Genomic DNA, 57671 nt, shown 5'->3' on the forward strand with positions numbered 1-57671 from the left:
TTTCATTTCTCTTTACCCACCCAAATAATGATTAGTTTTTCTAATTCAAACCATAGATTTTTATCTTGCTCAACTTCACACTTTTAGATTGATAAAAGCGCCTAGCCTCACTAATATCTCGCACCGAAAGAGCGATACTTTTAACGCTGGCCATTAGTTTCATTATTCATATTAATTATATTTCGTAGTTGCACCATTGTGCAGGAGATAGACCATGTCCGCATCGTTTCCGTTAGTGAAACTCACATTTTTAATTGCGATTTTGACCGCTGTCGGCCAAATGACACAAACGATGTACGTCCCGTCCATTGGACATATGGCGGGAGAGTTTTTAGTTTCTCCTGCATCACTGCAGGCGGTCATGGCATGTTATTTAATCCCTTATGGACTATCACAATTTGTCTATGGTCCATTGTCAGACCGTCTAGGACGCAAACCGATTATTATCGCTGGGTTGCTGATTTATATTGCAGGATCGCTACTCGCATTATTTGCTCACCAATACGATTGGTTTTTGGTCGGTAGTTTTATTCAAGGGCTTGGCATTGGGTGTGGTGGCGCAATGTCTCGAACCCTTACTCGAGACTGTTTTTCAGGAGCAGAATTGCATAAGGCCAATAGCCTAATCAGCATGTGCGTTATTTTTTCGCCACTCATTGCTCCTGTTCTTGGTGGGTACTTAACAGAAAGTTTTGGCTGGCGCTCTAGTTACTTATTTTTATCCCTATTCGCGATTGCGGTGGTGATCACTATGATGACGAGTATGGTAGAAACATTGCCTAAAGCGGCTCGCAGACACGAATCGGTTGCAAACAGTTATCGCTATGTGCTGAGTGACAAACGTTTCCAAGGGTATTTAATTTGTCTCGTGGCGACTTTCTCTGGCGTCGCGGTGTTTGAAGCCGCTGCAGGTGTATTACTTGGTGGCGTTTTGCAACTGCCTGCCACCACCGTCAGCTTATTGTTTGTCTTACCGATCCCTGGTTATTTAGTTGGTGCGGCGTTATCGAGTGTTATTGCGTTGAACTTCAACGAAAAAAGCGCCTTGTATGTGGGCTTGGTAGCGATAGCATTAGGTTCATTGGTGGTGTTTGTTCCTGGAGTGTTGGGGCAAACCAGCGCATTGACCTTAATTGGTGGTGCCACTGTCTATTTTCTCGGTGCAGGAATTCTCTTTCCCGCAGCGACCACTGGAGCGTTAACACCACTGCCTTACCATGCAGGAACAGGAGGTGCTGTGTTAGGCGGTATGCAAAACCTTGGGGCTGGTTTAGCCACCCTTTTAGCGTCGGCTATTCCAGCTCATGACCAGATGCCACTTGGTGCATTGATGCTGTTGATGTCTGTGTTTGCTGTGGTTGGTTTGATTCGTGTTTACAGTAAACATGATCCATCAAATGAAATGCCATTGGCTGTTTAATAAACTGTAATGAAGAAAAAGCAGACGGGCCACCGCCTCTCTGCTTTTTTTATTTTAGACGTAATACTGAATTCGACAATTCAATACAGTCCCATCAAAGTCAGTCAATCTTCATCCATCCTTCCGGCACGCTTAACCCCCAGCGTGACATTTCGCCCTGATGATAAATAGCACGCCCTTGCTGGCCGATTTGGATAGGAATGCGGCTTGCGTCTTCATTATTATTTAAAATACGTAACACCGTTTTGCCCGCCATTTCGCCTTGATCACGACCCGCTAACACAACACCCCCAGCCGCTTTGCCCGCACCGATCGAAAAATCCCAAAAACCAAATAAAGGAACCTCTGTATGTTGGTTTGTCCACGTTAATACAGTATCCGCTGGCACATTATTTTCGCTCTCATCGACCAAGGTTTGGTAAAGCCCCACGACTATGGCGCCAAATCCTTGCTCTTTAGCTGTGCTTATTCTTGTCTGCCATTCTTTCTCTGTCGCCACTGAAGCTATCTCTGTCGCAATGCCTAAATTCTTTTCAATCATACTCGCTTGGGTTTGCATAAATTCCAACGCAATACTCGCCGTACTACCCGAATCAAATAACACCAATACTTTACGCTTATCTTTATCGAGCATCCGGCCAATTTCTCCCATGGTTTTCACATAGAGGGGGCGCTCTAAAACACCGGTCACTTTGGCTTGCCCTTGGTATTGAGCCATGAATTTTCGTGGGTTTGAATTAATACCCAGAAACACGATTGAGATTGGCTCGTTGTAGAGTTTCGGCAACATATGAACCAACGCATTGTCGTCTCCTAAAACCACTACCTGTGGTTTCAGTTGCTGATATCGGCTAAAGGCTTGTTCGGCGATTTGTGAATAACGGCTTGCTGGTACACGTTTGGTGTCCATCTCAAAGGTATGCAGTTCATGCGCAGGCGTTAACGACTGCTTAAGGGCGGATACATAGCTAGCGTCCCATTCATAACCTTGCTCGTAGCTCTCTATTAAGAGTATTTTTCCCGCCATAACGGGCACACTTATAAAACACAATATCCATATCCAACGCATGAACTGCCTCCAATGTTTCGGCTATTTTTTTATAGTGTAGTCAATAAGATGTTATTCACACTTCCCATGTGACATCTATACTCAAATTATCACTCAAAAAAATGAGAAGCAGGATGAACAAAAGCCGAACATTTAATGAAAGCATGGATAACCCACTATCGAGTCGTATTGGTCGCAGGATCATTTTTTTCCTTATCATTTTGAGTGGTGCTGTCACCCTGATGACAACGTTAGCACAAACCTATTTCGACTATGATAGAGAGTTCGATGATGTGGCTCAGCGTCATCACGAAATAGAATTCGTTCATGCCGAACTGCTTGCCGCTTCTTTATGGAATTATGATCTCGTGACGCTTCAACAGCGCTTAGATGGCTTAGTGAACTTGCCTAAAATTGATTATTTGGAAATCACGTCTGGCGGTTATCAATTCAGTGCCGGAGAAAAAGTGACAGAGCAATTAGTCGCACACCGTTATCCCATGCTTTATATCAACCCAAAAACGGAAGCCAAAGAGCAGATTGGCGAGATCTACGTTGAGTCTAATGCCCAAGAAATCTACAACTACTTAATCAAGCAGTTTCTACTGATATTGGTCGTGAACGCGGTTAAGACTGCCTTTATTTGTTACGCTATTTTGATGATTTTCCATGAGAGTGTAAACCGACGTGTCTTCGCTATTGCTCAATACTTACGCAAATACAACCCTCGCCATCCACCAAAACCACTAAAACTTCCTCATAAGAAATGGATTATGGGGCATAACGATGAACTCACTTGGCTGGCCGATGAGACCAATAAAATTACCGGAAATGTAACTACGTTGTACAGCAATATAAAACTTGAACAAGAACGATTAGCCGATTTTACGGACGTCTCATCCGACTGGTTATGGGAGACTGATAGTACTGACAGGTTGATTTACACTTCCGAGCCCATGCGTCAAGCTTTAGATATCAGTGAAAATAGCAAGCCACTACTTTCAGAGATTGACTCACTGCGAGATATGAAAAAATTACTCCAATCCATTACTAAACACTGCTCGTTTTCAATGTGTGAAGAGACAATTATCATCAATGATTGTAAGCACTATTTGATGTTTCAAGCAATAGCACGATATGAGAAGGATATGTTTATCGGGTTACGGGGCACAGCAATTAATATTACCGAGCTAAAACTGGCGCAGCTTGAACTACAAAAACTCAACCAAAACTTAGAGCGTCAAGTCGCCAAACGAACTTGCGATCTGGAAAACAGTATTGAGCAACTAAAAGCCACGCAAACACAGTTGATTGAATCTGAGAAATTAGCGGCTTTAGGTGGTTTAGTTGCTGGGGTGGCACATGAAGTCAACACGCCATTAGGTATCGCGGTGACCGCAAGTTCGGTAATCATTGAGGTAACACAAGAGCTAAATAACGCCTTCGCCAACCAAACGCTCACAAGCCAACAATTTTCTGAATTAATGCAAAGAATGAATGAAACCAATGCCATGCTTGAGAGCAACTTAAATCGTGCTGCCAAACTGATCCGAGACTTTAAACAAACTGCTGTCGATCAAGTTTCTGAAAGCCGCAGTCAATTCTCAATCCACCAAGTATTAAGCGCGCTTATCGCCAGTCTTCATCCCGAGACTAGGAAAATCCCTGTTACCCCCGTACTTGAGGGCGATGAAGGACTAACCATGAACAGCTTGCCTGGAGTATTGACTCAAATAGTCTCTAATCTAGTGATGAATAGCGTCAACCACGCTTTTAGTGATGAGCAAAACCCCATCATAACCATTGCGTTCAAACAGGAAGGAGAGAATATCCTCTTAGAATATAAAGATAATGGCTGTGGCGTCGAACCAAAACTGCACCATAAAATCTTTGAACCCTTTTTTACCAGCAAAAGAGGCCGTGGCGGATCAGGGCTTGGCTTGAATCTTGTCTTTAATCTAGCGACTCAAAAATTACAAGGAAAACTAGATTTTAGTTCTAATGTTGGCCAAGGTGTTCATTACGTTTTTACTCTCCCTAAGGCCCTTGAACTTGTTAATGATGATGCTGCAATAAATGATGCAGTAATAATAGACAGAAAGTAAGAGGGTCAAGGTTGCCAATCATCGTAAGGACGGTGAATAGCATCATAGAGTATTTTCAACTCTCCACTTTCCTCTAGTTGAGAGAGTATTCGCGTTAAGTATTGATCAACCTCATCGCCTTTAGAGCCGTGAGCAATGACAAATACATCCTTGAAATCGGCAAAGTGTTGGCGTGAAACATTCTCTAAACCTAAACTTTTCAGCGCAATATCCGCTTCTTCTTGTGCCCAGACAAATCCATCAATACGTCCAGCGGCCACTTTAAGTAGTGAAGCATTGATGCTATTTGAGCGCGCAACTTCAAAAGGTATATAGCTAGGAACGGCCTCAACGTAGTATTTATCAGGCTGGCTCCAAAGCTGTTCTGACGTGATTCGATTGGCTTTATTTGTATAAAGAACATGTGCCACTAAACCGAACGACTTCGTACTAAAACGAAATGGTAACTTTCCTTCAGGATCATCAACATAAATCGCGGGTAAGGCAAAGTCAGCTTGCTTATTAACGACCCCATGTACAGCTCGATGCAAAGGGAAAACTTCAATATGGATCTCTGTATCAGGATCGACCTTATCCATGTACCTCACTAATTCGACAAATGGCCCCGAACCATCCGCATTAATCAGCCCAGGGAGTTCACCAAGGTGTGCGACCATTTGTTTAGGTTCATTAAGTTTGGGATTTGAAGGATCAATTTGTGCTTGTACAAAAGGAATCTGAACGATGGCTAAGCTAGACGTACACAAGCCAACAATCGTCTTTAATTGGTTGCTTTTCACTCTATCCTACTCCCTAAAAACGGATTTATTTTTCGGTTCCAAAAAAGATTCTAGTCTGGAAACTGTTCACGAATAGTGATGAAATCATCCCAATGCGCCAGCATCAGATCGACCAACATCGGATCAAAATGTTTTCCTTTTTGCGCGACAATTTCTTGTTTGATTGTCTCTTCCGGCCAAGCATCTTTATAACTGCGTTTAGAACCAAGAGCATCAAACACATCAGCTAATGCTGTGATTCTGCCACTGATAGGAATGCCTTCACCGGCTAATTGGTTTGGGTAACCGCTTCCATCCCATTTTTCATGGTGAGAACCGGCAATCTCTTTCGCTTTGATAATTAAACTGCGTTTTGAACGACTTAAGATATCAACACCGTATTCCACGTGTTTTTGCATGATCGCCCATTCTTGAGCGTCCAATTTCCCTGGTTTATGAAGAATACTGTCAGGGATCGCCACTTTACCTACATCGTGTAGGGGTGACGCATTTTTAATCATATAAATATCCTGCTCAGGTAAGGTCATTAATGTGGCTAATTTTTCACAGATCAGAGAAACCCGCTGTACGTGAGCCCCTGTTTCTTTGCTTCTGGCTTCGACGGCATTGGCTAAGTTATAAACAAGCTCCCTCGATGTTTCGCGTAAATCAAGCTGTAAATTTAAGTTTTCAAAAGTTAACCCTATGTTATACATATAGATTTCAAGCAAACGTTCGTCATTTTCAGATAAGCGCTCAAGCAAATTAATATAGAGTAAATTTTCTACACCACGACTGTCTGTCATATAAAGTACAGAGGCATCATCGTAGCTATGAGACATTTTGCTTTGCAGTGCAAGCTGGCAGCGCTTAGCCACTTCCGAAGGTAAGCGCGAGAAATCACAGTCAGAATAAAAATCGACAAATCCTCCAATAGCCGCCAACGTTAAAGCACACGAACCTTCGCCTTCAGATTTAGGCTGAACGATACAATAAAATGCCGATGCATGGAGTTTAAGTAAAGAAGTGAGCTGGCTCAGTACCGATTCAGCATAGGTTTGTAAGGTTGTGGTATTTTGTACCTTCGCTGAGGCTTCAATCACGCGTTTAAGCCCCTCTTTTTGCTCTTCTATCAAACAAAGATCCCGATAAGATCGCAACATCGAATAGAGCAGGGTTCTGAGTTTTTGTGTGGTAAGTTCTGTTTTCTCTTTATAGTCATCAATTTCATACTCTTGGATGACCGTATCTTCGGGGGCTTGCCCTGCTTGCCCGGTACGTAATACCAAACGAATGATTCTATTCTTACACTCTTCACGGATATGCCTAACTAAATCTAACCCCGCGTGTTCCGTCTCCATAACTACATCAACGAGCGCTAAAGCTATATCGGGCTGAGTATTCAGCACTTCTCTGGCTTCAAGACCAGACATAGCAGACAGTAGCTCTAGTGGCCGTCCTTGAAATGAAAACCCTCTTAGCGCTAAACGAGTGATCTGGTGCATCTGCTCATCATCATCGACTAGCAGTACTCGCCATGGCTTATTTTCAACACTAAGTTCATGACTCTCTTCACTCTTTGGTTGAGCCTCTTGTCGAAAATCCGCAAACAGATCCATCGCTTATCTCTCTATATTGACAATATTCCTACTCTTATAGGTTTAGCACATAACCGTTTTGTTGGTGGTTAGAATCTAATTAATGTGATGAATAAATTGATTTTTACAAGCCATATACTCAATGATATTGATATTTCAATAACCTTCATAAGCCGTGCTCGAGGTGCAATAATTTCATCGCGTTTAGTAGATAAAAAAGTTTATGAATGAAGAGTGCCATTTACCAATGCCGTGGAATTAATCATTTCGTTTTTTACGAAATTCTCGTGGTGTGCAATGGCTCCATACCTTAAAACGAGTACTAAAGTTTGCTGGGTTAGGATAGCCGACAATGTCACCGACATGTTGGATTGGCCAGTCGGTAGAAACAAGCAAACGAGCGGCTGGCATTTTGATTTACAACGTTATTGTCGGTCAGTTGGGCGTTTCTGAACTTGCGATTATCTCACTGCTTTCCCCAATTGAAAGTGTACTCATTTCCGCCTTTCTTGGATTTGCCGTGGCCGCCTCTATCTTGCTTGGACATGAAATTGGTGCACAGCGTTACGCCTTATATTTGAACTGAGCAATCTCACTATTTAGTGTCTCTGCTTGCCCAGAAAGGTCGGTAAGCACCCCATCAACATCATTCACCTGCCCAGAAACCGACAGTGAAGCATCGGCAATCGAAGTAATACTGCTGCTGATTTCATCCGTTACTGATTTTTGCTCTTCTGTCGCGGCAGCAATTTGCACATTCATGTCATTCAGTTCGGTTAACATCGACATGATTTGAGCAAGCATATCCGTATTCAAATGGCAGGTTTCAACCCCTTTCACCACGGTTTCATTGGCCTTTTCAATTCCCTGCGACACACTGTTTATTTCATGTTGTAGCGAATCGATTTTTTTACGGATCTCTTCAGTAGAAGTTTGCGTGCGCCCTGCTAATGATCGCACTTCATCGGCAACGACCGCAAAACCACGCCCCTGCTCGCCAGCACGTGCTGCTTCAATCGCCGCATTAAGGGCCAGTAAGTTGGTCTGCTCGGCGATACCTTGGATAACATCAAGCACTTCAGCAATAGAATTACTTTCACTATGGAGCCGCTCAATAGCTTCCACCGCCATCCTCATCTCATCGCTCAACAAACTGATTTCATTTCCCAACGCTTCCCCGACGTCGACACTTTGTGACCCTGTATCATTAGCTGATTTCACATAATCGGCAGCTCGGCTAGCAAACTGCGCTACCTCGCCAATTGAAGCACTCATTTGATTTACCGCCGCCGCGACCGATTCTGTTCTCATACTCTGCTCGGCAACAGCGCCTCGCGTGCTCTCCATATTGGAAGACATACGTTGAGTGCTGCCGTTGAGTGACTCCGTCGCCCGCGCAAACTGCTCAATGGTTTTCTGTAAGCTGCTAAATAGCTGGTTAAAGGCAACCGCAACTTCCGCCATTTCATCTTTACCCTTTTCACTTAAACGCGCGGTTAAATCATTCTCCTGATTAATCCGATGCAGCTCTAACGACGCACTGCGGATAGGTTTGGATATACCACTTCCTACGACGTAAGAAATAAAGAGTGAGAGCACCACAAGAACAGCAATGCTAATCAACACCGTCTGCAGTACTGAACGCTCTAAAGTCGAGACATCTTGTAACGCCTCAGATTGATCGATTTCAGTTAATATAGCCCATTTTTGTCCCAAAACATCCAGAGGTGCGTAGGCCGAAAGTACTTCAACATTGCGATAGTCTTTGATGGTTTCTAGGCCTTGTCCACCCGCCAATGCCTGTCGTACCGCGTCGGTCTTGATGCGTTGACGTCCAATGGCCGAACCCTTAGTTTTGATTTGATCAATGGTGGCTGGCTCAACACCAATATCAGTTAAGGTTTGAAAGTATTGCTCAGGATCTTCTAATAAAAACCGTGATTGACTGCGCAATAAACCATCTTGCCCCACAAGGTAAGTTTCTCCACTTTTACCGAGCCCCGCATCAGCCCAGCTACCGCCAAATGTCATGATGTTGTTGATCACATCGATCGGCATCTGAAAGATCAGCGTGCCTACCCGCTGCTGTTCTTTGAAAATTGGGGCCGAAATAAACGAAGCGGCTACCTCATAGGAAGGATAATAAGGTGCAAAGTCTTCGAGGTAGGATTGCCCCTCTTGCAAGTTTTTCGCCTTAGCAAATGCATGGCCTAGCCCCGAATTTTGATATACGCCAGTTGATAAATTGGTCGCAAAATCCAGTTCTTTAAACACGGTATAAACCACGTTGCCTGACAAATCGACAAGGAAAATATCGTAATAGCCAAACGCTTCTAAAAATCGCCTAAACGAGGCGTGATAACGCCGGTGAGCTTCATCATAGCTGCTGCCCAATGAATCAAAATCCAAGTGATGTTTGGATCCAAGCTCGTTAGGGTTTACGCCGATGTAGCGAGCCTGCAGTGCTTTTCCCTGCTCTGAAAGCTGTGCAAACGCACCAAGCTCATTTGGCTGACTGCCACTGTTTTCCTGACGGTAAGTACGACCAAACTGATCACGATAATACCGCTCTAGCGCATCCGTATCTTGGGGCGTTATACGGTGGGCAGGATAACGAGAGAACGAACGAGTAAAAGAATCCATTGCTTCTTGAGTCGATACCTCGGAAGACAAGGTCTCAATTTGCAGACGGATCTGTTTGAAATAGTTAGTTATTTCACTCTTTTTGATTTCGCGTACGGAGGTAAGTTGATTTGCGGCTCGGTCATAAAGTGCTTGGCTTGAGAGCTCTGATGCTCGCCACCCAACAAAACCACCGCTGATTACCACGCCAACTGAACACAAGATAGTACATGCCGCAATGATTTTCGTTGATATTTTCATAGTCAAACCCTACGCATAGAAATGAACAACTTTTTGTAAAGCCATCGTCGCCCCCAGCCACTGGGTTTATATGAAATTTGTATTATGAGCTTTTCAAAGTGTAGGTCACGGTTTGGCTTTTGCGTAGAAAAACGACCGGATACATCCAAACAACTTGTTGAAGTTGCAGGTAGGCGGTAAGTGAGCTCATCCCCATGAGCACAAGTAAACTCTATGCTGGGTTGAGCAAACGTAGCCAGCACTGCTGCAGCTTCAAGTGCACGACGAAGGGAAAATAACCACCAGGTCGAGATCTAAAACTAAAACATTGATAGTATTGGTTTTAATCGATTAATCCATCACATTTTGCGGCGCAGATAAAATCGTTTTTGTGCAATCCTTTGATGGAATGGCTCCACCAAGTCACGGTCACTTTTCCCCACTCTAATAACAAACTGGGGTGGTGGAATTCCGCTTCAGCTAATTGAGCAACTTGGTTAGAAAATGCCCACGCCAACTTGAAGTTTTTGAACACATACACTTTTTCCAACTGGGGGATGTCATCACGTACAACAATAGACCACCCCTCAAGTTCAGTGAGTAGTTGCTGCTGCTCGGGGATCGATAATGCTAACGCATCAAGGCTACAAGCTTCACAACGTAATTCTTCAAGCATGGGTCTCTTCCTTGGGTTGAAATAAGGGGGCCAACAAGCCTGCCTGCATGGCACTTTCTACCTGCTGTACAAGATTTTCTTGGCTCAAATGGTACAGATCTCGTAGATCATCCAACACATAATAAATGGGTTGCATGATATCAATACGATATGGCGTTCTCAGCACTTGTTGGATGTCAAATTTTTCACGTATGGCCGTTTGATTATCAAGGCTATACACGGTTTCAGCGGGGGAGGATAAAATACCTCCGCCATAGATTTTTACACCGTCACTTTCTTGCACTAAACCAAATTCGACCGTAAACCAATAGAGCCGCGCCAAATAAGCTCTCTGTTTTGGGCTCGCGTTAGCCCCAAGCTTGCCGTAAACCTGAGTAAATGATGCAAAATCAGGATGAGTAAGCATCGCGCAATGACCAAAAATCTCATGAAAAAAATCCGGTTCTTGCAAATAGTCAAACTCTTCACGGCTACGCAAAAACGTGGCAACTGGAAATTTTTTCTCTGCCAATAAGGCGAAAAATCGATCGAAATTAATTAAAGCGGGCACCGGCTCGACTTGCCATCCGGTTTCACGTTGCAAAATACGGTTGATATCGGGCAACTGAGGAACCTGATCTTTAGAGAGTTGCAGCATCGCTAACCCATCCAAATAGGCTTGGCATGCTCGCTGCTCAACGACGGTCTCTTGACGTGCGATCAGATCATACCAAATCCGATCCTCTTCGTTACTCCAGTCAATGAAACCTTTGCTATTTAATGGCTTAGAATGATACTGCGTCATACCACAACCTTTTAACAAACCGATTGCATTAAGCCTATCGCCTCGTGAAAAGTCTGCCAATCTTAGGCTCGACATCTGACGACGCTCACGCGTAACAAATATTTTACATTTATGGTTTTTTTACTTAGATATCAGGGATATGATTATGGCCAACCCGTTTGACTTTGCGGCATTCGCCGACAACACTAAACAGTGCCAACAGATCAGAAAATAAACGGATATATACCCACTTGTAGGGTTGTAGGGAACGCGATTATGTTTGAAGAAAATTTGACGCCGCACACACCGCTTTGGGTCCCTAGCCAAGACCGCATCAAAGCGTCCAATTTAAACCAGTTTATTGAGCACATTAATATGCAAGGTGAGGCGATAGAAAGCTACTCACAACTGCATCTCTGGTCCGTTGCCGAGAGAAAACAATTTTGGTTAGAAGTGTGGCAATTTTGCGATGTGATCGGCTTTCGTGGTAACTGCATTTACGGTGAGGGGATTGCGAGATGGGACGACTTCACCGCCGCCAGAGACACAATTTGGTTTCCCCAAGCACAATTGAACTACGCGGAAAATCTGCTCTCTTATGCGTTTCAACAACCAGAAGGCATTGCCGTTTGGTTTAAAAATGAAAATGGGCAAAGCAAGAAGCTAACATGGCAGCAACTCAGTGATCAGGTTTCTATTATCCAGCAGTGGTTAAAACAAAATGGAGTTGAAAAAGGTGATGTTGTCGCCGGTTACTTACCCTATATGACCGAAACTTTAGTGGCTATGTTAGCGACTACTAGCTTAGGAGCCGTTTGGACATCAACCTCTCCTGATTTCGGTGTCGACAGCGTAGTGGAGCGTTTCGGCCAAGTACAACCCAAAATTTTGTTCTGCTGCAATGGGTATACGTTTAATGGCAAAACCCACCTCATGGAAGAAAAAAACGGTCAGATTGCCGATGCTATTTCGAGCCTACACAACATTTGTCAGATCGAATATTTACATCAACGCTCACTCACGGCTGATTTTAACGACGCTTTTTCTGATTGGAATGCGATTCTCGCAAGTTACCTTCCACGTGGGCTACGCTATGAACGCGTTAGCTTCAATGACCCACTGTTTATCTTGTACTCATCAGGTACGACAGGTAAACCCAAATGCATCGCCCATTCGGTTGGCGGTACGATTTTAAATCATCTCAAAGAGCATCAATTACACTGTGATATTCAACCGGGCGATCGTGTGTTTTATTACACCACTTGTGGGTGGATGATGTGGAACTGGCATGTTTCGGCGCTCGCTAGCGGTGCTACGTTGGTTATTTATGATGGTAGCCCAATGTATCCGCAACCGGGAGTATTGTGGGATTTGGCAGAAGAAGCCAACATCACTTTGTTCGGTACATCGGCCAAATATTTAGAGGCACTGCAAAAAACCGCGTATTCACCGAGCGATTACTACCCTCTCTCCTCACTGAAAACATTATGTTCAACAGGTTCGGTTTTGTACCCAAAACAGTTTGATTATGTATACGCCAACATAAAAGCGGACTTACACCTCGCCTCTATCTCGGGTGGAACCGATATTTGTGGCTGCTTCGTGCTTGGCAACCCCATATCGCCGGTGTATCGAGGAGAATGCCAAGGAGCAGGCTTAGGACTTGATGTCGCCGTATTTAACGACCTTGGTCAACCCGTGATACAACAACGGGGAGAGTTAGTCTGCCGCAACAGTTTCCCTAATCAACCCATCGGGTTTTGGCATGATGATGGCCAACGTTATCACGATGCATATTGGAGCAAGTTCTCTGGTGTATGGCACCACGGTGATGAAGTTGAGTGGACCGACAATGGTGGAATACGTTTTTACGGGCGCAGTGACACCACCTTAAACCCCGGAGGCGTGCGTATCGGCACGGCGGAAATTTATCAGCAAGTGAATAGCTTTCCTGAAATACAAGATTCGGTCGCAGTGGGTCAGAAAATCGATAATGATGAGCAGATCATCCTTTTTGTACAACTGGCTCCACAGTGCGAACTCAACACCCTACTGGTGAACACCATCAAACAGCGCCTAAGAGAAAACTGCTCCCCTCGTCATGTTCCTGCGCAGATCCATTCCATCAGTGATGTGCCACGTACCAAATCCGGAAAACTGGTAGAACTCGCGGTGAAGCAAGTACTGCATGGCGAGACAGTCAAAAACTTAGGTGCAATTGCTAATCCTCATGTATTAGAAGAAATCCACACGCTGTTTACATAAACATTATTCTTGAAATAAAGGCGATGGAAGTTGATGTAGGCGCATAGCGGTAAATATTTCGGCAGCTTGTCAAATAACCCGCATCTTTTCGTGTAATTTGTCAGTATGTCAGTGATATGCTTTTGAAAAAGTTTGGAGGAACCGCCTTTATTTATGGATTATATTCACCTTTCAAGAATCAGTTTAAAACACTTAACAGCGCTACACGTCATGCTCAGTACCCGCAGCGTCACGCAGACAGCAGCCCAGCTCTGCATTAGCCCTTCAAGCATCAGTAAAAACTTGTCGCAATTGCGCATTCTCTTGGAAGATGAACTATTTTATCGTGATGGTACACATTTAATACCTACCCCTTTCGCGCTACAAATGGGCCCCACTGTCCATTCAATCCTCTCTAGCATGAATGGATTGCTGCATCACTCAAATTTCGAACCTCAACATTATCAGGGAAAATACCGCCTTGCGATGCGAGAAAGTGCCTTCGAGTTGTTTGCTCCTATTTTGACAAACGTAATAAAAAATCATGCACCGCAAGCTTCCTTTACTATCTACTCGAAAGATCACTATGGCTTCGACGCCCTGCAAAGCGGGCTGATTGATTTCGTCATTTTGCCACACGATATCAGCCAGCCCCCAACGCGAGATAAAGAACTCGTGTGGGAAGTGATTGCTCACGATGAAATGGTCTGCTTAATGCGTAGTGATCATGCTTTAGCCAATGAAGTACTCACTATCGATCACTACCTTGCTCAATCGCATATCGGCATCATGGACAAAGAGCTGGCTGAACCTTTTTTTGAACAGAATTTAGCTCAATCTCATCGAGCTCGTCATGTTCCGGTTGTTGTCGCTGACTTTGGTGCGGCCGCCATCTTATGCAAGCATACCGACTCACTCTTTACTTGCTCCAAACGCTGGGCGGAACAAGCGATGCAAGCTAAGGGGTTGCTCGTCAAACCGTTACCTTTCAATTATGGGAAAGTGGCTTACAGCTTAGTGTGGAATAAGCCCAGTATGAACGACCAAGCTTTGAAATGGTTGTGTGATCAGCTCAAAAAACCACACTGATGTTTGTGAATTAACATTGAAAATTTAGCTCAATGCTCAAAATAAAGAAGGCCAGCACAATGATAGTGCTGGCCTTCTTTTATTTTTTCTGATGTGCTCTTATTTTTTAATTAACCCTAGCCATGAGTTATTAGTCAACAAACAGAATTATTACTGATAAGTGTCTAAGCGCTTTCTAGAAAGGAACACTATCGTGACACTTATCAATAACTCAAGATTACGCAAGTTGGTTGGTATGGAACAGTGAAATAACGTAAATAAGCCATTCTCAATCTGGAAAACCATTCAATTTATGATGTTATTTCCTACCAATACCCATCACTACTGGCGCGAGACCTTTTGAGTTTTTAACCTCAAACGCAACTGCGGTTTCGACTTGGCTAAAACCTGCACTTTTCAGCTGTGTCTCAATTTGATTTTGGCTAAGGCCATAGTCAGGATCATCTTCTTCAACCAACCAATCCCAATGAATAAAGACGCCATGCTCATCTAATAGAGAATGAATGATGGTAAATACTTCATTAAGATTCGGCACAAACGCGCACACAGATGAGGCCACAACAAGATCGAATTGTTTGCGAAAGGCCGGATGTTGCGCGACTAGACCACGGGTCAGAAAATCCACCACGGGTTCAACGTTGACCAACTCTTTTTTATCCAACTCTTCAATCATGGCCTCAGAGCCATCTAGCGCGACAATATCTCTGGCATGGCGAGACATCATTTGGCTCAGCAAACCCGTACCACACCCGAAATCAAGAACATGTTTACCTTCGAGAGTGACCCGTTTCTGCAATTGCTGAAACACATTTTGAGCAAAAAGCGTTGTGGATTCGTCCTGCTCCCACTGAGCTGCACACTCATCCCATTCGTTCGCCATCATGGCCTCCGTGTTACTTCTTGTATTGGGGAAATTTCCCCAAGAATAAACCAAAACTGTGTTACGTTCATAGAGTTACAGCTCAATCTTGACTAAGAAATGATGAACTGGCTTTGATTGGCGAGAAAACCGTCAGTTGGTAACAGAACATCAGATAGGCAGTGGTACTAAAATTGTTTATGATCAACCCATTATTGTGCCTTAGAGAACGTTATGAACCTTTCTCAAATTGAAGCATTTTTCTCTGTCGCGGACACTGGCTCAGTCTCTGAAGCGGCGCGACAATTAGAATGTAACCGAACCAAACTCAGTATGGCGATTAAAGCGTTGGAGAAAGAGCTCGATACCGCTCTGTTTGTGCGCACCGGCAACAACCTGACTCTATCTGAAGCGGGGAAAGCAATTTATAAAGATTGTGAAAGTGTTTTGGTGACCATTGCGCGAATAAAACACACCTGTACGCAAATATCACGGGGCTTCAACGCCGAGATGTGGATTGCCCGTGATGATTCTCTTCCTGATGCCTTGTGGCAAGATTTTGCACACCAGCTGAATAATCGTTTTCCCGCGACCTCGTTTAACCTTGTATTGGCTTCAAGCGGCGACTTAGCCAACTTGATTGCCACCCATCAAGTCGATTTTGCTTTTGGCGTCGATTACGAAAGGATCAATGACCCGCGGATCACTTATCAACCTTTGGGTAAAATCCGGATGATGTCGGTGTGCAAAAGTGACCACCCGCTAACTAAAATTTCGCGAGTCACCGACGAAGAACTGCGCAGAGCAATGCAAGCCGTGATGGTCTATTTAAACGAAAAAGATAACCCCGAATTACAACCTTTCTCTCGTCGCTACATTGGCTTCTCCAGTTTCGATTACATGCTCAATACCATCTTGACTGAGAATGCATGGGGCGTATTGCCAGAACCTTTAATTCGCCACTTCCTACGTGAACAAAAACTAACGGTGATTAAACACACCTACGGTCTCACTCAAGAAGATTACTGCATGTTTACGTCTACAGGCATGGCCGAACACCCTGGCATGAACTGGTTAGCAGATAAGTTGCGTGACTATTTGTTTGATTTTTAATTTCCGTTGTTTAGCTTTCAAGATGCCCACATTTCAAACAATCTAAAGCGAAGACAGTCAGCGTCAATTATCCTGACAGACAAATAACAACATAACTATTTGTTTTAATTAAAAATAAACTTAACCCCCAATATTCAAGCCAACGACCAATGCACTTAGAGATTGTCAAAACCGTGCTTTAAGCCAAAATAACAGCATGTTTTCAACAGGTAGTCTTTTATGTGTGCTCGAACAAGAAATAATGAAAATCGCATTTTGACGATTTCGGCCCTTTTAGCTTCTGGCTTTGCTGGTGGCGGACTTGTGGTTGGTATGCTTGTCGGTTCACTGGTTATCGTGTTTGACGGTGTGTATTCACTGGTTAGTTTGCTGTTAACATTATTGTCGCTGGTGGCGTCACGCTACATTCGTAAACCTTCTGACTCGACTTTTCCCTTTGGACGCGCGGTGCTAGAACCTGCGGTTATTGCTATCAAAGCCAGCGTTATTTTGTTAGTCGTGAGTTATTCGTTGTACTCGGCTGTCATGGCATTGTTTAGCGGTGGTCGAGAAGTGGATGCTTCTATCGCAACTGTTTTTGGCACAGTGAACGTGATTGGTTGTGCGATTGCGTGGTGGTTCATGGTCAACAAGAGTAAACGTTACTCTTCTGGTTTGATTGACGCTGAAGTAAAACAGTGGCAAATGGACACGCTATTAAGCGTCGCGGTAACGGTCGGTTTCATTGCCGCTTGGTTGATGACCTTGTCTCCTTGGGCAAAATATGCCGTCTATGCAGACCCAATCATGATGCTATTAATGTCGTTTTACTTTATCAAAGTGCCTTATGACATGCTTAAATCGGCAACACGTGAATTGTTGATGATGTCACCAAGCAAAGAGATTTGTAAAACCGTGGATCAAGGTGTCATTGCCGTAGGTGAAGAATCAGAACAAGATATTGAGTTAACTGCGGTGACTAAAGTCGGTCATGAGCTGTGGGTCAATGTCGACATTCGTCCTGATGAGAATGAAATGATTGCACTTGAAGATATCGAAAGTACTCGTCGCTCGCTACATAAGCGTTTATCAAAGCTGCCATTCGTACTGCAATTAACCATGAACGTAGCTCGTTAATCAGTCTCAATTAAACGGAAAAAGCCCTCTCGTTCCCGAGAGGGCTTTTTTTATACATAGCAAAGCTGTTGCGATGTCAGGTCAGGCTATTGGCATTTTCTCTTGCACCGTCGATTGACGTTCTCTGGTCGCCCACCAACAAATTAAAGAACCCATCGTTACCATAATCACACCTTGCCAAAAGCTTAGCCCAAGCGCTACACCTAAGATTAGCGATGAAAGCAAGGTTGAAATCACTGGAGTGAAATAAGAAAGAGTCGCCAATAGAACCATATTGCCACGCAAGATTGCCACATTCCAAAGTGCATAACCGCTGCCCATCACCACACCCGTTAACGCTAAATTCAAGGTTGCTGGAACGGTAAACACTAAAGTGCTTTCGCTGCTAAGAAAATACTTAATCCAGAGGGCGATAGCAGTAGCCATAAAGAACAGGATAATGGCATTTTGTCCATTGGCTAATTGTTTGGTGATATTGCAATAAACAGCCCAAATAATCGCCCCGCCAAACGCCATGCTATAGGTTAAGGGATTAGTCGCAATATTGGCTGATATTTGCATCACCGAAAACCCACTATCACCAGTAATGGTCCAAGCAACCCCGACAAATGCGAGCGCAACGCTTGGATACACAAGAATATGGACGGGTTTACGGCTGAGAAATACCGCAAACAACACCGTCAAGGCTGGCCACAAATAGTTAATCACCGCCATCTCGAGCGCTTGATGGCGATCATTGGCCATACCTAACGCTAATGCTAAGCAGATTTCGTAGCTCACAAAAAGCGCGCCACCGATCAGAACATAACGCAGAGAAAAGTGTTTGAATTTAGGCACACCCATGACAAGCATCAGAAATACTGAGCTCACAGTGTAAATCAGCGCCGCCCCACCAATTGGGCTAAATTGCTCGGTGACTGTTCTGATTAGCCCCATTAGACAGCTCCACAGCAAGATAGCCGCAACACCAAATAGTGTATGTTTATGCTGCTTCAATGATGCCCTTCCTTAACTGAACTATGCAGGTCAGATGTTCCATTCATTTCTTTTAATGAACGGAGCACTCTCGCTGGTGTGCCTCCGACTAGGCTATCAGCTGGCACATCCTGATTGACCACTGAATTTGCCGCGACAACCGAACGCGCACCAATCGTGACTCCTTGATTAATCACAACGTTGCCACCAATCCATACGTCATCTTCAACCGTAATCGGCTTACAAAATGTTTCCCACAAGCGGCGGCTGCGATAATCCAAAGCATGCGCTGGTGTATAAAACTGGGTGTTAGGGCCAATCAAAACATGATTACCAATCGTGATTTTAGCGCCATCAAGCATAGTGACATTCATGTTGATAAAGGTTTCATCACCAATGGAAATTGTTTCACCGAATTCACAATAGAAAGGAGGCTGCACCACACTTTGTTGGCCAATTTCACGATATAGCTGAGTTTGCAATTGATGGCGGGCTGTAGCATCGGCGCATTGGTTGATCTGCAACAGTAAATGTCCTGCTTTACTACGAATGGCTTCCATTTCTGGGTCTGCACCGTCAAACACCATACCATTCATCATTTTTTCCATTTCGGTCATGAGCCGTTCCTCCTTATGCATCTAGTGTATTTAGACTACTTGGATAAACAAAAGAAAAAAGAGAAAAGCTCACTGTTTCACTTTCCTCTTTAATTTCAACCAACCTGTAACGCACAGGAAAAGGCAAGATCAGAGCATATTGCTTTTTCCTAGTCTTATTGATTGAATGGCTTAAACAATCGACCAACTGTGAGTCATTGTGACACCTTTGCCTAACATTAAGCAGACAGAACAGTACTTTTCTAATGAATCGGCCGTCACTTTTTCAACGACATTAGGGTCAAGATCAACGCCTGATACGTCGAAATGGATATTGACTAGCGTAAAAATCCGAGGTGCGGTTTCACGGCGCTCAGCCGTCAATTTGGCGTTACATGCAGTGACCTGTTGATTGGCCGATTTTAAGCCATCAACCACATCCACAGAGCTACAACCTCCCGCGGCCATCAGAACCATCTCCATCGGGCTAGGCGCGGTTGCACCACCACTGCCATCCATCACCACCGAATGACCAGATTGGGATTGGCCCAAGAACTTGAAATTTTCGACCCACTTTACTTCAGCTTGCATTATTTTTGCTCTCTTCTCTGTGCGATGAAACTACAGGTTATCGGTTGGAAAAATCACGCCCGTTTGGCGGCGTATTTCTGTCAATAATTTGGAAACGGTGAGTGAGCGTAATTTGCATTGCTCATCTATTGTCTTGTTCTGTATCTGATCTGCAAATTTGTGTGCTTCGTAGAACATGCGGTTGGCGTGTTGCTCAATACTCAGATCTTGGGTTTGACCACCACGGTTAATTCTCGTGATGCGGTTGCAGGTAGAGATCATCTCAACGTGCAGTGCGGCCTCTTCACCTTGAATTTCGCTCGGCACATAGGAGTCACTGGTTTTTGAATGCATTAATAGCACATCAAAACCGTCATATCCTAAGATCACACTGCCGTTACCATCAACCCCCGTCTCCAGTAAATGCGCTTGGGCTTGTACCGATTTAGGCTCACCAAACAGTTCAATGGCTGAGCCCAAACAGTAATAACCAATATCCATGATCGAACCATTGGAGAACTCGGGCAAAAAGGTATTGGGCATCTCACCCTTAAGATATTTAGGGTAACGAGAGGAATACTGGCAGTAGCTGAGCACCGCTTTACGGATAGCGCCAATCTGCGATAGCTCTTGTTTGAGAACGGAAAAATTGGGCAAATGTGGGGTTATAAAGGCCTCGAATAATACTACGCCATGCTGTTTGGCAACTTGATACATCTGCTGTGCTAATGAGAAATCAGAAGCCAGCGGCTTCTCACAGATAACATGTTTGCCCGCTTGCATCATTTGAATCGACTGTGGACCATGCAGTACATTCGGGCTGGCGATGTACACGGCATCCACATTGTCACTCTCACCTAGGCTCTTAAGGTCAGTAAACAAAGCAGGAGCATCGTATTTTTCGGCAAATTGTTTCGCCCTGTCCAGCGAACGGGAATAAACCGCTACTAGCTGAAATTCCCCCGTTTTTAATGCCCCTTCGATAAATTGGTCAGTAATCCAGTTGGTTCCAATAACAGCTAAGCGAATCATCATCATATCCTTTCATTATTTTCACCTATTATCTGGAGTTACTCCGCAGGAAGCAATGTTAACCTCACCACTTATTATTTTCAGGTGGCCATTATTTTCAGGTAACCAAAATAAAGAAAACCCCACTAAGCTCTCGCTTAGTGGGGTTCCAGTTCTTACTCGCAGCAATCCAGCTACTGATAAGTGCTCCCTGCATCAATTCCTTGATAGTCTGCTAATTCCCTCAGCGCATTCCCTTTCATCGCCTTCCTAGCGGTGTCCTTAACTCCGTCGTCCCGACAGATTTGTGCACTTTTCCTTTGCACCGTCCATTAACTTTCCTTGATAACCATCCTAGTTATTCAGCATCCAGCTAATGTCCTTCGCTATCCTTGCCGATCATTCTTCCTGAATTATCGAATCTTCGTCCTGAAGATGACCTATCCTTGGGTCTTTCCTGTTCCGTGTCCGCTTCCTGCTGACAACTTCAGATTACGGATTTCACTTTTTTCAGCAATCCCCCACCTGTTGTTTTTTCTCTACCAGAAAGACACCGAATGAAAATTATCATTTAAATTCAAATAATTATAGGAATTCAATCTCTTTTTATTGCATAGCAAAACGTTAAAGTCTCACGATACGTGTAAGAGATCTCTCACAAACTTAATCCTATAATTGCCTATCGCCGTAGCTAAGATACCCGCACGAAATGAGATAGAGCTCTCACTCTAATACTGATTGGCACGGCTGAATTCTATTTAGAAATGAGAATTGCTCTAGACTAAGTGTGAGAAAACTAGGATATTGATGTCGATCTTAATCACATATCTCCCTCGCTACTGAGGAAATGCAAGAAAATCGTCAGAGGAACAACACATGATTTCGAAATGGGCACAGCGCTTTTACCAAATGGCAGAACTTGTTGGCTCTTGGAGTAAAGATCCCTCCACGCAAGTCGGCGCAGTGATCACTAAGCAAAATCGCATCGTTTCGGTTGGATTTAACGGTTACCCGCATGGTATTTCAGACAGTGCAGGCACCGATGATCGTGATATGAAATACCTCAAAACACTGCATGCTGAGGAAAATGCCATCCTATTCGCCAAGCGTGATTTGGATGGTTGCGAAATTTATGTGACACATTTTCCTTGCCCAAACTGTGCAGCAAAAATCATTCAAACTGGGATTTCCGCAGTACACTGCCCAGAGCAAACAGAAGACTTCTTATCCCGTTGGGGTGATAAGATCAAAGTCAGCCAAGATATGTTTTTACAAGCGGGTGTTAAAGTAAACTGGCTACCGCTTAGTGATTTGAAATAATTAATGGTCAAAAAAAACCGCCCTGCCAAATTGGAAGGGCGGTTTTTGTTTGGGAGTGTTAACGAACAATCAGGCCGAGTAAAATACCAACTGCGCCAAAATCAGCATCACTAAACGTTGTGTTAGCAAAACCTAGGTTTCCAAGCACTGGCATTAAAAATACAGGTAAGAACGTGATCAATAAACCTTGCGCAAATGCGCCCAAAATAGCACCACGACGCCCACCTGTGGCATTACCAAATACCCCTGCGGCAGCACCAACAAAGAAGTGTGGAACAACCCCAGGAATAATCACTGTCAAACCCATAATGTAGAGTAAGAACATACCTAATAAGCCAGCAAGAAAACTAGATAGAAAGCCGACCAAGACAGCATTTGGGGCATAGGGGAATACCACAGGACAATCTAATGCTGGTTTAGCATTAGGAACTAGTTTGTCTGAAATACCTTTAAACGCAGGAACAATTTCAGCAATAACCATACGTACACCTTGCAAGATGACATACACACCCCCCGCAAACGTAATAGATTGCATCAGCGCAAACATAAACCAATGTTTTCCACCGCTCACTTCACGCACAAATTCCCCACCAGCAAATAGACAGGTCACCATAAAGATGATGCCCATAGTAAATGAGATCGCAACGGGTGTATCACGTAAAAATAGTAAACTTTTAGGAACATTCATATCTTCCGTAGAATGTTCTTTATTACCAAATTTACTACCAATAAAACCAGCTAATACATAAGAAAGTGTAGAGAAGTGACCAATAGCAACATCGTCAGAACCTGTAACTTGACGCATATATCGATGTGCAATTGCTGGGAAAAACACCATAACACTACCAACGACAATGGAACCTAGGGCAATCAATGGAATACCGGACATACCGCTTGATGACAAAATTGCAGCCACCATCATCGACATAAATAAAGTGTGGTGCCCTGTTAAGAATATAAATTTCCACGGTGTAAAGCGTGCAATCAATATATTTACCAGCATCGCGAAAAACATGATCATCGCCATTTCTTTACCAAATGACTTTTGAGCAATAGACACGATGGCTTCATTATTTGGAACGACACCAGTAATGCCAAAAGCATGCTGAAATATGGTCGCAAAATCTCCTAGCGAACCAACAACTAGCCCCGCACCAGCTCCAAGAATAATGAAGCCTAAAATAGTTTTCACGGTACCTTTAATGCATTCCGTCAATGGTTTTTTCTGTGCGATCAAACCTATTAATGCGATCAAGCCAACTAACACTGCTGGCTCAGAAAGCACGTCATTCATTAAAAAATTAAAGAATTCCATAGTGCCTCCTACAACACACCAAGTTCTTGAAGAGCCGCTGACAAGCGTTCTTTCATTGCGTTTTTATCGACCATATTATCCAAGCTCACAATCTTAGGCTCAACACCCAATGATTTTAGTTGGTCTGTTATATCATTTGTACCAATAAAGATGTCGCAAACGGTCCCCTTTGCGGAACCTAAATCTATGTGGTCGATTTCAGCGTCAACATTTAGATCTTTCACTATATTTTTTATGCTTATTTCCATCATCAAACTTGTACCTAGGCCGTGGCCGCAAACTACCATAATTTTCATTATATTCACCCTCTGCTTTATTGTATTTTTACTATTATTTATCGTGTTTTTACTATTAATAGTCTTGGATAACACGCAAAATATCTTCAACAGATTTGGCTGAGCAGATATATTCTACGTCTTCTTCATTCATAAATAATTCGGCTAATTTAGATATTGCATCTACGTGACTATTGCTATCTGTCGCGGCCAAAGTAACCAGCATTTTTACAGGATCATTGCCATCCGAATTAAAGTTAACTCCATCTTGAATTACCGTTAGGCCAAATGCTAAACGATTAACCCCATCTTCAGGTCGAGCATGAGGCATCGCCATTCCAGGTCCAACAACATAATAAGGACCGAGCTCCCTATGTGACCGAAATATAGCCTCAACATAACTTGGATTAATGGCCTTATTTTCAATCAATGGTTGACATGCTTTGCGAATTGCATCTTGCCAGTCGTCAGCCGATTTATGCACTCGAATAACGTCTTCGGTTAATAGTTCACGTAACATTTTTTAGGTTCTTGATATGAATAGGTAGCATCAATTTATCTGTCTATCCAAATAGAAAACCAGATCGAAATCACAAATGGTAGCGCTATCTTTATGTGTTGGCTTGATTTGTGATAGCGCTATCATTTATTGAAATCATAGTATTTCATGTATCGGTGCAACAATAGTTATACGGTAATATCAACACGCCCGAGTGTGTGTGTTAAAATCACATCGCTAACTTATTAATAACATGAAGATAAATATGAGCGAATCGCGAAAACGTAGAAGCACGGGAAAGGTTACCATTGCCGATGTAGCAGCTAAGGCGGGTGTTGGCACAATGACGGTATCAAGAGCATTAAGAACACCTGAGCTTGTTTCTAGCAAACTAAGAGAAAAAATAGAATTTGTTGTTGAAGAACTAGGTTATATCCCAAATAAAGCAGCTGGCGCTTTAGCATCTGGCGAAAACTATTCAATAGCATTAATCATCCCATCGCTAATTGAAAAATCTTGCGCTGTGTTTTTACCCAATTTCCAACATTCGCTTAACCGTCAGGGATACCAGTTACTGCTCGGTTATAGTGATTATTCCATTGATAATGAAGAGAAACTATTAGCCACTTTCTTGGAAAGTCAACCAGCAGCTGTTGTGCTATTCGGGAGTGAGCACAGTTCAAAAAGTCATCAACTTCTTCAACGCGCTAACATTCCCGTCATTGAAATTGCTGAGTTGAATGAGTCATCAACGTATCTGAATGTCGGCGTTGATTACTACAAAGTTGGCAAACAATGTACTCAACATCTCATTGAAAATAGATATCAAAATATAGGGTTTATTGGAGCACGTAGCCACCACTCCGTTCTAAGAAATGAGCTGCGGGGTTGGCAAAGCGCATTAATTGATAACTACCAAGCACCTGATCACTTTCTAACAACTCATGAAGCTCCCTCTGCACACATAGGTAAGGAAGGAATTTCTAAATTGTTATTAAGGGACTCAACGCTTGATGCTGTGGTATGTAGCCACGAAGAAATAGCTCTGGGAGTATTATTCGAGTGTCAGCGTAGGCTGATTAAAGTTCCTACGGAAATGGCCATCATCTGTTTGGATGGATCATCTCTTTGTCAGTATGCTTTTCCAGCCATTAGTGCCGCTCATGTCAATTATGAACAGCTTGGTCTTTTGGCCGCTGAGCGCTTATTAAAACAAATCAAAGAACAAACACTTGAACTGGAATCAACAAACGTTGGCTTCCAGTTACAAAAACGAGCTAGTACCGTTCGTCCGTGATCACCTTGTCGCAATCAACAAGGTGGCTTACAGGCTTACAGCTGAATTTTCTTAATCATCCCAGCTTCAGCATGGCCGGGTATATTACAGGCGAACTCAACATTGTTATCCCCATGGAAGTGCCATAACAGTTGTTTCGCTTTACCCGGTGCCACGGTGACGGCACTGCCACCATCGTGTTTATGATTGCCCATTTGGCGCATCATTTCTCGGTGTTTTAGCTGCTCGGCGGCTGAACCAATCGAAAATTCGTGCTCAATTTTACCTGTGTTCATAACGACAAATTGCACCACATCATCGGGTTCAATATTCACCTCCTTTTTGAAGGTGATTTTCATGTCATCCGAGAGTAAAACATGCACCACTCTATCGGGTTTTGCTCCTTTGGCAGGCATGCCGACTTCTGACATGTCATCCATCGCCATGTTCATCGTGTCTGTTTGCTTCATCACCATGCTGCTATGATCCATTTTGCTATGCTCCATTTCAGCCATGACAGAAGAAGTGAACAACGCCAGTGAAAGTGTGATTAGTGTTTTTTTCATTTTGATTTTCCTTAAATTCATCCAGTTACTATTTATTTTCCGATTAGTGCTTAGCTTTTACTTTGCCAGCTGCACGCTATTTGAGTGTTGCGATTTCACGGTTTTTCCATAACTTGAATACCGCAGGTAGAACCAATAATGTGAGCAATAGTGCTGAAGCCATGCCTCCAATCATGGGGGCGGCAATGCGCTGCATTACCTCCGAACCAGTTCCCGTGCCATACATAATCGGGATCATGCCAATAATAACTGTCAGTACCGTCATCATGACTGGGCGCACGCGCTGTCCTGCTCCTTCGCCAATAGCATTGATGAGATCTTGGCTGTCAATGGCCGCACCATTTTCTTGTGCATCAATTTTTTTGTAGTGCCAAGCTTGGTTGAGATAAACGAGCATGATCACACCAATTTCTACCGCAACACCTGAAAGTGCAATAAAGCCCACCCCCACGGCGATTGAAAAGTTGTAGCCAAGGTAGTGCATCAACCACACGCCACCCACCATCGCCAGCGGCAATGTCGCCATAATGATCAACACTTCTCCGATTCGCCGGAAACTGAAATAGAGTAGCAACATGATGATTGCGATCGTGATCGGTGCGACAACACTTAAGCGCGCTTTGGCTCGCTCCATGTATTCATATTGACCAGACCATACGAGAGAATATCCCGCTGGCAGCTGTAATTGCTCCGCTACCGCTTGTTGCGCATCTGCCACATATGAACCGAGATCGCGTCCATCAATATCGACAAAGACCCAGCCGTTTGGCCGTGCGTTTTCGGTTTTGATCATCGGCGGGCCGTCTTCGTAGCGAATATCAGCCACATCGGCCAAGGCCAAACGTGCACCGTTTTGAGTCACCAAAGGTAAGTTTTGCAGCTTCACTACCGAATCACGGTAATCTTGCGGGTAACGTACATTGATCGGGTAACGCTCTAACCCCTCAATGGTTTCCCCTACATTCATGCCCCCCACTGCGGTTGAAACCACTTGTTGCACATCTTTAATGCTTAGCCCATAGCGCGCCGCTTGTAACCGATTGATGTCTATCGTTACATAACGTCCACCAGCCACACGTTCAGCATAAACCGATGCCGTGCCTTGAACGCGGTTAAGGATAGGTTCAAGTTGCGCACCGATGGTTTCAATCTGTTTGAGATCGGGACCCGCTATCTTAATACCAATCGGCGTTTTGATCCCTGTGGCTAACATATCGATGCGTGTTTTGATTGGCATCACCCACGCGTTGGTTAACCCCGGAAATTGCACTAAGCTGTCAAATTCCTTACGTAGCGATTCTGTGGTTACGCCTTCACGCCATTGATCGCGAGGTTTAAGTTGGATCACCGTTTCAATCATGGTTAAGGGCGCGGGATCGGTTGCGGTTTCTGCACGCCCCATTTTGCCCCACACGGTTTTGACCTCTGGTACGGTTTTGATGAGTTTATTGGTTTGCTGCAATAGCTCACGCGCCTTACCAATCGAGATCCCTGGATAGGTTGTCGGCATGTACATGAGATCGCCTTCATCTAATGGCGGAATAAACTCACTGCCTAATTTGCTCATTGGGTAATAAGCGGAAGCCATTAATGCCAAAGCCAATACAATCATGCTTTTGGGATAACGCAAACTCAGGTTGAGTAGTGGACGATAAAGTGCCACAAGCCCTTTATTGATAGGATTTTTGTGCTCGGAAATAATATTGCCACGCACAAAATAGCCCATAAGAACAGGGACGAGCGTGATCGCTAAACCTGCGGCGGCGGCCATGGCATAGGTTTTAGTAAACGCCAATGGCGAGAACATCTTGCCTTCTTGGCCTTCGAGTGCAAAAACGGGCACAAAACTTAACGTAATGATAAGTAGTGAGAAAAATAGTGGCTCACCGACTTCTTCAGCAGCTTTGCCAATCACCTGCCAGCGATTTTTGTCGGTCAGTGGGGTGCGTTCAATATGTTTATGCACATTTTCGATCATCACAATCGCCCCGTCGACCATAGCACCGATAGCAATGGCGATCCCCCCAAGTGACATGATATTGGCATTGATACCTTGCCAGTGCATCACAATAAACGCCGATAGAATGCCCACGGGCAAACTCAAAGCAATCACTAATGATGAGCGGATATGGAATAAAAACAGCGCACACACGACCGCAACGACAATGAACTCTTCTGCTAGCTTATGCCAAAGGTTTTCAACGGCTTGATTGATCAAGGTTGAACGATCATAAGTGGCAACAATTTCGACACCTTCCGGTAAGCTGCGTTGGAGATCAGTCAATTTCGCTTTGACGTCATCAATCACTTGGCTAGCATTTTCACCAAAACGCATCACGATCACGCCTCCAACCGCTTCTCCTTCACCGTTAAACTCAGAAATACCACGACGCATTTGTGGGCCAAGGTTAATATCCGCCACATCACCTAACAATAATGGCGTTCCTTTGTCGGTCACTTTCAATGGTAGCGCTTTAATGTCATCAATACTGGTCAGATAGCCACTGGTGCGTACCATGTGTTCGGCTTCCGCAACCTCAATCACTGACGCTCCCGACTCTTGGTTACCATTTTGGATCGCCGCATTGATTTGTTGCAAAGTCAGGTTATAAGCGCGTAGCTTTGCCGGATCAATTTGCACTTGATACTGCTTAACCATGCCGCCAACGGTAGCCACTTCGGAGACACCATTCACCGTTTGCAGCTCGTACTTCAAAAACCAATCTTGCAAACTGCGTAACTGCGCAAGATCGTGTTGGCCGGTTTTATCTTGCAGTACATAACTGTAGATCCAGCCAACCCCCGTCGCATCCGGCCCCAAGGTTGGTTTGGCATTGGGTGGCAGTTTTGGCGTCACTTGGCTTAGATATTCCAATACCCGCGAGCGAGCCCAATACATATCGGTTTTATCATCAAAGATGATGTAGACGTAGGAATCACCGAAGAATGAATAGCCTCGGACCGTTTCTGCCCCCGGAACGGCAAGCATCGCCGTTGTGAGCGGGTAAGTGACCTGATCTTCCACTACCTGCGGCGCTTGGCCGGGATAGCTGGTTTTGATGATCACTTGCACATCTGAGAGATCCGGTAAAGCATCAACAGGCGTGTTCTTTACACTGTAAAGTCCGCCCAAAGTGAGAAACAGAGCCGCCACCAACACCAAAAAACGGTTATTGATCGACCAACGAATAATCGCACTAATCATTGTTGACCTCCTAACGTTTCTGCGGCGGTAATGTTCGTCTCACTACTTGCCTGCTCACTCGCTTCCAGTGCTTTTAGTACATATTCGTCACCCTGCTTTGCCACTAGAAATCGAACCCTTTGCCCTTCAGCAAATAAGCTGAGATCAAACTCCTCCTCAACCGTGAAGTTCATCTGCCCCGCTTGCCAGCCCCATTTGCTTACCGGTTTATAGTTAAGTGTGAGCATCCCGAAATCAGCCATAAGCGTACTGATGTCTCCCGTTAGCCAAGCTTCATTGGCGGCTTCCACTCCATTAATACGTGATAAATCAGCGTGTTGGCTCGACTCCGAATCCAGCAGAAAATGCGCCGACGTGACGACCGTGTCTTGCTCCGTTAACCCTTGTAAAACTTCAAGGCGTTCGCCTGCTTCGCGGCCAACTTTAATCCTTGCTGAGCGGTATTTGCCATTTCCTTCAGCAAGTACGACTCGCGTCATGCCGCCCGAATGAATAACTGCTGATTTAGGAATGGTGAGCACCGCTTGTTGCGATACGGGCTGCAAAGCGATATTGGCGAACATGTTAGGCTTCAACTCTCCATTCGGGTTAAGAAATTTCAAACGCATACGCAGCGTTCGGGTTTTCGGATCCAAAATGGGATAGACGTAATCTATCTTCCCTTGCCACTCCTTGCCGGGAAGAGCATCCAGTGTCATTGACGCTAAACTACCCGACGTAATCCAATGTGCTTGGCGCTCAAATACCTCAGCATCGACCCACACTTCGCTTAAAGGGCCTGCGCTTATCACCGCTTGCGCTGGCGATAAGTAACCCCCTTCGCGAATATTCAAACTCGCAATCACCCCATCAGCAATGGCTTTGACCTCTATCGATTGAGTGGCTTTGCCTCGAGCAATAATCTGTCTGATCTGTTCACGATCAACCCCCAGTGAAACCAAACGCTCGGTTGCGCCTTTCAGTAAACTTTCACGGCTGGCTCGGTGAGCATTTAACAGCTCCTCCTGCGCTTTAACCAGCTCTGGTGAGTAGAGCGTAAATAAGACATCGCCTTTACGAACCCGCTCTCCAACCGCATTAATGTTCAGTTTTTCAACCCAACCGGCAACGCGAACGTTCGTTTGCCACAATAAACTGTCATCAAATGCAATGTAGCCCACTGTCTCAATGCGTGGAGATAACGGCGCAAACACCACGGGTTCCGTTTTCACACCCAGGTTATTTTCGACCGCAGCACTGATGGTCACCGTGCCACTCTTCTCTTGTGCTTGCGTCAGCGATTCGGTGTACACCGGGATAAGGTCCATCCCCATCGGCGACTTACCCGGTTTATCGCGTTTATAGTTTGGGTCCATCGGCGCAACCCAATACAGCGGCTCAGACGTCGCATTGGCTGAGTTCATCGCCTCCATATCATGACCAGACAGGTATTGATTGATGCCAAACCCCAGTAATCCACCTATCGCTAAGGAAAGTACGGCTATGTTTAATGATTTCATTGAGTTCTCCTACTTTTCTACAGGCGTAAGTGTTTCTAAAGAGGTAAGTGTTTCTAAAGAGGTAAGTGTTTCTAAAGAGGTAAGTGTTTCTAAAGAGGTAAGTGTTTCTACAGACGTAAGTGAAGGGGCAATAACTTGAAAATCGAACCCATTTAATAGATAAGCGAGGTTACTTTTAGTTAGGTTTAAATCGGTCATTAGGCGTACTTGCTCTAATTGCAGCGCTAGTTCATCGCTGGCAGCACTGACGACATCATTAAACTGGGAGGTATTGTTTTCATAGCCTCTCTCAACCGCTTGAGTGCGGGCTTTCGCTTGCGTTAATAAGGTGGTTTGATAGCGCGATAAACGCTGTTCGAGGTTCATTTTATCAACCAATAAGGCATTCACTTTGGCGTTCATCTGCGCCAATAGAACATCGCGCTGTGATTTAGCCGCGCCCACTTGATATTGCGCCGCAGCGTGGTTTCTATCTTGGCGGCTCCCCGTAAACAGCGGGATATCCATGGTGAGATAAGCACTAACCATATCGGCTGCGGGTCCGCCTTGCATACTGCTTGCTTGGCGATAGGCGTACATCACTTCCACACCAAACTGAGGTTGATAGGCCGTTTGTGCTATTTCGACTTGCGTTTGGTTGGTGTGAATTGCCGTTTCTGCCATGCCGACCATCGGGTGAGTGACCAACAAAGCGTAGTGAGTGGTGCTGCCGTTAACCGTAGCCAATTGGGCATCTAAACGGGACCAGTTCACTGACTCTTCAGCGGTTAACATAGGCTGTTCAACCAACCAAGCGCTACCTAACCATTCGGATAATTGCGACACAATGCGTTGCTGCATTTGTTGATTGGCTTGTAATTTTTCGTCCAACTTGGAAACTTGTAACTGCGCTTGCAGCAGATCTTGCGCTTCGCTTTTACCTAATGAATAGTTCGTTTCAATAAAACCAGCCAGCTCACGCATTAAGGTTTGGTTTGCCCGCACAATACGTTCAGCGCGTTGTTGGTAGCCTAACTCTAACCATAATTGAGTCATGCTGTTTGCCACTTCCAACTCACGTAAATCAACCTGAAGCGCAACGCCACTGGCTTGTTGCTTTGCTTTTTTCGCTTGTAATGCCAAGCTTGAACCCCGTTCAAACTGCTGCATTAAGCCCACAGAAATGTTAGTCATAGGATCTTCATCAAACTTAAAACTATCAATGGGCAAACCACCAAAGCCAACTTTGATCTTAGGATCCATCAGGGTTGAACTGGCCATTCCAGTTTCTTGTATTGCTTGAGATTGAGCAAAATATTGCTTGCGGACGGCATCATTCGCTAATGCAGCGTCAATCAGCTGAGCTAATTGTTTTGCATGCGAATCTGGCTGAGCCATCGCGGCTTGTGGGGCTGCATTCACCATCAAGGGGAATGACAAAACGCCCACTATACTGATCGACCAAGCGATCACAGAGAGTTTAAGGTTCACAATAAAATTCCATCTTTCATGCATCGCAAAAGGTTGAGATGCAACAGAGAGTCACGAACCTAGTTAAAGGCCGCACAAACACGCCATAGGCGTAATGAAAGGGAAATTAAACGATAGGGGGACGGTAAAGTGAGCGGGCGACCATCACAATGCCACGCGTTGCTTCTGCATTGATCAACAATAAAACCGCGTGAGGTGTGAAGGGTTGGTGTTCAGTGATAAAGAAAGCTAACGTGGTCATGCACATGACGCTACAACAGGAATCAACACCTTGGCCGCTGTGATCGATACAATCGTTACTCATCGCTGATGAAGTCATGTCACTTGCATCGGAATCATGGTGCGCAGCGTTCATATTTGAGCAGTGTTGCGGCGGGTTTGCATCATCAGTCACTGAATGGGATACAGCCGAAATCGGTGACATTGTGATCGCCATTAAAGGTGCGCTAGACACTAAGCTTGAAGCAAGCAGCATCATCATCACCAACATGGAAACCCAAATTGTATGCAGCGAAAGTTGCATATCCAATATCACTATCTGACTGAAAACTCCCACAGACTAAAGCTTGCCCTAGGGGTAAGGTCAATTAATTTAAATTTCGAAAATCGATAAAAATAGCGATTAGGCTATCTTCTCAAGAGTTCGCCACTTGCAGATCGCTAAAAATATCAAAAAGTTGCTTGGATTTATAAGGTTTGGGCAAATACGCATCCATGCCCGCGTCAAAGCAGCTTTTAATATCCTCCTCCAAAACGCTGGCGGTTAAGGCGATAATGGGTAATTTTTCAACGCCTTGCTCTTTTTCCCATTCGCGGATTTTCTTCGTCGCGGTTAAGCCATCCATCACTGGCATCATGCAGTCCATTAACACCGCAGCAAAATGTCCCCCTTGGGTGATGGCATCTACCGCTTCTTGCCCGTTGTTGGCCACCACATAACCAATCCCTGCCTTTTCAAGGAAGAAGCTGGCGATTTTTTGGTTCATCAAATTGTCTTCAACGATCAAAATACGCTTATGATTGCACTTTAAGTAGTCTAACTGACTCTCCTCGACTGGCGTTAAAAGCGTTTCTGTATCGGCCACTAATGCTTTGAGGGCACGTTCAAAACGCGCCCCTAAAAAAGGCAACGTGATACTTGCCTGCGCAAGATGAATTGCGTCTTTGTTGACGAACAAGTGATGCTGCAGAACCACTATTTTTGCACTGGAAAAATGCTCGCGCAGCGCAATGAGATCCGATTGCACACTGTGGCTTAAGCTTTGGCAATATAAAATGCATGCAGTGCTAAACCCACTCTTGACTGCTTGTTCAACATCACGCGCTTCATTGAGTTGAATCCCCCATTGAACGCATTCACGCCGAATAGCAGATGAGTAGTTCGACATATTGTTGATTAACAACGCCTGCGTGGCAAGAGGCTCAACTTGCGGCTGCTCTTCGGCAACCTCAATCGGGACGACAAATTCAAAGCAGCTACCTAAGCCTTTAGTGGACTGTACATGAATGTCACCCTGCATCAGATCGACTAATTGACGGCAGATGGCCAACCCTAGCCCAGTCCCGCCAAAACGACGGGTAATACTGCTATCTTCTTGAGTAAAGGGGTCAAAAATCGTGTTCAACATCTCTTTATCGATGCCACTTCCCGTATCTGACACAGCAAAACGTATCGAGGTTATATCGCCCGTTTCTAAGGTTAAACCCGTGTTGACATAACCATCTTTGGTAAATTTCACCGCATTGGACAACAAGTTCATCAAGACCTGCTTCAGACGATATTCATCCGCGATGATAAAACGAGGTAATGCAGGGTCGAGATAAATATTAAGCTCGATATGCTGGCTCAACGCTTTAGCGTTCACCAAGTTCACCGTGTCGTATACCAATTCAGCGAGTTCAAAGCGATGCGGAGCAAGCTCCAAGTTGCCTGATTCAATTTTAGATAAATCGAGAATATCGTTAATCAAGATCAGCAACGCTTGCGAAGAGGTATCAATATCGGCCAGGATTTCACGCTCATTCCCCGTAAACTCGCTGCGTGACAATATTTCAGTCATACCGATAATGCCATTAAGAGGCGTTCGGATCTCATGCGACATATTGGCTAAGAACGCGCTTTTGGCTCGATTAGCGGCAATTGCCGCTTCCTTTGTTTCCACCAAAGCACTCTCGTACTGTTGCTGTTTCTCAATAATATGGTTGAGATTGATCGTAAAGCGGGAAAACTCATCTTTGCCATCAATCGGGATCTGTTCAATGCCGTTCTGCTTTTCACGCAATCGACTCATGGTATTGATGATCCGCTTGAGCTTTGACGAGATGCGAGATGAGGTACTTGCTCCTAGCACAAACAGCAGCGCCAACACGGCCAACAGCAATGCCGATATACTTAACATATTCATTTTTTCTTGTTGGAGACGCACATTCAGTTGAGCCGATAAGTGTTGGTTGACACTTTGTACCAGTTTATCTATCGCCAAGTAACGCTCTTCCACATTTTTGACACAAGAAGCTAATGCTTGAGGATCCGCTTCATTACTAACGATTTTTTCGCGAATCAAAGCAGCTTGGCGAAATTCAGGTTGCGTAAACAACTGCACCAGTTGTTCGAGTTGAGCGCCGTTATCAATGATACGTTCGAAGTATTGTTGCTGGCGCTCAACAGCTTGAAAGTATTCTGTTTGTCGAGATTGAAACACCTCTTGATCAATGGTTAATTCTTTGATTAACCACGCCTCTTTTTGCACCCAAAATGCAAACCAATGCAGGTCGCTATACACCAGATCCAAGGTATGGATATCAACAGGCGCAAGAAAACTGTTGGTTTTTTGCAGATCGGCCATCACTTCATACAAAAGATTAAATACTTGGCGGCCTAATTCTAGGGTCTCGCTTTGTGAGGCCGACGGCAACTCATCCAACAAATGGTGAAGGTCAAGCACACGGTTTTCTATCAATGTACGGTTGCTTTTACTCCCAAAATGACTATTTGTAGAACCTGTATCCAGCACAATTTTATCCAGCGATTCAGCTAACTCCTGCTTGAGCTGCGGCCGAGAGTCCTCGCTGTTTTCGCTGCGCAGCTGCGCACTGAGCAAGGTATAAAAAAGGGCAGAACTGGTGGTGACCTGATTGATTGCCCCAATCTTTTGGTTCAACACATGGTATGTGTCTAAACGGCTTTCAAATGGGAGGAATAGACGCCATGCCACAGCCAGAATAACCAGTGTTGGTATGAGGCAGAGTAAGAACAAGCGTGCCTTAATTGAGAAGTGGGTAAGTATTACCATTGTTATCATCCTTGGAAGTAATACATCCTAGCCAATGGTTAAATAGTAGACGTTATTTTATGCGTCTGCGCTCTTATTAAGATAAAACCAGCGCAGTAACGAAAGCGTTGCCCGTCACTATTCATCCTCTAAGCGTGATGGTGAATTAGCCGAAAACTCACCACATTTTAAGATAACAATTTGAATCTAATCTCATTTTTATGAAAAAGGAAAAACCTCAGGCATCAAATATTTGAAGCAGACCATTATCATCACAAAATAAGTCGCGACTTTAGAATTTGTCAATATCTCTAACCACCGCCAAAAAACACTCAATACGCTGATTTTTACCTAGTTTTCAGTAAAAAATGTCGCCATTATTTTTGCTAGCAGAATAACCATTCCACATTTACAATCCGGCCACATAAAAACAACAATAAACATCGACTTGTATCTCAGCACAGATGACCGTGCAAGGTACGCGTTCACCAGCCCTACACTGTGAACATTACTGCTTAACATAACGTGAAAGGTCCCAAGTCAATATGAGCCCAGAGAAACATCTCTCAGACTGGCAAGCCAGCCAAACGATTGCTGAATCTATGCCCCCCCTCATCGGCCAGCTTTATCGCCAACAAGGTGTTGAAGTGGTTTTGTTTGGAAAAACACTCATCAACGCCACCACCATTGATATCATCAAGGCACATCGTGTTGTTCGTCGCTACACAGGTGAGGCGCTTTCAACCCAGCAAACGATGCCGATTTTACAAAAGTTGACCACGCTTGCTCTGTCGCCATGTCGTATCGACATTGGCCAACTTGCTCATCAATTTTGGCAACAACATGATGATGAACATGGCCTTGAGGATTACCTGCTAACGGCGCTTAATGGTGCGTTGAATGGTGAAACACTCAGTGAACCTAAGGATGTGGTGCTGTACGGTTTTGGTCGTATTGGTCGCTTGCTGACTCGTCTTTTGATAGAAAAAAGTGGCCCGGGCTATCCACTACGCTTGCGAGCGATTGTCGTTCGTGGGGGTAAAGCAGGAGATTTAGAAAAACGGGCAAGCTTGCTACGCCGTGACTCAGTTCATGGCCAGTTTAACGGCAGCATCATCATCGATGAGGCTCGCAATGCCATTATTGCCAACGGCAATTATATCCAAATCATCTACGCCAATAAGCCGCAAGAGGTTGATTACTCACACTATGGTATTCATAACGCGTTAGTGGTCGACAATACTGGTGTTTGGCGTGATAGCGAAGGGCTTAGTCAACACTTGAGCTGCCAAGGTGTGAGTAAAGTGCTGCTGACAGCACCCGGCAAAGGTGAGATTAAAAATATCGTGTTCGGCGTAAACCACGCTGATATTCAGCCCGAAGACACCATTATCTCAGCCGCCAGTTGCACCACCAACGCTATCACGCCGGTATTGAAAGCAATTCATGATCAATATGGCGTACTTTCTGGCCATATCGAAACGGTGCACTCTTTTACTAATGACCAAAACCTTATCGACAATTTCCATTCAGGTGAACGACGTGGCCGCAGCGCATCGCTCAACATGGTGTTAACCTCAACGGGTGCCGCCAAGGCAGTTGCCAAAGCGTTACCTGAACTCGCGGGTAAGTTAACCGGTAATGCGATTCGTGTCCCCACGCCAAACGTGTCGATGGCCGTGGCTAACCTCAACTTAGCCAATGCAGTGAATAAGCAAGATCTTAACGCGTATTTACGTGAAATGGCGCTTAACTCGCCACTTTCAGCGCAAATTGATTACACCGACTCAACAGAAATTGTCTCCAGTGATTTGGTTGGCTCTCGCCATGCTGGCGTGGTTGATGGCGCAGCGACGATCGCTCAAGACAACCGTTGCGTGCTCTACATTTGGTATGACAATGAATTTGGCTACAGCGGCCAAGTTGTACATTGTATGGAGCAGATGATGGGCGTTCGTTACCGAACTTTCCCAGCTATAGCCCAGTAAACGGCTTAATATTGTTTTTATCTCCACAACATAATAATAGTGAGTGTTTATCTCACCTCCCCCTGCTTGCCGCCTTTTGATATAAGGCGGCTTTTTTATGAAGTGATCAGTTCAATGAGATTTCAACGTCCGAAACTAATCTGCTCGAACACGCTAAGGCATAGCCTTGTTCAATCTCTTGTGCACTCAATGTTTCGGTGCTCAAACGCTCGACCATACCCACCTTCACTTTGCATTTGCACGATCCGCATATCCCACTTCGGCAAGCCGCAATCACTGGTACGTTACCTTTCTCTAACGCATCGAGCAGTAAACTGCCCTTTTTCACGGTCACGGATGATGCAAACGCTGGCGTGCTGACTGTCACCTCCTGAGGCTCAATCTCGTCTTGATCTGAGCTCTCTTGTTTGTGGTGGCTCACTTCGCTTTCATACACTGATGGCGTAAAACTCTCTTCAAAGAAGTGTGCCATATCAAAATTCAGCCGTTGTAGGTAGCTTTTAACATCTTGCATAAAACTAACGGGACCGCACAGATACACACTGCGCTCGGCAATATCAGGGCACAATCGGACTAACCAAGCCTGACTCAGCCGCCCTTGTGAATGCGAGCTGCCCTTTGCCTCTTTGAGCAGAAGTTTTAAATGAAACTGCGGATAACATTGTGCCAGTTGTTGTAGCTCTGAGTAATAAATGGTGTCGGAAACACTTTTGGCGACATGAATAAAATCGATCTCAATGTCGCCTTGTCGCAGCCATTGTTGCGCCATAGCCATCACAGGGGTAACACCACAACCCGCACTGATCAGTGTCACTTTTCGTTTCGGCGCGCAATCTACACTGTTAAATGCACCCTGCGGTTGTAGCACCGAGACCGTATCACCAACACTCAATGCATCAACAATATGGTTTGAAACCTTTCCGCCTACTACTCGCTTAACCGTAAAGCGCAGAAAGTTTTGCTGTGGAATTGAACTGATGGAGTAAGCACGAAACGCCACGCCTTCTGGTAATTCAAAGCCTAAAGTTGCAAATTGGCCCGGTTTAAAATGAAAGGCGTTCTCTTCTTTCGAGGCCAGTTCAAAACTGACGCTTTCCTCGGTTTCTGCCCATTTTCGGCGGCAAGTTAATTCAAGCACATCTTGGTAAGCCCAAGCTGACATACCCATCCCTCATACAATACTTTTTTCAAATCATGCTTTATTCAAACATCTGAAGCGGCATTAGGCTCTGAATACGCAGAGCCTAATGCTGACGATTACGCAGCCAAAATCGTTTTTAAATCATTCTCAGCAGTAGTAATCCCACGCAGATCGAACTCTTGTTGCAAAATATTCATCAAGTTTTCGGTGAGGAATGCTGGTGCGGTTGGGCCGGTATAAATTCCTTTCACACCCAATGCGAGTAGCGTCAGTAGGATAACGATCGCCTTTTGTTCAAACCAAGAAAGAACCAATGTCAGTGGGAGATCATTCACACCGCAATCAAACTCACTGGCCAGTGCGAGTGCCAGTTGAATCGCTGAATACGCATCGTTACATTGGCCAACATCTAATAGACGCGGTATGCCATTGATGTCACCAAACTGATTTTTATTGAAGCGGAATTTTCCACACGCCAACGTTAAAATGAGGCTATCTTCCGGCACTTGCGCCGTGAAATCAGTGTAGTAACTGCGTTCAGATTTATCACCATCACAACCTCCCACAAGGAAGAAGTGTTTGATGTGGCCTTGTTTGACTTGTTCAATCACGGCTGGCGCGGCCGCCATCAATGCATTACGACCAAAACCAACCGTAATATGTTGCTCTATTTCATCGTGTTTAAAACCGGGCTGGGCTAACGCGCACTCGATCACTTCACTGAAATCGTCACCTTCAACGTGTGCCACACCCGGCCAGCCGACAATACTGCGGGTAAATAGGCGGTCGGCATACTGCCCCACATTCGGGTTGAGCAAGCAGTTTGATGTCATCACGATTGCACCGGGGAAGTTAGCAAATTCTTTTTGCTGATTTTGCCAAGCACTACCATAGTTGCCCACAAGGTGCGGATATTTCTTTAGCTGCGGGTAAGCGTGAGCAGGCAACATCTCACCATTGGTATAGACATTAATGCCTTTGCCCTGAGTCTGTTGCAGAATTTTTTCCAGATCATGCAAGTCATGGCCTGAAACCAAGATGCACTTACCCGCTACCGTTTTCACATTGACGCTCGTAGGTTCAGGGTGACCAAAGGTTTCGGTTTCACCCATATCTAACATCTCCATAATGCGGTAATTGACCATACCAATTTGCATTGCCGTATCGAGTAACGCTTGTAGGTCAGTTGGATCAGTGCCAAGCCAAGCCATAATTTGGTGGTATTCAGCGTACACGGCTTGATCACTTTGGCCTAAAACGCGAGCGTGTTCTAAGTAAGCCGCCGCACCCTTTAACCCATATAAACAAAGCAAACGCAAGCCAATCACATCTTCATGCAAGCTTTCACGCCCACGGTTAACGGCTGCTATCGGTGCAAAGGCCAACAGCGCCTCTTTGGTCTGTGGTAATTCAAATTTGGCAGCAGCAGAGAGCTCAGGCAATTCAAATCCGACTAATACCGCAGCAGCTCTCACGTTCTCTTCCAAACGCTGGCGGTACTGCGTGGAATCTTGAACGAGTTCAAGGATACGTTCAGGATCGAAATTGACATTGGTTAACGTGGCAAAGAAGGCTCTGGGAGCCCATTGGTCAATTTCTTGATCGATCACACCACACGCTCGACCTAAATTGGCCCAAAAAGAGACGCCCTGTAATGAATACACTAGTACATCTTGTAAGTCTGAAACTTCAGCCGTTTTACCGCACATGCCTTGAGAGTAGGCACAACCTTTTGCCACAGGGGTTTGAATGGTTTGTTCACATTGAATACAGAACATTATTTTAGCTCCAGTTATTTGAGGCGTGTCGATCACGCTTATTATCCGAAGCCTTTAGGGCATAATACATGCCAACATATAACCACTTGTTTTTAAAAAGAATAAATAAAAAACCACACAACGATAATGTCAATTTGACTACCAAAAAGATAACGAACAAAGACACCAAAATGTCAAAATGACTCAAGTTTGAACTGTCTGCCAGCGTCCCAATATTGTGGAAGGTCCATGCAACTCCAAAAATTAGAGACACAACATTCATGTTGGATTCATCTTGGCTGCGTTAACCTAGCTTCAATTCAGAAAGAGGTACAGGTTATGAATAGATTTATTGTGACTACATTTGCGCTGGTTGTAGGGTTTTTCGCGTTGATGCTGAGTTTGCTGCTCGCCATTCCTCTCGCTATTGCAGCGATCATCACTGGCAAACGTATAGAAAAGCAGCTCAAGCGCCACACCTTTACGTCAAAAAGCGGCTACGTTATTGAAGGTGAATATGAAGAAAAAACTCAAGCACACTATCGATGAAAACCCTATTCGCCCTCTTTCATTGGCACGGCGAAACTCATTAGAAGTGGGAGGCATTTCCTCCCGCTTTTTTGGTATTAGCTAAAGAGTCATGACGACACGGATGGCAAGCGCAATCAGTACTACGCCCGACAAACGGTCAATCAATACGGCACGCGCGCGCAGTTTATCGAGTAATATTGGGCTAGAAAGAATTAAGGTGATGAACGTATACCAAAGCCCATCCACTAAAAATGGTGTTAACACAATAATAGCTTTGCTACTCAGTTCGTTGCCGATGGCGACAAATTGACTGAATAACGCGATGAAAAATAGCGCTATTTTAGGACTAAGCAGAGAAATCAATAATCCCTCTTTAGCCGACTGCCACACACTGACCGTCTCACCCGATTCTAATTTAGCCGCCACGCCCCCTTTGGAACGTAATGCATTGATACCCAAATAGGCCAAATACAACGCGCCTGCATAGCCTACTGTCTTAAACAGTAAGGGGGATTGATGCAGTACAACCGCTAAGCCAATTAAGGTAATGAAGGCATAGACACCAATACCAAATGCGTGCGCCCACGCCGTTGCAAACCCATTTTTACGCCCACCAGCGAGGCTGTGTTTGGCCACCATAGCTAGGCTTGGCCCTGGCGACATCGCGCCTAAAATACAAATGGTAAATAGTGATAACCAAACGGTGAATGTCATGGATTTCTCGCTGTTGTTTCGGTGATTTAAGGTAATGACGATAACGAAATGACTCGCATAACGCTACCTGAATGTGGCGCTGCCCAAACGGCCTGATATTGCAGGTGAGCCGTTGCACCCAATGGGCATAGGCAAACTGAGATAGATGCATATTATTTCGCTTCAGCGTATGCTAACCGCCAGAACGATATTTGGGAACGGAAGCCGTGAATAAGTTAAAACAAGAGATCACCTTGCTGTCTGGTATTGGACAACTTTCCACCACTTTAATGGGAACAGGGTTATTTATGATCCCAGCGATTGCCGCTGGTATTGCAGGTGAGCTCTCACTGTGGGCATGGCTACTACTGTTTGTGGCGATTTGCCCGATTGCACTGACGTTTGCCGCTCTGGGTAAGCGTTACCCTAACGCCGGCGGAACCGCCTACTTTGTCCGCCAAGCTTTTAACGCTAAGTTGGAACGCTCGGTTGCTTGGCTTTTTGTCAGCGTGATCCCTGTCGGCGTTCCGGCCGCTGTCGCATTGGCGGCAGGCTTTGCTCAACAACTTCTCCCTGCGCCACTGAACTCGGCGATGATGGCGCAAGTATTAACCGTACTGTTGCTGATTGCGGTCAATTTGGCGGGCACCAAATCTTCCGGTCAGTTACAAACCGTTATTGCGCTGAGCATTTTCGTATTAGTTGGTGCTTTTTTCTGGATAGGCGATGTTGGTGCTGCAGATTTAACCATGCCCGCACTCAGCACGGACAGTATTTGGCCGATTGGCGCCGCACTCGGAGTGATGTTCTGGTGTTTCGTCGGGATTGAAGCGTTCGCTCATATGGGAGAAGAGTTTAAAAACCCACAGCGCGATTTTCCAATCGCGATCATTGTCGGCTGCTTTGTGGCTGGAATCACCTATTGGGCATGCTCGGTGGTCATCCTTAAATTTGGTGCGTATGGCAGCGCAGAATTTGATAGCACCTCCATTCCTTGGCTGAGCGAACAAATTTTTGGTAGCAGTTTGGCAACGGTGATAAGCCTTATCGGCTTTTTTGCATGCTTTGCGAGCATCAATTTATACACGCAAAGCTTATCTCGCATGGTGTGGGCACAAGCAAGGCAATATCGACCAGAAAGCGCAATCGCCAGAATTTCAATCCGCGGCGTCCCAGCCAATGCAACCATTGCTGTTGGAGTTGTATTAATGGCTTCTTGCTTGCTTGGTGAATGGTCTGGTCTCAATCTGGAATTTTTCCTAAAACTTGCGAATGGAATCTTTGTCTTAGTTTATCTGTTAGCGATGTTCGCCGCTTATAAATTGCTCAGTGGCATCAACAAACTGTTGGCGGCAATTTCGTTGATCCTCTGCACTGCGGTATTTATCTGCTTAGACTGGTCAATGCTGTATGCTCTGACTATCTTCATTTTGCTCTCTTTACCTTGGCAACGTTTGGCAAGAAAAAGTCAGTCGAAGCAAGAGCTTTAACTTATCGCTTACCTTGCGGTATTGCCGTGACCACTTAAGTGGGCATCATTCTGCAAATAAAAATTTTGCCGAAATAAAAGGCTCTCAATATAGAGAGCCTAAAAAATAGCAAGGAGAGGATATTAAATTTAAGTGCGGATGTGCTTAATCGCGCTGTTTAACTCATCGACATTACGTTGCAAATCAACAACGACAGGCCCGAGTTGATTGATGGCAACGTTCATATCACCCGAAAGGGCTTTAATGTTACTAAGATTGCTGGAAATTTCGTCGCTCACAGCCAATTGCTCTTCTGTCGCAGCCGATATCGACGTATTCAATTTATGGATCTCAATCGCCGATCCTTGGATGGTACCAAGCGCTTCGTTCGCCACCGACATATTAGAGCGCGTTGACTGCATTTTATCAGCACTCACCCGGATCGTTTTGGTCGATTGTTCTGCTTTCTCTTGCAGCATCGAAATCATGCTCTCGATCTCACCCGTCGATTGTTGAGTTCGTTGGGCAAGTGAGCGTACTTCATCCGCTACCACCGCAAAACCGCGACCTTGCTCACCCGCACGAGCAGCCTCTATCGCCGCGTTCAATGCCAGTAGGTTGGTTTGTTCAGCAATCGCTTTAATCACATCAAGCACATTACCAACGTTATTAGACTCATTCGCAAGTTGCTGGATGATCTCGGATGTTTTGGTAAATTCACCCTCTAATTCACCGAATTCATGGGTCGTTTTATCAAAGACCTGTTTACTGGTACTGGCTTCTTTTTCCGCGCTGCCCGCATACTCTTCTGCCATGGTGGTGCTTTCCGCCACGCTAGAGAGCGCCGATGTCATCTCTTCCATCGCCGTCGCCGCCATTTCAAGTTCTTGATTTTGCTGATTCGCCACTTTGACGTTTTGTTTGGTGACATCGCTTATCGTTTCAGAGATGGCCGAAATGGTATGGTTTACTTGGTTTATTTTGCTAATGGTGGTGGCATAACTACCAAGCACCTTATTAATGGTGCCGCCGATTATACCCAGTTCGTTGTGGCTGTTATCGTCAACTCGCAAAGTCAAATCAGAATTTTTGTCTACTTGTTGTAGCAATTTAGCCATGGTATCAATCGGCTTCACTACTTTTCGGTTAACAATGGCATACCCAATAATGGCAATAACAAAAACGCTAATTAAGGAGATATTACCAATCAATACCGTACTTTTTACTTTCTGCGCCGCATCCATGAATTGTTTATTGGTTCGATTTTCTAATTCAATAAAGAACTTATCAATCGGAGCCATGATTTTGGCTTTCTCTTGATGGTATTCATTACTGTGTAAGAGAGAAATCGCCATATTACGGTCTGGCTCTTTTCTAACGGTGTAGTTGCCATTGCTATCAGGGTAAAGCCCCTTAACCGCATTCATCGCTTTGACTTCCATGTTCACTAAGCCATCTGAATTAGCTTGAGCTTCTTTGAGCAAACTAAACTCTTGCTGAGTAAAACCAAGATCCGTCATCATTTGGTTGAGAGAGATATTCTTACCGTCTGCTTTAGGTTTTTGTCCATATTGCAACACAAGGTCCCAATATATCGTGTGATAGTTCTGCGGGCGAGGTTTCTTACCATTACGAATATCAAGAATATCCATGTACATTTTTTCGTATTTTTCATCGCCACTGACCACATAAGTCCGGCCTAACCGAGTTAAGTCATCGGAGCTTTGACGAAGCTCATCGGCCGCTTGGTAAGATTGATAACGAACTTGAGCCATGTTGTCAACTTGTTGCATCAGCCCATTGAGCTGCAATACCGTCACAACACTAATGACAATACCAATACCGATGACAGCAAACACGAGCTTCATGGTGTTGTTGATATTCATAAAAGTATCCTTCTTCATTTATCAACGAAATTATTTCTGTTTATTCATTATTATTATTGCTTTTAGCATAGGATGAGAATGGCCAAAATGTCGAATTTTACGCCACAATTATTGCGTCAACTTTAAGTACCATCATGCTTCAACTTATTTTTCAGTCGGTACTGGCAACTGAGCCAATACCTCTTTAGCCGCTTCAAAATCAAAATCTTCAATCGCATGCATCAAACTTTTCTTTTGCTCGTCAGACCATAAATTGCATTGTTTAATTTGGTGGATCATATGAATCGCATCAGCATCGTAGTTTTCAACACATTGCACTAATTGTTGGTAGAGCAACGCAATATCACGGTGCTCTTGCTGCGGATGTAATTGTGTCTGCTCCCAATCTCTTAGCTCATCCAACAAAGTAGACATCAACTTTGATACCGTGTTGAGATCTTGAATGGCGGGTTTCGTATGTCGCTGTACTACCCCTTCCATCTCGTTGGCTAGCTGCGCAATAGGCTCAATCCCTAGATTAGCCGCTGAACCTTTTAGGGTGTGCATCACTCGCTCTGCCTCTTCCCACTGCCCCTTATCAATCAATTTAGGGAATGCGGCTATTTCTTGCTGCTGGCTGGCAAGGAAGTGATCCAATATTTCAAAGTATCGCTGCGCATTGCCACCAATTCGGAAAATCGCTTGCTCCACATCAATACCCGTCAATTCTGGGTAGCCAGTGCTCGGTTTCACTTGATTCGGTAATACCGTAGAGGGTACTGGCGTGGTTTCATCCGCCTTTAAATATTTGCGTAGTACGTGGTACAAGCGCTGTACATCAATTGGTTTCGCCACATGATCATTCATACCTGCATTTAAACAGTGCTCGACATCTGAAGACATCGCATTGGCGGTCATTGCAACAATCGGTAGCGTTTTCCACTCCTCATGTTGGCGGATCTCTTTCGTCGCACTGATACCATCCATAATGGGCATCTGCATATCCATCAGCACTAAATCAAAAGCTTCTTGCTGCAATTTCGTCAAAGCTTCTTGTCCATTATTAGCAAGGACAATGCTCAATTGAGTACTTTCTAACAGGCCGAAAGCCACCTCTTGGTTCACTTCGTTATCTTCTACCAAAAGCACTTTTTGCCCAATAAATGTTGGCCTTGTATCATGATCAAGATACTCATGGCTCTGCCTTAATTGCTCGATGCCGTAGCTGTCCATAATGGCATCAAGGAGATTTGATGGGTTCACAGGTTTCACAATCAAGGCATCGACTAATTTACTGTTTTCTCCCACCAAGGAGATTTCTCGGCCGTAAGCCGTGACGAGGAATCGTTTGGTGTTATCAAAAACACCCAATGCTTTCATTCTCTGCAGCAACTCTATGCCATTCATACCCGGCATATTCCAATCAATAAACAGCATATCAAAATGCGTATTGCGAATTTCATCTAGCGCCTCAAAACCGTTACTGACTGACTTCGCTTCAAAATGCATCGCATTGAGCAAGGTCATTAAAATATTGCGCGCCGAGTCATTATCATCGACTACCAACGCACGTTTGCCTGCTAGAGCGCTGAGTGGCTTAGCGATATCGCGCATTTTGGCTTCTTGCAGGCCACACTCAACCGTGAATTCAAAGGTGGATCCTGACCCTTCTTCACTGCGAACTTGAATGTCGCCACCCATCAATCCGACTAGCTGTTTACTGATGCTAAGCCCCAAGCCCGTGCCTCCATATTGGCGAGTAATGCTATTATCAGCTTGAGAAAATGCAGAGAATAGAGTGGCTACGTTAGATTCAGCAATGCCAATACCTGTATCAGAAACGGTAAACTTCAAGGTCACGTTGGCGTCGTTTTGCCCCACGACTCGCGCCGAAACGATGATCTCCCCTTGTTCAGTAAATTTCACCGCATTGCCACATAAGTTAACGAGAACTTGCCCCAAACGCAGCGGGTCGCCCACCAAGCCCACAGGAATATGTGGGTCGATATCTAATAAAAACTCGATGTTTTTCTCTTGGGCTTTTAGCGAAATCAAGGTGGTGAGGTTATCCAATACCTCATCAAGGCTAAAATCAATGTGCTCAACATTCAGCTTGCCCGCCTCTATTTTGGAAAAATCCAAAATGTCGTTAATGATGCCAAGCAAGTTTTTCGCCGATTCATTAATCCGTGAAATGTATTTTTGTTGCGTAGGATTGAGCTCGGTATTGAGTGCTAGATGGGCCATGCCCAAAATGGCATTCATTGGTGTACGGATCTCGTGGCTCATGTTCGCAAGGAAATCGCCTTTGGCTTGGCTCATGGCATCCGCGGTCTCTTTAGCTTCTCTTAACTGCTCTTCCATCTGCTTGCGATCGGTTAAATCAAGCAAAATTCCGACAATTCCAGAGACTTCACCGCGATTATTTTGGAAAGAAGCTTCGTATACCAACATCTCTCTTTTGTGGTGTGAAGCGTCATAGAGAGACAATTCGTAATCTTGCGAAGACTGCTCCTCTCCAAGCCTTTTATGTACTTGGGCAAAAATGGTCGCCGTTTCATTTTGAAAGATATCTTGCGGCGATTTACCGATAATTTGCTCGGCCGACAGGCCAACTAAATCCATAAACTTAGCGTTAATGGTGAGATACGTACCCGAGGCCGACAAGCAATACATGGGGTTCGGCGTCGCATCGAGGATCTCTTGATTCAGTTGAGATTGTTCGAGTACTTTCTGCTCGGCTCGTCGCTGAATTTCAATGTTTTGGCTCAATTGAATACTGACCGATAAGTCATCCAACATTTGCGATAACCACTGGAATTGCAAACTCGACAACGACCCGATAGTGCCAAGCTCTAGTAAAGCGACAGGATGCTGATTGACGTGCAGCGGCAAATAATACACTTCGTTAATGACTAACTTGCCACCGTTAAATTCAATGTGACAGTTGCCATCGAGTGCTTTCATCGCATAGGGCTGACCGCTGAGCAACACACTGAGCTGCGTCGATGATGGATCGGTGTATTCTCTGGCCGAATGCTCACCATAACCCACCCCAGCCACTCGTTTTAATACGCCCTCTTGATAGATGTACATGCCAACCATTTCCAAAGGAAATTGATGCAGTAAGAATTGCGTAACTTCATTACACAAACGGTCCGTAGAATCGTTTTTGCGCAGGATGATATTGAAATCTTTAAGTAAAGTATTTTGGCTAAGCTGCTCAGCGATATGATGAAACACCACATTCAAACTGTCGATAAAATGTTGCAGCTCTGCATAGGCGGTTTGAGTGATCGTAAAAGCGTAATCTTCCCGTTTGACTTGAGTCACAACCGTTTTGAGTAGCTGACTTAACGGATTGATGTAAAGACGCCACAGCAGAACAAAGGAGGCGATGATCACGCTGAGTAAGGTTAATACTAACGCCAAGTTTATCCATTCATAACGCAGCGCTTCGCTATCGGCACGTTGAATGTTTTGCTCCATGCGTTGCATGATCGATTGATGCGCAGAACCAATCGCCTGCATAATTTTCGCCTTTCCCGCGAAGTATTGGTCACCATAGAGAATAGCCCGAGCCAATTCCAGATCCGGCTCACCTGTGTCGACAAATTCGCCTTGGCTATTCTTTTTCCATCCTTTGATGGCCATGAAGGCTTCTCTTTCGAGTGACACCAGTGAATCAGACAAAGTAAGCGCATTTTTGAGCTCCAAAAACTCCACCGATTCAATGCCCGAAAGACGCATTCTATCGAGTAACGAAGGGTTGTCTGGTGCGCCACCCAGTGAGCGGGCAAGTAGTTTGTTTTGTGCAACGACATCCCAAAATTCGTACTCATTCCCTTTCGGTAAAGGCACAGAACCATTTCTGACGCTCAGCACATAATTAAAAAGGTTGAGCCACTTTTCATCGCCAGTCGAAGCGTAGGCTCGGGCAAATTTGGTTAAGTGATCTGAGCTCTGCTTCAACTCTTGTGACAGACGATAGAAACGGTAAAGTTCGTCGTTCAGTTGTCGGCTCTCAGTTCTCAGAGCGGCCACTTTGTCTGTGATACTAAACATCGCAATGGAACATAATCCCATAGCAATAAATAAGACGGTGAATAAAGTTCGGATGGATCGCATGTGAAGCGCCTTCTTAATAATTTTCTCACTCTACTAACGCTGAGATTAGCTATAGTTATTGATAAGTTTAGACTTAAACCCAACCTTCGCCGCTCAATTGCTATTTTTTATTAGGAAAGACTCATGCCCATCGAAAACTTGGACAATTGTACCGTGTTAATCGTCGATGATTCGCCAGATAACCTTGCATTTATGTCACAGGGGTTGGCTAACCGATATCATGTCAAGGCCGCTAAATCAGGCCCGATGGCGCTCAGTATCTTAGACAAGTTTTCTATTGACCTAGTGTTGCTCGATATTGTTATGCCGGAAATGTCAGGTTTTGAAGTCATACAAAAGATCATGGCAAACCCTAACACCCAAGACATCCCTGTGATTTTTCTGACCGCAAAAGATAACCCTGAAGATCAAAAACTAGGCTTTGAGTTAGGTGCGGTTGACTATGTATACAAACCCGTAAGCGTACCGTTGCTAAGAGCCAGAGTAGATACTCACCTGCAAAACAAGATCTCAAAAGACATACTGAAGAACCAAAATGGCTACTTGGAAAAAGAGGTGATAAAACGTTCAAATGAATTGGATAAAATGCAAGACGCGGTCGTGTATGCTCTCGCCAGCCTCGCTGAAACCAGAGACCCAGATACTGGTAACCATATCCTGCGAACACAACATTACGTCAAAGCGTTAGCCGAGCAACTGGCTAAGCTGCCAAAATATCAACAAAAGCTAACGCCGAATGTTATTAATACCTACTTTAAAGCCGCCCCTTTACACGATATTGGTAAAGTGGGCATCGCCGACAACATACTATTAAAACCAGGAAAACTGGACAGTGATGAGTTTGAGATCATGAAAGGTCATGCCAGCTTAGGGCTACGTGCGCTAGAAAAAGCGGAAAAGATGTCAGGCGCGAAAAATGACCTTATCGATATGGCGAAAGAGATCGCCCATGGGCACCATGAAAAATGGGATGGCTCTGGCTATCCTAACGGTTTACAAGGTGATGCTATACCGCTCAGCGCACGGTTAATGGCTGTCGCTGATGTTTATGACGCTCTGATTTGCCGACGCATCTATAAGGAGCCGATGCCTCACGCCGATGCGAAAGGGATTATTTTGGACGGAAGAGGAAGCCATTTTGACCCTGAAGTCATTGATGCCTTCTTGGCAATAGAAGAACGCTTTATTTCGATTGCCCATGAATACGCCGACGATTGATATCTTGGTAAGCAACGTATTAAACAAAAAGATAAACGTATGAAGGTAACCTTTCGCCCCGCAAGTGACAGCGATTATCAATTTGCTTTTGATCTAAAAAAAGTCGCAGAAATGGATGCTATTACGGCGATATTTGGCTGGGATGAAGAGTTGCAGCAAGTGCTGCATCGCCAAGAATGGCATTCTGGTCTACCAACGATCATCTGCGCTGATGGCCAACCGATTGGCACTTATTTACTGCAGAGCAAGCATGAAACGCTTTACTTCTCGCGCTTTTTTATTCTGCCTGATTTTCAAAATAGAGGAGTGGGTAGCAAAGTATTACAACTGGTCGTCAACCAAGCCAATCTGACTCAATACCCTTGTAAGCTCTGTTATTTGCAAGGTAGCCCCGTCGGTGCTTTGTATCAGCGATTTGGGTTTACGCACTACCAAATGGACGATGAGTTTCCTCATATGCATTTCATTCCAACGCCCAAAGGCCAATAGCTCACTTTGTGCTATCTTAAATTAAGGTTAGCGATCGGCAAACAGCCTACGCGGCGAGAAAATAAGCTTCATCATTAACGCCAACCCACCTGTAGCACAACAAAATGGTTACATTTGTTTATTCATATTCATTACTTATTGAATAAAATGCGTGAGCAATCTCTGATTAATGTCGTTTCATTTATAGGGTAAATGGTTGTGTGAACAAGGTTTCATCTTTTTTTAACGTTACGTTAGACAATATTTTCATTAACACCTTTGGATAGGAAACAGATATGTTGTATTTGGAATTTTTATTCCTGCTATTAATGCTCTATATAGGCTCACGCTACGGTGGTATTGGCCTTGGTGTGGTTTCTGGTATTGGCTTGGTCATTGAAGTTTTTGTCTTCAAAATGCCACCCACATCACCACCGATCACCGTCATGTTGATCATTCTTGCCGTTGTCACCTGTGCTTCAATACTCGAAGCGGCTGGCGGATTGAAATACATGCTGCAAGTGGCAGAACGTTTACTGCGTAAGAACCCGAAAAATGTCACTTTGATTGCACCGTTCGTCACTTACGCAATGACGTTTATGCTGGGTACTGGCCATGCGGTGTATTCCATCATGCCGATCATTGGTGATGTGGCATTGAAAAATGGGATCCGTCCTGAACGTCCAATGGCTGCGTCTTCTGTTGCTTCGCAAATCGCGATTACCGCTTCCCCAATCTCAGCGGCCGTTGTCTACTACCTTGCTCAATTGTCGAATATTCAACACGAGATCACCTTGCTCTCTATTTTGCTGGTCACTGTACCTGCGACCTTATTCGGTACGCTGTTGATGTCTTTGTACAGCTTGCGCCGCGGGAAAGAACTAGATGATGATCCTGAGTATCAAGAACGTCTACAAGATCCAGTGTGGAAAGAGAAAATCCTAAACACAACCGCGACAACGCTGAATGAAACGTTACCCGCGGCAGCGCGTAATTCTGTGTTGATTTTCATTGGTGCGATATTAACCATAGTCGTGCTAGCGATGGTGCCAGAAACACGCACTATTGTTGAAGGCAGTAAACCGATCAGTATGGCGGTGGTTATCCAGATGATGATGCTCTGCTTTGGCGGTATCATTTTACTGGCAACCAAAACCGACCCACGAGATGTACCAAACGGTGTGGTATTCAAATCAGGTATGGTAGCGGCAATTGCCATCTTCGGTATCGCTTGGATGTCGGATACCTATTTCCAATACGCGATGCCGCAGTTTAAATCAGGCATTGTTGAGATGGTTACCGACCATCACTGGACCTTCGCGCTTGCACTATTCATTGTTTCTGTTGTGGTGAACTCACAAGCCGCAGTAGCGGTGATGATGTTACCTGTAGGCCTCGGGCTAGGTTTAGAACCTGCGCTACTAGTAGGCTTAATGCCCGCATTGTACGGATACTTTTTCATTCCAAACTATCCGTCAGATATTGCAACGGTCAACTTTGATACCACAGGAACCACCAAAATCGGTAAGTACTACTTCAACCACTCGTTCATGTCCGTCGGTTTAATTGGCGTCGTGAGTGCGTGCTGTTTAGGTTATGTGCTGAGCCAAATCATCATTGGTTAACCCACTGTAAATGCCCCAGACTGATACAGCGCTGGGGTGTGTTTACTGCTAAATAAAAAAGTGCACCCAACTGAGCCTGAAGCCGTTGGGTGCACTTTTTCTTTATTTAAACGTCATGCTTGATAATGTTGTTGTCCAATAAGAAACCAACAATGTCAATCGACGCCATGCCATCAAAATTGAATTGGCTGGCAAGATCTTGCACCACAATGGTTTGATGTACGTTATTGTCCGTCAGAATTTCCAATTCCACATCCGTCGTGTTGGTCATCACTTTCGCTTCTATCTGATGAGAAGTGTGTAGCGAAACGAGCAGTTGATCCATGGGCAAATGTAAATCGGCCACAACATCAGTGAGATCGATCACATCACCTTCACCAGCGTTGAAATCAGTGATAGTGTCGGTTTGCTCATCAACAGTATCGAGCGTCCATTTAAATATGTCAGCGCCACTTCCCCCGGTTAAGATGTCGGCACCAAGCCCGCCAATCAAGGTATCATTTCCGCCACCACCCACTAAGGAGTCATCACCATCGCCACCTTCAAGGTGATCATGACCACTGCCTCCTAGCAACTGCGCCCCAACATTACCGGCGAGCAATTGCGCATCATCCCCGTTCGTTGATTGATCAATCGTGCTACCGTCAGGCAATACTTCAATCGCAATATCAATTGATGCAGAGGCTGCACGGCTACCATCCGTTTCTGTTGAGATAGCCGCTACCGACAGAGTGTGTTGCCCTAAGTCGAGCCCACTAACCTGTAATCCGTCGATAGCATCAGCGGAAACAATCCACACCCCGCTTTGCTCAGTCACGCTGCCCGAGCTACTAGAAAGCGTAGCGCCACTTGGCAGACTGTCGATCTCCAATGACAACACTTCATGGCTATCCGTTAATGCCGCGATTAACCCCAGCAATGCAATACCTTGAGCGCTGATACTTTGGCTAACATACGTCTGCTTCATATAATTAAAGCTCGGATCAAGGGTTAATATCGGCGTATTGGCTTTGGGCGTCACCGCAATACTGACGGTTTCTGTCTCTTCTAGCGCCATACCAGAAACATTGTCGGCATAAACACCACCATCATTGGCCTTAATTGTCAGATCAATATGGTCACTACCAATCGCGGTGGCATCAACAAAAACGCCGCTGGCGGGATCGCTGCTATTAAGTAGTGCGTTGATATCCGATAACGTGCCTTGTAGGACGAGTTCTCCAGCCAAATTGGTGCTCTGCGTGACAGAACTTAACGCGGGGATCACGGCACTGAGCAAACCTTCGCTCACGCTCAAAATCACCGTCATGGGGTCGTTGGCATGTGAGCCTGCATAATCGACATCACTCACACTCAAGCCGGTAACTTTTTGCCCCGCCTCTTCATCAATCGTTGTGGTGATCGTAGCACTATCAATGGTGGGAGCATCATTGACCGCCTGAACATCAACTGAAACAGTAAACTCACGCGCAGGCCCCAAATGTTCAGTACCGTCCAGCCCTGTATCGACCGACTGTACTTTAATCGTCAGATCTCCCGCCCAAGTGTCCTTATGCCAATCACCAGAATTAAAAATCAGTTTATCTAAGCTTTGCGCATCGGCATTCAACAACCATACGCCACCGCCGATGTAAGTCCCCAGCGTACCATCAGGCAATGCAATACTTGCTCCATCTGGCACCCCGGAAACTTCAATTCGCAACGTTTCTGGCGAGTTTTCACTATGGTTCGCACCGGCTACAATGGAATCGGCTTTATCGATAATTTGCGCGTTGATATCAATTTCAATGTCAACGCCTTCATCGCCAGCGCCGTTAGTCACTGGTTCAACATCCACCACATCCCCAACGGGCGCAATATCCAATCTAAAGCTGCCGTTATGCTCTACAGGCACACCAAGCAAGGATTCTTGGGTAAAGACCTTGATGCCGATTTCCACTTCGCCACTAAAGTTCTTCGCAGGTTTCATCGCAATATCGGATAAATTGATCGAGGTTTGTGCTAGGTTGTTAATCTGAATGCTCCACTCACCACCACCATTATTTTTCACGGTATAGTCAGAAGAGAGAGAACTCACGACAAAATCCGTTGGCACCCCAGTAAGCTTGATCGACACAAATACCTCAGAGCCATCTGTATCGGTCAGATCAACGGTAAATTCAGAACCCGGTTTAGAAAGGACAATCCACTCATCTTCCAATCCATGCACTTCAATATCACTGCTACCACCACTGGAAATAATGACGTCGTCTACCACTGGCGTCACATCAAAACTTACTTGTGTGGTAAATGGTTTATCAGCATCGGTATTGACTACTCCCAACGCATTGGCATTGGTATCATCAAATTGCGTGATATCAGTCACTTTCCCCGCCACGGTAATGTTGACGGTATTATCATCATCGCCAGTCGGATAATTGGGTGCGGGCTTGAAATAAACATTGTCTAATGCCGCAGGTAGCTGAGGCTGACTAAAAGTGATACTGGTACCGAGATCATTGCCTTGCGCATCAACAAAGGTTCCGATATTGGTTCCTTGTAGGGTTAAGGTGACTTCGCTCAGCACCTCTTGCCCTTCCGTGGCGCTATTGCGAATATCAGCAAGATCAATATCGAGCGAAAGATGAATAATACCATCTTCATAACCTATGCCGTCATTGGTCGGAACGTCGGACGAGCTTGAAGTCGGCTGATGATTTGCATCTAACCCAAGCGTGCCTTCTATGGTCAATGTCGCTTTGGGTGTAGTGTCATCATCTTGCGGTTGATGCGTTCCGGGAACATCAGCTACCGGAGAAACTGCCACTGGGATTTGCGTACTGAAGGTTTTTTCATCACCAGAAGCCGTGTCTGTCGTTACAAAAGTGATCGGCAAATTAAAGTCGCCCGCGTAATCTTCGGGCAGATGCAGATGCAGATTTTCTAACCCTGAAATCGAGCCATCGGTATTAACGGTACCTTTGTATACATACAAGCCATCAACGAAGTCAAAATGACCACCAGATAAACTTGCGCCCGCTGGCAGCACACTTTGCGCGATGACAATACTGAGCTCATCTTCTACACCATCAAAACCTGAAGCGCTCACCATCAATTTATCTTGGATTTGCTGACCTAAATTAATAGCGTTATCTTCGATGCCTAATACAATATCATCCGCATTGCCAACTAAAGTAATGTCAGCCGCTACCGTGTTGTTGCCCGTAGCAGTGAGCGGAAATTGTAAGGTGAGCTCTGATTGCACTTGTTGAACCACTTTGGCTTCAGAGCTATCTTCCCCTTGGTCATACACTTGGGCAAAAATGGTCACAGTGATGTCGTTATAACCATCACCATCAGGATCGTTACCACTACTCAATGTCAGGCCATTCGGCGCTTTTACACTGAAATTCTGCTCATCAACAATGGTCCATGAACCATCCCCATTATTAATTGCACCAGTAATCAGTAGTTGATCAAGTACCTGTGGCGTCATATTGCTAAAACGCACCACCAGTTGGTCAACCACTTCTAATGATTGGTAACCTTCTGTCGATTGAGTGTCTGCATTATCAAAGCGTATAACGTTCGCATTAAGCTCGCCGCCGGCCGCATCATTAATCGTAAAGTAGATAGCACCAGAGGCATCCGCGACAACCTTGTTTATGACTGCGCCGTTCTCTTCAACACGCAGCTGTCCATCAGCTTCAACTACCGGCCTTACCGTGACATCAACAGAGCCATGAATGACTTTCGAAGCAATACCTTCGCCAGAATTGATTGCATCGACGTATTCGTTGTCTTGCTCTTTAACCACAATCTCAGTGCTCAAGGTAAAATCAGTACTGGAGTGCTCTGGTGGCTGAACTTGAACGTAACCCGTTGTCAGCACTTGCGCTGAGAAATCTTGATCGCTCTGTCCCAGTGCGGGGGTCAAAATAAGCTTGCCGTCACTGTCTAAGGCCGTGACAACACCATCGACGTAAATAGTACTACCTGCTGGGAAGCCAGAAAGTGTAACAGAGGCAAAATATTCATCAGCATCAAGATGCTGTTCCTCTTCAGGCTGCCAATGAACATTAATGCGGCTATCCTCGTTACCAAGCGAGTGTGATTGATAGTTGTCAACAACATCAATCACCGGTGCCACTTTAATGCGAATTTCCGACTCAATTTGACGCGTATGTCCATCATTTTCAGTAACGATGGTGGTCATTTTGATGTTAATGTTTTCGGTCGATGAATGCGATGGCTCAACTCGAATACCTGAATCAACCTGCGCTGAAGTTAGATTCGCCTGATAAATAGGTTGCTGCGCAGTATCATAACCAACAAATACCAAGTTAATCACGCTACCAACACTGTCATACAGTTTGACACCATCTGGAATGTTCGACAGCAAAACGGTGATCGACTCAGAGCTGTCCGCTGGATTATCCGCAAGCTCACCGGATAACACACTAAAGCCAAAGCTAACGGATTGATTTTCATCAATCGTCGTTTCAATCACTTGCAGACCATTTTCACTAAATTCATTCCAAGTGTTAGTACTGTTTGAGTGAAAATCAATGGTTGGAATGTCTGCTACGCCCTTAACTGAAACATTAACCGTCTTAGCACCTAGCGAGATTTCATCTGTCACCGCACCCGTAGAAAGAGTAACGCTATCTTTAATGATGCCTTCAACAGAGAAAGTAAAATCAGCATTACTATGCAACGGGGGTAGCACTTCAACTTGGTCAAGATATTGTTCAGGAACTTCATAATAAGTATGACCATTGGCATCGGTTATTTGTGATATTTCGCTGGCTCCGGCTCCCAACCAAATCAGTGTGACACCTGTTTCTGAAAAATCAGAAAGACGCACATAGAGTGTTTCTGAACCATCAGAATCAACGGATCCGGCCATCGTAATGACTTCACTTAATAACAAGGGATCGTGATCTGTGGTGGGGTCAACGGTATTTTGCGTAGCGGCATTATCTTCAAAAACATTGATTCGATTGACAGAGAAGCTACCCATGTCGGCAACAGGGCTAACATCTATCACGATTTCTTTCGTTTCTGATCGGGCGCTCTCTTTACCAACGTGAGCGTTAGTTTGCTCGGTCGTGATCGCTGTAATATCAAGTTTGATCTGACCACTGAAGTTATCATTGGGGTCAACTTGTACTTGGTTAATGTTACTCGCACTAACAAGATAATAGTGACCTGAAGCATCCGAGTTCATTACAACCAGCGTACCATCGGCATAAACTAGCTGCGCCTCACCTTCACCTTGAGTAAAGCGGATCTCATACAGGATTGTT

General features: G+C 44.9%; 40 protein-coding genes and 2 pseudogenes (1 of these 42 cut by a window edge). 15 read left to right on the forward strand and 27 right to left on the reverse strand.

The features are described 5' to 3' along the window. Positions 1-214 precede the first annotated feature (214 nt). Entirely contained in the window at positions 215-1420 is a 1206-nt protein-coding gene (emrD, locus tag AACU59_RS17930) for a multidrug efflux MFS transporter EmrD (RefSeq protein ID WP_013868437.1), read from the forward strand. Positions 1421-1520: 100 nt separating this feature from the next. On the opposite strand, the gene AACU59_RS17935 is transcribed toward emrD, so the two are convergent. Further along, positions 1521-2489, reverse strand: coding sequence for an ABC transporter substrate-binding protein (locus AACU59_RS17935; RefSeq protein WP_094124325.1), 969 nt, complete (start codon positions 2487-2489; stop codon positions 1521-1523). Between the two features lie 113 nt (positions 2490-2602). Between AACU59_RS17935 and AACU59_RS17940 the strand changes: the two genes are divergently transcribed. Next, positions 2603-4573 carry a PAS domain-containing sensor histidine kinase gene (locus AACU59_RS17940; protein ID WP_202598771.1) on the forward strand — a complete coding sequence of 657 codons (1971 nt, stop codon included), beginning with the start codon at positions 2603-2605 and terminating at the stop codon, positions 4571-4573. Positions 4574-4578: 5 nt separating this feature from the next. Here AACU59_RS17940 and AACU59_RS17945 read toward each other — a convergent pair whose 3' ends face one another. From AACU59_RS17945 to AACU59_RS17955, 3 genes and pseudogenes are all read right to left on the reverse strand, one after another. Continuing rightward, positions 4579-5352 carry a transporter substrate-binding domain-containing protein gene (locus tag AACU59_RS17945; RefSeq protein ID WP_017045093.1) on the reverse strand — a complete coding sequence of 258 codons (774 nt, stop codon included), beginning with the start codon at positions 5350-5352 and terminating at the stop codon, positions 4579-4581. A 50-nt stretch (positions 5353-5402) separates the two neighbouring features. After that, positions 5403-6950, reverse strand: a complete 1548-nt coding sequence (locus tag AACU59_RS17950) for a DUF3369 domain-containing protein (RefSeq protein WP_161437557.1) — start codon at positions 6948-6950, stop codon at positions 5403-5405. Between the two features lie 237 nt (positions 6951-7187). Beyond that, positions 7188-7334, reverse strand: a pseudogene (locus tag AACU59_RS17955) (helix-turn-helix domain-containing protein); the annotation flags it as partial. Between AACU59_RS17955 and AACU59_RS17960 the strand changes: the two are divergent. Then, positions 7321-7497, forward strand: a pseudogene (locus tag AACU59_RS17960) (MATE family efflux transporter); the annotation flags it as partial. The pseudogenes AACU59_RS17955 and AACU59_RS17960 overlap by 14 nt on opposite strands. Here AACU59_RS17960 and AACU59_RS17965 read toward each other — a convergent pair. From AACU59_RS17965 to phhA, 3 genes are all read right to left on the reverse strand, one after another. Further along, positions 7494-9818 carry a methyl-accepting chemotaxis protein gene (locus tag AACU59_RS17965; protein WP_094145053.1) on the reverse strand — a complete coding sequence of 775 codons (2325 nt, stop codon included), beginning with the start codon at positions 9816-9818 and terminating at the stop codon, positions 7494-7496. The pseudogene AACU59_RS17960 and the gene AACU59_RS17965 overlap by 4 nt on opposite strands. A gap of 316 nt (positions 9819-10134) precedes the next feature. Beyond that, positions 10135-10467: a 4a-hydroxytetrahydrobiopterin dehydratase gene (locus AACU59_RS17970; protein ID WP_013868428.1), complete on the reverse strand. Its 333-nt coding sequence runs from the start codon at positions 10465-10467 to the stop codon at positions 10135-10137. Then, on the reverse strand, positions 10460-11251 hold the full coding sequence (phhA, locus tag AACU59_RS17975; RefSeq protein WP_017045087.1) for a phenylalanine 4-monooxygenase: 792 nt from the start codon (positions 11249-11251) through the stop codon (positions 10460-10462). The genes AACU59_RS17970 and phhA overlap by 8 nt, the downstream gene beginning before the upstream one ends. 270 nt (positions 11252-11521) lie before the next feature. Between phhA and AACU59_RS17980 the strand changes: the two genes are divergently transcribed. After that, a complete protein-coding gene (locus AACU59_RS17980) occupies positions 11522-13495 on the forward strand; it encodes an acetoacetate--CoA ligase (RefSeq protein WP_176428528.1) in 1974 nt (657 codons plus the stop codon). Positions 13496-13648: 153 nt separating this feature from the next. Further along, complete coding sequence (locus tag AACU59_RS17985) at positions 13649-14563, forward strand: LysR family transcriptional regulator (RefSeq protein WP_040122741.1); 915 nt, start codon at positions 13649-13651, stop codon at positions 14561-14563. A 298-nt stretch (positions 14564-14861) separates the two neighbouring features. Here AACU59_RS17985 and AACU59_RS17990 read toward each other — a convergent pair whose 3' ends face one another. Next, on the reverse strand, positions 14862-15443 hold the full coding sequence (locus AACU59_RS17990) for a class I SAM-dependent DNA methyltransferase (protein WP_038198459.1): 582 nt from the start codon (positions 15441-15443) through the stop codon (positions 14862-14864). A 213-nt stretch (positions 15444-15656) separates the two neighbouring features. On the opposite strand from AACU59_RS17990, the gene AACU59_RS17995 reads away from it, so the two are divergent. Both AACU59_RS17995 and AACU59_RS18000 read left to right on the forward strand, forming a co-directional pair. After that, positions 15657-16535: a LysR family transcriptional regulator gene (locus AACU59_RS17995; RefSeq protein ID WP_019280762.1), complete on the forward strand. Its 879-nt coding sequence runs from the start codon at positions 15657-15659 to the stop codon at positions 16533-16535. Positions 16536-16754: 219 nt separating this feature from the next. Next, positions 16755-17651, forward strand: a complete 897-nt coding sequence (locus tag AACU59_RS18000; protein WP_017043151.1) for a cation diffusion facilitator family transporter — start codon at positions 16755-16757, stop codon at positions 17649-17651. Positions 17652-17732: 81 nt separating this feature from the next. On the opposite strand, the gene yddG is transcribed toward AACU59_RS18000, so the two are convergent. The 4 genes from yddG to AACU59_RS18020 all read right to left on the reverse strand — a co-directional run bounded on the left by yddG (position 17733) and on the right by AACU59_RS18020 (position 20830). Then, positions 17733-18647 (reverse strand): aromatic amino acid DMT transporter YddG, encoded by a 915-nt coding sequence (gene yddG, locus AACU59_RS18005; protein ID WP_013868422.1) that lies wholly within the window; start codon positions 18645-18647, stop codon positions 17733-17735. Next, positions 18644-19243, reverse strand: a complete 600-nt coding sequence (locus AACU59_RS18010) for a sugar O-acetyltransferase (protein ID WP_176428540.1) — start codon at positions 19241-19243, stop codon at positions 18644-18646. The genes yddG and AACU59_RS18010 overlap by 4 nt, the downstream gene beginning before the upstream one ends. 171 nt (positions 19244-19414) lie before the next feature. Then, complete coding sequence (locus AACU59_RS18015; RefSeq protein WP_026028175.1) at positions 19415-19813, reverse strand: OsmC family protein; 399 nt, start codon at positions 19811-19813, stop codon at positions 19415-19417. A gap of 30 nt (positions 19814-19843) precedes the next feature. Then, the gene (locus tag AACU59_RS18020; RefSeq protein ID WP_094145151.1) at positions 19844-20830 is read right to left on the reverse strand and encodes a Gfo/Idh/MocA family protein; all 987 of its coding nucleotides are present in this window, start codon (positions 20828-20830) and stop codon (positions 19844-19846) included. Between the two features lie 849 nt (positions 20831-21679). Between AACU59_RS18020 and AACU59_RS18025 the strand changes: the two genes are divergently transcribed. Beyond that, a complete protein-coding gene (locus AACU59_RS18025) occupies positions 21680-22123 on the forward strand; it encodes a dCMP deaminase family protein (protein ID WP_010319355.1) in 444 nt (147 codons plus the stop codon). Positions 22124-22181: 58 nt separating this feature from the next. On the opposite strand, the gene AACU59_RS18030 is transcribed toward AACU59_RS18025, so the two are convergent. Genes AACU59_RS18030 through AACU59_RS18040 form a run of 3 tightly spaced genes read right to left on the reverse strand, consistent with a single transcriptional unit; the run spans position 22182 to position 24233 of the window. Further along, on the reverse strand, positions 22182-23438 hold the full coding sequence (locus tag AACU59_RS18030) for a PTS ascorbate transporter subunit IIC (protein ID WP_161437558.1): 1257 nt from the start codon (positions 23436-23438) through the stop codon (positions 22182-22184). 8 nt (positions 23439-23446) lie between these two features. Further along, on the reverse strand, positions 23447-23734 hold the full coding sequence (locus AACU59_RS18035) for a PTS sugar transporter subunit IIB (RefSeq protein WP_017048183.1): 288 nt from the start codon (positions 23732-23734) through the stop codon (positions 23447-23449). 55 nt (positions 23735-23789) lie between these two features. Beyond that, entirely contained in the window at positions 23790-24233 is a 444-nt protein-coding gene (locus tag AACU59_RS18040; RefSeq protein WP_017048182.1) for a PTS sugar transporter subunit IIA, read from the reverse strand. Positions 24234-24477: 244 nt separating this feature from the next. On the opposite strand from AACU59_RS18040, the gene AACU59_RS18045 reads away from it, so the two are divergent. Beyond that, positions 24478-25509: a LacI family DNA-binding transcriptional regulator gene (locus tag AACU59_RS18045; RefSeq protein WP_094145807.1), complete on the forward strand. Its 1032-nt coding sequence runs from the start codon at positions 24478-24480 to the stop codon at positions 25507-25509. Between the two features lie 35 nt (positions 25510-25544). Here AACU59_RS18045 and copI read toward each other — a convergent pair whose 3' ends face one another. The 6 genes from copI to AACU59_RS18075 all read right to left on the reverse strand — a co-directional run bounded on the left by copI (position 25545) and on the right by AACU59_RS18075 (position 35530). Continuing rightward, positions 25545-26054 (reverse strand): copper-resistant cuproprotein CopI, encoded by a 510-nt coding sequence (gene copI, locus AACU59_RS18050; RefSeq protein WP_176428593.1) that lies wholly within the window; start codon positions 26052-26054, stop codon positions 25545-25547. A 76-nt stretch (positions 26055-26130) separates the two neighbouring features. Further along, on the reverse strand, positions 26131-29259 hold the full coding sequence (locus tag AACU59_RS18055; RefSeq protein ID WP_094145805.1) for an efflux RND transporter permease subunit: 3129 nt from the start codon (positions 29257-29259) through the stop codon (positions 26131-26133). After that, positions 29256-30758 (reverse strand): efflux RND transporter periplasmic adaptor subunit, encoded by a 1503-nt coding sequence (locus tag AACU59_RS18060; RefSeq protein WP_094145804.1) that lies wholly within the window; start codon positions 30756-30758, stop codon positions 29256-29258. The genes AACU59_RS18055 and AACU59_RS18060 overlap by 4 nt, the downstream gene beginning before the upstream one ends. Before the next feature lie 9 nt (positions 30759-30767). Beyond that, a complete protein-coding gene (locus AACU59_RS18065) occupies positions 30768-32252 on the reverse strand; it encodes a TolC family protein (RefSeq protein ID WP_094145803.1) in 1485 nt (494 codons plus the stop codon). An 82-nt stretch (positions 32253-32334) separates the two neighbouring features. Beyond that, positions 32335-32751, reverse strand: coding sequence for a hypothetical protein (locus AACU59_RS18070; protein WP_094145802.1), 417 nt, complete (start codon positions 32749-32751; stop codon positions 32335-32337). Positions 32752-32863: 112 nt separating this feature from the next. Then, a complete protein-coding gene (locus tag AACU59_RS18075) occupies positions 32864-35530 on the reverse strand; it encodes an ATP-binding protein (RefSeq protein WP_094145801.1) in 2667 nt (888 codons plus the stop codon). A gap of 515 nt (positions 35531-36045) precedes the next feature. Here AACU59_RS18075 and AACU59_RS18080 point away from each other — a divergent pair. Continuing rightward, on the forward strand, positions 36046-37488 hold the full coding sequence (locus AACU59_RS18080) for a glyceraldehyde-3-phosphate dehydrogenase (RefSeq protein WP_161437559.1): 1443 nt from the start codon (positions 36046-36048) through the stop codon (positions 37486-37488). A 106-nt stretch (positions 37489-37594) separates the two neighbouring features. Here AACU59_RS18080 and AACU59_RS18085 read toward each other — a convergent pair whose 3' ends face one another. Continuing rightward, the gene (locus AACU59_RS18085) at positions 37595-38650 is read right to left on the reverse strand and encodes a hybrid-cluster NAD(P)-dependent oxidoreductase (protein ID WP_094145884.1); all 1056 of its coding nucleotides are present in this window, start codon (positions 38648-38650) and stop codon (positions 37595-37597) included. Positions 38651-38745: 95 nt separating this feature from the next. Further along, the gene (gene hcp, locus AACU59_RS18090; protein WP_088729385.1) at positions 38746-40407 is read right to left on the reverse strand and encodes a hydroxylamine reductase; all 1662 of its coding nucleotides are present in this window, start codon (positions 40405-40407) and stop codon (positions 38746-38748) included. Positions 40408-40725: 318 nt separating this feature from the next. Here hcp and AACU59_RS18095 point away from each other — a divergent pair, with 318 nt between their 5' ends. After that, entirely contained in the window at positions 40726-40935 is a 210-nt protein-coding gene (locus AACU59_RS18095; protein WP_017045072.1) for a hypothetical protein, read from the forward strand. 81 nt (positions 40936-41016) lie between these two features. Here the strand turns inward: AACU59_RS18095 and AACU59_RS18100 are convergent, their stop codons facing one another. Further along, positions 41017-41631 (reverse strand): LysE family translocator, encoded by a 615-nt coding sequence (locus AACU59_RS18100; RefSeq protein ID WP_013868407.1) that lies wholly within the window; start codon positions 41629-41631, stop codon positions 41017-41019. 191 nt (positions 41632-41822) lie between these two features. Here AACU59_RS18100 and yjeH point away from each other — a divergent pair, with 191 nt between their 5' ends. Further along, positions 41823-43100 (forward strand): L-methionine/branched-chain amino acid transporter, encoded by a 1278-nt coding sequence (gene yjeH / locus AACU59_RS18105; protein ID WP_094145885.1) that lies wholly within the window; start codon positions 41823-41825, stop codon positions 43098-43100. A 128-nt stretch (positions 43101-43228) separates the two neighbouring features. Here the strand turns inward: yjeH and AACU59_RS18110 are convergent, their stop codons facing one another. Together AACU59_RS18110 and AACU59_RS18115 are read right to left on the reverse strand one after the other, a co-directional pair. Then, positions 43229-44965, reverse strand: coding sequence for a methyl-accepting chemotaxis protein (locus AACU59_RS18110; protein WP_026028422.1), 1737 nt, complete (start codon positions 44963-44965; stop codon positions 43229-43231). A gap of 144 nt (positions 44966-45109) precedes the next feature. Next, entirely contained in the window at positions 45110-49072 is a 3963-nt protein-coding gene (locus AACU59_RS18115) for a hybrid sensor histidine kinase/response regulator (RefSeq protein WP_094145886.1), read from the reverse strand. Positions 49073-49195: 123 nt separating this feature from the next. Between AACU59_RS18115 and AACU59_RS18120 the strand changes: the two genes are divergently transcribed. The 3 genes from AACU59_RS18120 (at position 49196) to AACU59_RS18130 (ending at position 52383) form a co-directional block, all read left to right on the forward strand. After that, on the forward strand, positions 49196-50290 hold the full coding sequence (locus tag AACU59_RS18120; RefSeq protein ID WP_013868403.1) for a response regulator: 1095 nt from the start codon (positions 49196-49198) through the stop codon (positions 50288-50290). Between the two features lie 39 nt (positions 50291-50329). Continuing rightward, positions 50330-50779: a GNAT family N-acetyltransferase gene (locus AACU59_RS18125; RefSeq protein WP_094145887.1), complete on the forward strand. Its 450-nt coding sequence runs from the start codon at positions 50330-50332 to the stop codon at positions 50777-50779. A 275-nt stretch (positions 50780-51054) separates the two neighbouring features. Continuing rightward, positions 51055-52383 (forward strand): anaerobic C4-dicarboxylate transporter, encoded by a 1329-nt coding sequence (locus tag AACU59_RS18130; protein ID WP_013868401.1) that lies wholly within the window; start codon positions 51055-51057, stop codon positions 52381-52383. A 106-nt stretch (positions 52384-52489) separates the two neighbouring features. Here the strand turns inward: AACU59_RS18130 and AACU59_RS18135 are convergent, their stop codons facing one another. Further along, positions 52490-57671, reverse strand: partial view of a retention module-containing protein gene (locus AACU59_RS18135; protein WP_094145888.1) — the 3' portion only. It continues 4253 nt past the right edge of the window; the window shows 5182 of its 9435 coding nt (coding positions 4254-9435); its start codon lies off the right edge, out of view; the stop codon is at positions 52490-52492.

It is taken from the genome of Vibrio sp. V23_P3S9T160, from assembly GCF_963886625.1.
Classification (GTDB): domain Bacteria; phylum Pseudomonadota; class Gammaproteobacteria; order Enterobacterales; family Vibrionaceae; genus Vibrio; species Vibrio anguillarum.

Excerpts from the sequence above, each read along its gene's own strand:
- AACU59_RS18035 (WP_017048183.1), bottom strand. The coding sequence starts at position 23,734 with ATGAAAATTATGGTAGTTTGCGGCCACGGCCTAGGTACAAGTTTGATG.
- AACU59_RS17995 (WP_019280762.1), top strand. The coding sequence starts at position 15,657 with ATGAACCTTTCTCAAATTGAAGCATTTTTCTCTGTCGCGGACACTGGC.
- AACU59_RS17985 (WP_040122741.1), top strand. The coding sequence starts at position 13,649 with ATGGATTATATTCACCTTTCAAGAATCAGTTTAAAACACTTAACAGCG.
- AACU59_RS18125 (WP_094145887.1), top strand. The coding sequence starts at position 50,330 with ATGAAGGTAACCTTTCGCCCCGCAAGTGACAGCGATTATCAATTTGCT.
- AACU59_RS18110 (WP_026028422.1), bottom strand. The coding sequence starts at position 44,965 with ATGAATATCAACAACACCATGAAGCTCGTGTTTGCTGTCATCGGTATT.
- AACU59_RS18070 (WP_094145802.1), bottom strand. The coding sequence starts at position 32,751 with ATGCAACTTTCGCTGCATACAATTTGGGTTTCCATGTTGGTGATGATG.
- AACU59_RS18120 (WP_013868403.1), top strand. The coding sequence starts at position 49,196 with ATGCCCATCGAAAACTTGGACAATTGTACCGTGTTAATCGTCGATGAT.
- AACU59_RS18095 (WP_017045072.1), top strand. The coding sequence starts at position 40,726 with ATGAATAGATTTATTGTGACTACATTTGCGCTGGTTGTAGGGTTTTTC.
- AACU59_RS18115 (WP_094145886.1), bottom strand. The coding sequence starts at position 49,072 with ATGCGATCCATCCGAACTTTATTCACCGTCTTATTTATTGCTATGGGA.
- AACU59_RS18060 (WP_094145804.1), bottom strand. The coding sequence starts at position 30,758 with ATGAAATCATTAAACATAGCCGTACTTTCCTTAGCGATAGGTGGATTA.
- AACU59_RS18085 (WP_094145884.1), bottom strand. The coding sequence starts at position 38,650 with ATGTCAGCTTGGGCTTACCAAGATGTGCTTGAATTAACTTGCCGCCGA.
- AACU59_RS17940 (WP_202598771.1), top strand. The coding sequence starts at position 2,603 with ATGAACAAAAGCCGAACATTTAATGAAAGCATGGATAACCCACTATCG.
- AACU59_RS18015 (WP_026028175.1), bottom strand. The coding sequence starts at position 19,813 with ATGCAAGCTGAAGTAAAGTGGGTCGAAAATTTCAAGTTCTTGGGCCAA.
- AACU59_RS18100 (WP_013868407.1), bottom strand. The coding sequence starts at position 41,631 with ATGACATTCACCGTTTGGTTATCACTATTTACCATTTGTATTTTAGGC.
- AACU59_RS18065 (WP_094145803.1), bottom strand. The coding sequence starts at position 32,252 with ATGCATGAAAGATGGAATTTTATTGTGAACCTTAAACTCTCTGTGATC.
- AACU59_RS18030 (WP_161437558.1), bottom strand. The coding sequence starts at position 23,438 with ATGGAATTCTTTAATTTTTTAATGAATGACGTGCTTTCTGAGCCAGCA.
- copI (WP_176428593.1), bottom strand. The coding sequence starts at position 26,054 with ATGAAAAAAACACTAATCACACTTTCACTGGCGTTGTTCACTTCTTCT.
- hcp (WP_088729385.1), bottom strand. The coding sequence starts at position 40,407 with ATGTTCTGTATTCAATGTGAACAAACCATTCAAACCCCTGTGGCAAAA.
- emrD (WP_013868437.1), top strand. The coding sequence starts at position 215 with ATGTCCGCATCGTTTCCGTTAGTGAAACTCACATTTTTAATTGCGATT.
- AACU59_RS18080 (WP_161437559.1), top strand. The coding sequence starts at position 36,046 with ATGAGCCCAGAGAAACATCTCTCAGACTGGCAAGCCAGCCAAACGATT.
- AACU59_RS18010 (WP_176428540.1), bottom strand. The coding sequence starts at position 19,243 with ATGACCGAAATGGAAAAAATGATGAATGGTATGGTGTTTGACGGTGCA.
- AACU59_RS17990 (WP_038198459.1), bottom strand. The coding sequence starts at position 15,443 with ATGGCGAACGAATGGGATGAGTGTGCAGCTCAGTGGGAGCAGGACGAA.
- AACU59_RS17970 (WP_013868428.1), bottom strand. The coding sequence starts at position 10,467 with ATGCTTGAAGAATTACGTTGTGAAGCTTGTAGCCTTGATGCGTTAGCA.
- AACU59_RS18000 (WP_017043151.1), top strand. The coding sequence starts at position 16,755 with ATGTGTGCTCGAACAAGAAATAATGAAAATCGCATTTTGACGATTTCG.
- AACU59_RS17935 (WP_094124325.1), bottom strand. The coding sequence starts at position 2,489 with ATGCGTTGGATATGGATATTGTGTTTTATAAGTGTGCCCGTTATGGCG.
- AACU59_RS17950 (WP_161437557.1), bottom strand. The coding sequence starts at position 6,950 with ATGGATCTGTTTGCGGATTTTCGACAAGAGGCTCAACCAAAGAGTGAA.
- phhA (WP_017045087.1), bottom strand. The coding sequence starts at position 11,251 with ATGACGCAGTATCATTCTAAGCCATTAAATAGCAAAGGTTTCATTGAC.
- AACU59_RS18075 (WP_094145801.1), bottom strand. The coding sequence starts at position 35,530 with ATGATAACAATGGTAATACTTACCCACTTCTCAATTAAGGCACGCTTG.
- AACU59_RS18040 (WP_017048182.1), bottom strand. The coding sequence starts at position 24,233 with ATGTTACGTGAACTATTAACCGAAGACGTTATTCGAGTGCATAAATCG.
- AACU59_RS18130 (WP_013868401.1), top strand. The coding sequence starts at position 51,055 with ATGTTGTATTTGGAATTTTTATTCCTGCTATTAATGCTCTATATAGGC.
- AACU59_RS18020 (WP_094145151.1), bottom strand. The coding sequence starts at position 20,830 with ATGATGATGATTCGCTTAGCTGTTATTGGAACCAACTGGATTACTGAC.
- AACU59_RS18025 (WP_010319355.1), top strand. The coding sequence starts at position 21,680 with ATGATTTCGAAATGGGCACAGCGCTTTTACCAAATGGCAGAACTTGTT.
- AACU59_RS18045 (WP_094145807.1), top strand. The coding sequence starts at position 24,478 with ATGAGCGAATCGCGAAAACGTAGAAGCACGGGAAAGGTTACCATTGCC.
- AACU59_RS18055 (WP_094145805.1), bottom strand. The coding sequence starts at position 29,259 with ATGATTAGTGCGATTATTCGTTGGTCGATCAATAACCGTTTTTTGGTG.